General features: G+C 62.9%; 49 protein-coding genes and 5 tRNA genes (1 of these 54 running past the window's edge). 18 read left to right on the top strand and 36 right to left on the bottom strand.

Annotation, left to right across the window (positions count from 1 at the left end; translation table 11 throughout):
- Together MSG32_RS11580 and MSG32_RS11575 are read left to right on the top strand one after the other, a co-directional pair.
- Positions 1–246, top strand: the 3' end of a protein-coding gene (locus tag MSG32_RS11580) for an FTR1 family protein (RefSeq protein WP_043333240.1). It extends 615 nt beyond the left edge of the window; the window shows 246 of its 861 coding nt (coding positions 616–861); its start codon lies off the left edge, out of view; it ends in the stop codon at positions 244–246.
- Positions 247–287: 41 nt separating this feature from the next.
- A complete protein-coding gene (locus MSG32_RS11575) occupies positions 288–1,781 on the top strand; it encodes a 4Fe-4S binding protein (RefSeq protein WP_248379784.1) in 1,494 nt (497 codons plus the stop codon).
- A 118-nt stretch (positions 1,782–1,899) separates the two neighbouring features.
- Here MSG32_RS11575 and MSG32_RS11570 read toward each other — a convergent pair whose 3' ends face one another.
- From MSG32_RS11570 to MSG32_RS11560, 3 genes are all read right to left on the bottom strand, one after another.
- Entirely contained in the window at positions 1,900–3,033 is a 1,134-nt protein-coding gene (locus tag MSG32_RS11570) for a hypothetical protein (protein ID WP_248379782.1), read from the bottom strand.
- Between the two features lie 139 nt (positions 3,034–3,172).
- Positions 3,173–4,762, bottom strand: a complete 1,590-nt coding sequence (locus MSG32_RS11565) for a DHA2 family efflux MFS transporter permease subunit (protein WP_248379780.1) — start codon at positions 4,760–4,762, stop codon at positions 3,173–3,175.
- 2 nt (positions 4,763–4,764) lie between these two features.
- The gene (locus MSG32_RS11560) at positions 4,765–5,892 is read right to left on the bottom strand and encodes an HlyD family secretion protein (RefSeq protein WP_131431176.1); all 1,128 of its coding nucleotides are present in this window, start codon (positions 5,890–5,892) and stop codon (positions 4,765–4,767) included.
- 244 nt (positions 5,893–6,136) lie between these two features.
- Between MSG32_RS11560 and MSG32_RS11555 the strand changes: the two genes are divergently transcribed.
- Complete coding sequence (locus MSG32_RS11555; RefSeq protein ID WP_248379778.1) at positions 6,137–6,814, top strand: TetR/AcrR family transcriptional regulator; 678 nt, start codon at positions 6,137–6,139, stop codon at positions 6,812–6,814.
- A gap of 173 nt (positions 6,815–6,987) precedes the next feature.
- On the opposite strand, the gene MSG32_RS11550 is transcribed toward MSG32_RS11555, so the two are convergent.
- From MSG32_RS11550 to polA, 14 genes are all read right to left on the bottom strand, one after another.
- Positions 6,988–7,737: an ABC transporter permease subunit gene (locus MSG32_RS11550; protein ID WP_248379776.1), complete on the bottom strand. Its 750-nt coding sequence runs from the start codon at positions 7,735–7,737 to the stop codon at positions 6,988–6,990.
- Between the two features lies 1 nt (position 7,738).
- Positions 7,739–8,458, bottom strand: a complete 720-nt coding sequence (locus MSG32_RS11545; RefSeq protein WP_043333243.1) for an ABC transporter permease subunit — start codon at positions 8,456–8,458, stop codon at positions 7,739–7,741.
- A gap of 92 nt (positions 8,459–8,550) precedes the next feature.
- Positions 8,551–9,459, bottom strand: a complete 909-nt coding sequence (locus tag MSG32_RS11540; RefSeq protein ID WP_248379774.1) for a transporter substrate-binding domain-containing protein — start codon at positions 9,457–9,459, stop codon at positions 8,551–8,553.
- Between the two features lie 78 nt (positions 9,460–9,537).
- A complete protein-coding gene (locus MSG32_RS11535; RefSeq protein WP_248379772.1) occupies positions 9,538–10,395 on the bottom strand; it encodes an amino acid ABC transporter ATP-binding protein in 858 nt (285 codons plus the stop codon).
- 441 nt (positions 10,396–10,836) lie between these two features.
- Positions 10,837–11,811 carry an ABC transporter substrate-binding protein gene (locus MSG32_RS11530; RefSeq protein ID WP_248379770.1) on the bottom strand — a complete coding sequence of 325 codons (975 nt, stop codon included), beginning with the start codon at positions 11,809–11,811 and terminating at the stop codon, positions 10,837–10,839.
- A 197-nt stretch (positions 11,812–12,008) separates the two neighbouring features.
- Positions 12,009–12,629 carry an HD domain-containing protein gene (locus MSG32_RS11525; RefSeq protein WP_248379768.1) on the bottom strand — a complete coding sequence of 207 codons (621 nt, stop codon included), beginning with the start codon at positions 12,627–12,629 and terminating at the stop codon, positions 12,009–12,011.
- On the bottom strand, positions 12,626–13,753 hold the full coding sequence (locus MSG32_RS11520; RefSeq protein ID WP_282460366.1) for a TauD/TfdA family dioxygenase: 1,128 nt from the start codon (positions 13,751–13,753) through the stop codon (positions 12,626–12,628). Before MSG32_RS11520 ends, MSG32_RS11525 begins: the two co-directional genes overlap by 4 nt.
- 259 nt (positions 13,754–14,012) lie before the next feature.
- Positions 14,013–14,624, bottom strand: coding sequence for a hypothetical protein (locus MSG32_RS11515; protein WP_248379766.1), 612 nt, complete (start codon positions 14,622–14,624; stop codon positions 14,013–14,015).
- 143 nt (positions 14,625–14,767) lie between these two features.
- The gene (locus MSG32_RS11510; RefSeq protein ID WP_054555227.1) at positions 14,768–16,117 is read right to left on the bottom strand and encodes a TRAP transporter large permease subunit; all 1,350 of its coding nucleotides are present in this window, start codon (positions 16,115–16,117) and stop codon (positions 14,768–14,770) included.
- Positions 16,107–16,838, bottom strand: coding sequence for a TRAP transporter small permease subunit (locus MSG32_RS11505; RefSeq protein WP_107335668.1), 732 nt, complete (start codon positions 16,836–16,838; stop codon positions 16,107–16,109). The genes MSG32_RS11510 and MSG32_RS11505 overlap by 11 nt, the downstream gene beginning before the upstream one ends.
- Entirely contained in the window at positions 16,835–17,971 is a 1,137-nt protein-coding gene (locus MSG32_RS11500) for a TRAP transporter substrate-binding protein (RefSeq protein ID WP_225996532.1), read from the bottom strand. Before MSG32_RS11500 ends, MSG32_RS11505 begins: the two co-directional genes overlap by 4 nt.
- Positions 17,972–18,423: 452 nt before the next feature.
- Positions 18,424–19,974: a sigma 54-interacting transcriptional regulator gene (locus MSG32_RS11495; protein ID WP_248379764.1), complete on the bottom strand. Its 1,551-nt coding sequence runs from the start codon at positions 19,972–19,974 to the stop codon at positions 18,424–18,426.
- A 322-nt stretch (positions 19,975–20,296) separates the two neighbouring features.
- Entirely contained in the window at positions 20,297–21,364 is a 1,068-nt protein-coding gene (locus MSG32_RS11490) for a type I restriction endonuclease (RefSeq protein WP_248379762.1), read from the bottom strand.
- A gap of 125 nt (positions 21,365–21,489) precedes the next feature.
- A complete protein-coding gene (gene polA / locus MSG32_RS11485) occupies positions 21,490–24,378 on the bottom strand; it encodes a DNA polymerase I (protein ID WP_248379760.1) in 2,889 nt (962 codons plus the stop codon).
- A 358-nt stretch (positions 24,379–24,736) separates the two neighbouring features.
- Here polA and MSG32_RS11480 point away from each other — a divergent pair, with 358 nt between their 5' ends.
- The 3 genes from MSG32_RS11480 (at position 24,737) to speA (ending at position 28,299) form a co-directional block, all read left to right on the top strand.
- Entirely contained in the window at positions 24,737–25,066 is a 330-nt protein-coding gene (locus MSG32_RS11480) for a DUF2782 domain-containing protein (RefSeq protein WP_082388170.1), read from the top strand.
- A 195-nt stretch (positions 25,067–25,261) separates the two neighbouring features.
- Positions 25,262–26,224, top strand: coding sequence for a homoserine kinase (locus MSG32_RS11475; protein WP_248379758.1), 963 nt, complete (start codon positions 25,262–25,264; stop codon positions 26,222–26,224).
- Between the two features lie 176 nt (positions 26,225–26,400).
- Positions 26,401–28,299: a biosynthetic arginine decarboxylase gene (gene speA, locus MSG32_RS11470; RefSeq protein ID WP_248379756.1), complete on the top strand. Its 1,899-nt coding sequence runs from the start codon at positions 26,401–26,403 to the stop codon at positions 28,297–28,299.
- Between the two features lie 182 nt (positions 28,300–28,481).
- Here speA and MSG32_RS11465 read toward each other — a convergent pair whose 3' ends face one another.
- Both MSG32_RS11465 and thpD read right to left on the bottom strand, forming a co-directional pair.
- On the bottom strand, positions 28,482–29,216 hold the full coding sequence (locus MSG32_RS11465) for a fumarylacetoacetate hydrolase family protein (RefSeq protein ID WP_248379747.1): 735 nt from the start codon (positions 29,214–29,216) through the stop codon (positions 28,482–28,484).
- Positions 29,217–29,398: 182 nt separating this feature from the next.
- A complete protein-coding gene (thpD, locus tag MSG32_RS11460; RefSeq protein ID WP_348983982.1) occupies positions 29,399–30,505 on the bottom strand; it encodes an ectoine hydroxylase in 1,107 nt (368 codons plus the stop codon).
- A 589-nt stretch (positions 30,506–31,094) separates the two neighbouring features.
- Between thpD and MSG32_RS11455 the strand changes: the two genes are divergently transcribed.
- The 4 genes from MSG32_RS11455 to MSG32_RS11440 all read left to right on the top strand — a co-directional run bounded on the left by MSG32_RS11455 (position 31,095) and on the right by MSG32_RS11440 (position 34,834).
- The gene (locus MSG32_RS11455) at positions 31,095–32,018 is read left to right on the top strand and encodes a CsgG/HfaB family protein (RefSeq protein ID WP_248379745.1); all 924 of its coding nucleotides are present in this window, start codon (positions 31,095–31,097) and stop codon (positions 32,016–32,018) included.
- A 19-nt stretch (positions 32,019–32,037) separates the two neighbouring features.
- On the top strand, positions 32,038–32,901 hold the full coding sequence (locus MSG32_RS11450; RefSeq protein WP_248379743.1) for a hypothetical protein: 864 nt from the start codon (positions 32,038–32,040) through the stop codon (positions 32,899–32,901).
- 117 nt (positions 32,902–33,018) lie between these two features.
- A complete protein-coding gene (locus MSG32_RS11445) occupies positions 33,019–33,402 on the top strand; it encodes a hypothetical protein (protein WP_213115034.1) in 384 nt (127 codons plus the stop codon).
- A 154-nt stretch (positions 33,403–33,556) separates the two neighbouring features.
- Positions 33,557–34,834, top strand: a complete 1,278-nt coding sequence (locus MSG32_RS11440; RefSeq protein WP_348983981.1) for a sigma-54 dependent transcriptional regulator — start codon at positions 33,557–33,559, stop codon at positions 34,832–34,834.
- A gap of 131 nt (positions 34,835–34,965) precedes the next feature.
- Here MSG32_RS11440 and MSG32_RS11435 read toward each other — a convergent pair.
- The 9 genes from MSG32_RS11435 to MSG32_RS11395 form a co-directional block, all read right to left on the bottom strand.
- Positions 34,966–35,040, bottom strand: a tRNA-Gln gene (locus MSG32_RS11435).
- A 3-nt stretch (positions 35,041–35,043) separates the two neighbouring features.
- A tRNA-Phe gene (locus MSG32_RS11430) sits at positions 35,044–35,119 on the bottom strand.
- Between the two features lie 77 nt (positions 35,120–35,196).
- Positions 35,197–35,272 (bottom strand) — tRNA-Thr (locus MSG32_RS11425).
- A 49-nt stretch (positions 35,273–35,321) separates the two neighbouring features.
- Positions 35,322–35,396 (bottom strand) — tRNA-Gln (locus MSG32_RS11420).
- 5 nt (positions 35,397–35,401) lie between these two features.
- A tRNA-Phe gene (locus tag MSG32_RS11415) sits at positions 35,402–35,477 on the bottom strand.
- A gap of 104 nt (positions 35,478–35,581) precedes the next feature.
- On the bottom strand, positions 35,582–35,893 hold the full coding sequence (locus MSG32_RS11410; protein WP_052384882.1) for an oxidative damage protection protein: 312 nt from the start codon (positions 35,891–35,893) through the stop codon (positions 35,582–35,584).
- A 138-nt stretch (positions 35,894–36,031) separates the two neighbouring features.
- A complete protein-coding gene (mutY, locus tag MSG32_RS11405) occupies positions 36,032–37,204 on the bottom strand; it encodes an A/G-specific adenine glycosylase (RefSeq protein ID WP_248379739.1) in 1,173 nt (390 codons plus the stop codon).
- A gap of 110 nt (positions 37,205–37,314) precedes the next feature.
- Positions 37,315–39,708, bottom strand: coding sequence for an AsmA family protein (locus tag MSG32_RS11400; protein WP_248379737.1), 2,394 nt, complete (start codon positions 39,706–39,708; stop codon positions 37,315–37,317).
- Positions 39,709–39,948: 240 nt separating this feature from the next.
- The gene (locus MSG32_RS11395) at positions 39,949–40,434 is read right to left on the bottom strand and encodes an acetyl-CoA sensor PanZ family protein (RefSeq protein ID WP_248379735.1); all 486 of its coding nucleotides are present in this window, start codon (positions 40,432–40,434) and stop codon (positions 39,949–39,951) included.
- A 260-nt stretch (positions 40,435–40,694) separates the two neighbouring features.
- Here MSG32_RS11395 and hisB point away from each other — a divergent pair, with 260 nt between their 5' ends.
- The 4 genes from hisB to hisF all read left to right on the top strand — a co-directional run bounded on the left by hisB (position 40,695) and on the right by hisF (position 43,646).
- Complete coding sequence (gene hisB / locus MSG32_RS11390; RefSeq protein ID WP_043336716.1) at positions 40,695–41,288, top strand: imidazoleglycerol-phosphate dehydratase HisB; 594 nt, start codon at positions 40,695–40,697, stop codon at positions 41,286–41,288.
- A 69-nt stretch (positions 41,289–41,357) separates the two neighbouring features.
- Positions 41,358–41,999 (top strand): imidazole glycerol phosphate synthase subunit HisH, encoded by a 642-nt coding sequence (hisH, locus tag MSG32_RS11385; RefSeq protein WP_054555217.1) that lies wholly within the window; start codon positions 41,358–41,360, stop codon positions 41,997–41,999.
- Between the two features lie 115 nt (positions 42,000–42,114).
- Complete coding sequence (hisA, locus tag MSG32_RS11380) at positions 42,115–42,861, top strand: 1-(5-phosphoribosyl)-5-[(5-phosphoribosylamino)methylideneamino]imidazole-4-carboxamide isomerase (protein ID WP_043336722.1); 747 nt, start codon at positions 42,115–42,117, stop codon at positions 42,859–42,861.
- 11 nt (positions 42,862–42,872) lie between these two features.
- Positions 42,873–43,646: an imidazole glycerol phosphate synthase subunit HisF gene (hisF, locus tag MSG32_RS11375; RefSeq protein ID WP_248379733.1), complete on the top strand. Its 774-nt coding sequence runs from the start codon at positions 42,873–42,875 to the stop codon at positions 43,644–43,646.
- 92 nt (positions 43,647–43,738) lie between these two features.
- On the opposite strand, the gene MSG32_RS11370 is transcribed toward hisF, so the two are convergent.
- The 3 genes from MSG32_RS11370 to MSG32_RS11360 all read right to left on the bottom strand — a co-directional run bounded on the left by MSG32_RS11370 (position 43,739) and on the right by MSG32_RS11360 (position 45,736).
- Positions 43,739–44,587, bottom strand: coding sequence for a CHAD domain-containing protein (locus MSG32_RS11370; RefSeq protein ID WP_248379731.1), 849 nt, complete (start codon positions 44,585–44,587; stop codon positions 43,739–43,741).
- Between the two features lie 62 nt (positions 44,588–44,649).
- Positions 44,650–45,261, bottom strand: coding sequence for a DUF416 family protein (locus MSG32_RS11365; RefSeq protein WP_248379729.1), 612 nt, complete (start codon positions 45,259–45,261; stop codon positions 44,650–44,652).
- 181 nt (positions 45,262–45,442) lie between these two features.
- The gene (locus MSG32_RS11360) at positions 45,443–45,736 is read right to left on the bottom strand and encodes an MGMT family protein (protein WP_043336737.1); all 294 of its coding nucleotides are present in this window, start codon (positions 45,734–45,736) and stop codon (positions 45,443–45,445) included.
- A 104-nt stretch (positions 45,737–45,840) separates the two neighbouring features.
- Here MSG32_RS11360 and MSG32_RS11355 point away from each other — a divergent pair, with 104 nt between their 5' ends.
- The gene (locus tag MSG32_RS11355; protein WP_248379727.1) at positions 45,841–46,590 is read left to right on the top strand and encodes a type 1 glutamine amidotransferase; all 750 of its coding nucleotides are present in this window, start codon (positions 45,841–45,843) and stop codon (positions 46,588–46,590) included.
- 26 nt (positions 46,591–46,616) lie between these two features.
- Here MSG32_RS11355 and mnmH read toward each other — a convergent pair whose 3' ends face one another.
- Complete coding sequence (gene mnmH, locus MSG32_RS11350; RefSeq protein WP_248379724.1) at positions 46,617–47,723, bottom strand: tRNA 2-selenouridine(34) synthase MnmH; 1,107 nt, start codon at positions 47,721–47,723, stop codon at positions 46,617–46,619.
- A gap of 118 nt (positions 47,724–47,841) precedes the next feature.
- A complete protein-coding gene (locus MSG32_RS11345) occupies positions 47,842–49,713 on the bottom strand; it encodes a SulP family inorganic anion transporter (protein ID WP_248379722.1) in 1,872 nt (623 codons plus the stop codon).
- Between the two features lie 338 nt (positions 49,714–50,051).
- Here MSG32_RS11345 and MSG32_RS11340 point away from each other — a divergent pair, with 338 nt between their 5' ends.
- Positions 50,052–50,696 carry a DUF1415 domain-containing protein gene (locus MSG32_RS11340; protein WP_107335681.1) on the top strand — a complete coding sequence of 215 codons (645 nt, stop codon included), beginning with the start codon at positions 50,052–50,054 and terminating at the stop codon, positions 50,694–50,696.
- Between the two features lie 199 nt (positions 50,697–50,895).
- Here the strand turns inward: MSG32_RS11340 and radA are convergent, their stop codons facing one another.
- The 3 genes from radA to MSG32_RS11325 form a co-directional block, all read right to left on the bottom strand.
- Positions 50,896–52,308: a DNA repair protein RadA gene (radA, locus tag MSG32_RS11335; protein WP_248379720.1), complete on the bottom strand. Its 1,413-nt coding sequence runs from the start codon at positions 52,306–52,308 to the stop codon at positions 50,896–50,898.
- A gap of 141 nt (positions 52,309–52,449) precedes the next feature.
- A complete protein-coding gene (locus MSG32_RS11330; protein WP_043336742.1) occupies positions 52,450–52,917 on the bottom strand; it encodes a copper resistance protein NlpE N-terminal domain-containing protein in 468 nt (155 codons plus the stop codon).
- A gap of 178 nt (positions 52,918–53,095) precedes the next feature.
- Entirely contained in the window at positions 53,096–54,235 is a 1,140-nt protein-coding gene (locus MSG32_RS11325) for an alkene reductase (protein ID WP_176675955.1), read from the bottom strand.
- Between the two features lie 455 nt (positions 54,236–54,690).
- Here MSG32_RS11325 and hisC point away from each other — a divergent pair, with 455 nt between their 5' ends.
- Both hisC and MSG32_RS11315 read left to right on the top strand, forming a co-directional pair.
- Positions 54,691–55,746, top strand: coding sequence for a histidinol-phosphate transaminase (hisC, locus tag MSG32_RS11320; protein WP_248379718.1), 1,056 nt, complete (start codon positions 54,691–54,693; stop codon positions 55,744–55,746).
- A gap of 167 nt (positions 55,747–55,913) precedes the next feature.
- Positions 55,914–56,357, top strand: coding sequence for a VOC family protein (locus tag MSG32_RS11315; protein WP_248379716.1), 444 nt, complete (start codon positions 55,914–55,916; stop codon positions 56,355–56,357).
- The last annotated feature ends 237 nt before the right edge of the window (positions 56,358–56,594 follow it).

Below are 56,594 nucleotides of genomic sequence, written 5' to 3'. Positions count from 1 at the left end.
CTGATCGGCCTCGGCTATCTGCCGGCGGGCCTCGACCCGCTGTGGGATTCCAGCTGGCTGCTCGATGATGGCAGCGGCCTCGGCGGACTGCTGGCGACCTTCGCCGGCTATCGCGCCTGGCCTGCCACGACGATGGTGGTCGGCTATCTCGGCTACTGGGTCATCGTCGCAAGCCTCATGAAGCGTCAGCGCAAGAGGGAGCGCGTCGACCAGCGCCGTCAGCTCACTGCCCGCGCGCGCAGCTGAGTCTTGTTCACGCGATCTGCCAGTCAGGAGAAACGATAGTCATGGCCAATTGCGGCTCCAGCCCCCACGGTGACATAAGCAACCTCATCGCCAGTGATGGCGGCACCTCGCCTGGCCGTCAGGCCACGCGCATCGCGCGCTTCGGACAGGCGATGCAGCAGCGGCGTGGTCTGATCCAGCTGGTGCAATGGCTGGTGGTCGGCATCTATGCCTTTCTGCTGGTGGTGCCGGCCCTGTTGCCGCTGCCGGATTACCAGGCGCATATCCTCACCAACCTGACGGTGTTCGCCGAGTTCGTGTTCTGGGGGCTGTGGTGGCCCTTCGTGCTGATCAGCATGGTGCTGATGGGCCGCGTGTGGTGCGGTGTCTTCTGCCCCGAAGGCACCCTGACCGAAGCCGCCAGCCGCATCGGCCTCGGTCGCCCGATTCCCGGCTGGATGCGCTGGGGCGGCTGGCCCTTCGTGGCCTTCCTCGGCACCACGCTGTATGGCCAGCTGGCCAGCGTCTATCAGTACCCGCTGGGCGCACTGGTGGTACTGGGGGGCTCGACGGTGGCCGCGATCATCGTCGGGCTGATCTACGGCAAGGGCACGCGCGTCTGGTGCCGTCAGCTGTGTCCGGTGAATGGCGTCTTCAATCTGCTGGCGCGCCTGTCACCGACCCACTTCCGTACCGACCAGGCCCGCTGGAACGCCCACAATCAGGCTGTCCGTCAGGGCAACGCCGTGCGCATGCACGCCCCTGACTGCGCGCCGCTGATTCCGCTCAAGCAGCTCGACAGTGCCGGTGACTGCCATGTCTGCGGACGCTGCAGCGGCTACAAGGACGCGATGCAGCTGGAGTGGCGTGCGCCGGGGGTAGAGCTGGTCGAGCCGCCGCAGCCGGTGCGCTTCACCCACTACTCGGTGCTGGTGTTCGGCCTGCTCGGCATCGCCATCGGCGCCTTCAGCTGGAGCGCCAGCCCGTGGTTCGTCACCCTCAAGCAGCAGCTGGCCTTCTGGCTGATCGATCACGACCTGATGTGGCCACTGACCACCACCCTGCCGACCTGGATTCTGACCAACTACCCCGAGCACAACGATGTCTTCAACCTGCTCGATGGCAGTCTGATCACGCTGTGGATCGTGGTCGGTGGCGGCCTGCTGGGCGCGCTCACCAGCCTGCCGCTGCTGCTGGGCAACTGGCTGATGGGTGGCAAGGCGACGCTGTCACGCCTGTGGCACCTCTCGCTGAGTCTGATTCCGCTGGGCGGGCTGGGCGTGTTTCTCGGCCTCTCCGCCACCACCATGACGCTGCTGCGCGGTGATGGCATCAATCTCACCTGGGCCAATGATCTGCGCGCCACCCTGCTGGCACTGGCCTGCCTATGGGGGCTGCGGCTGGCCTGGCGCATTACCGGTGAGCAGCACAACGGTGAGCAACGCAACGGCGGCCTGCTCGCCGGCAACGCTGCACGGCTGATCGGTACCGCGAGTGTCGCGCTGGCCTGCCTGCCCGCACTGGGCATCTGGTATCTGATGTTCTGGGGCTGGTGACGCCCTGCTGGCTGGATGCTGGCTGACTGACAGAGGCTCAAGGCCTGACACACCAAGGCTTGAAAGACAAAGACCCTCCGATTGGCGGGTCTTTGTGTTCAGACATCAAAAATATTTCTTATTTCTTAACCGTATTAATGAGTTTGGTTACTTGCCCTATATCTGCACCAATCATGCTAGAATCGTGCTTGCTTTTTTCTAGATCTATAGTTGTATGCTTTTTATCTATCAAAAAATTTCTCTCTACTTTAGACAACTCACCCACCAACCCACTTAAGGCTTCACTATGTTCAAAGTTATCGATAGCATACAAAGCCAATAGCCTAACTTCTATATTCGTTATTTCGTTTTGATAATATTTCACATCTTTCACTATCTCGCGATACAACCGAAGATAATAAAATGCAAAAACCTCAACAAATAATACTACTGAGATTTTAACTCCCATCAATATAAGATCATACATCGAGAGATCTAAAATAGTGGCTTCTTCACCTGCTACATTAAGCGACAGATAATCAACCATTGATGTATACAAAATATAACCAGCTATAATGGTTAATCCGGAGCCGATAACAATATAGATATCACCTCGTTTAGAAAGCTGAGAAATTGCCTCATTAAGGCGAGAAGTCATCACTTTAATCAATAGCGTCATCTTATTAAGCGCAAGATCATCCACAACGTGCTCATCAGATTTGCTTTGAAGTTTCTCTTCAATATTATTTTTTTCTGTAGATAAGTTTTCCTGATATCTTTTAATTGTAATTTCAAAGAGAGCTAATTTCTCAACATCACTTAAATCACTTGCATTGCTTATTAATCGATCTTCTTTACGTAGGAAGTCACTTCTGCTCGATATATATTCGGCTGTAACTTTTGGGCTTTTATTTGCATTGCCTGAAGATTGACCTGGGCTTTTAAAAAGCTGAATAGCCTTGCTTATATCAGATAAATTATCAAGCTGAAATTTCAGGTCTACTAAATCCTTATTTGGATCATAATAATCTTCATAGCTATCTCCCGGCTTAATTTGCAAATACCAATAGAGCAACAAAACGGTAAAAGCAAACAATATTAACACAACACCATTAAACAGTACTTTCTCATTATCCCCATAGCCAGAAACAACATAAGCCAAAGCAAATAAGATAGGAAAGATCACCATCAATGATATCAAAAAGCGACGTGATTTTTCTTTCTTAGAGCTAGCCATTTTTTCTAGTGCTTCTACATAAAAAATGTCTCGCATAAACACCTCCATGTGTCAATACATTAAAAGACATCACGAACTATAACAATCGCGACCGATGGTTAACATAGTACCAACTCATTAATAAAGAAGATTGAAATGATCAATTAAACCTTTAGCCTTCTCTCGGTCGTTGTCTTTACTGGTCGCTGGTGGGATTCTGGAACAGGAAGGCCGCCACGCTGCCCACCACATAGACCGCGCCCAGCCACAGGAAGATATTGTCGAAGGCCAGCACCTCGGCCTGGATGCTGATGCGCTGGGCGATCATCTGCACACCGGCCTGCCACGGATCAGCCAGCCCCGCGAAGGTCGACTGATAGCTTGCCAGCTGATCGATCACCACCTGGCGACTCTGGTCGATGGCCCCGATCATCTGGTTCCAGTGATAGTCCTCACGCAGCTCGCGGATGGTGTCGATCAGCGCCAGCCCCACCGCGCCGCCCAGGTTGCGCATCACGTTGAACAGGCCACTGCCGTTGCCTATCTCGTGGGGCGCCAGACGCCCCATCGCCAGCCGGGAGACCGACAGCAGCACCATGATCTGACCCGCGCCGCGGATCACCTGTGGCCAGAAGAAGTCATCGAAGCCCGAGTCCGAGGTCAGGTGCACGTTCATGCCGGTGCCGAGGCCGGTCAGCACCAGGCCGATGCACAGCATCAGACGCAGATCGATGCGGTCGGAAAGCTTGCCCGCCACCGGCGCCATCAGGAACATCACCACGCCGCTGACGAACATCACCTGCCCGATCTGCACGCTGGAGAAGCCGGAAATCGAGCCGAGAAACAGCGGCACCAGATAGACCAGCCCGTAGAGCACCACGCCGATCCAGAAGCCGATGATCGCCCCCAGCGCGAAGTTGCGGTCCCTGAACACCCGCAGGTCGACGATGGGGTTGCTGGTCGTCAGCACGCGCCAGAAGAAGCCGACCGCCGCCACCGCGCACACCACACTCCAGAACAGGATCAGCGAACTGGCGAACCAGTCATCGCCGGGCCCCTCCTCGAGCACGAATTCGAGACTGCCGAGAAAGACCGCCATCAGCGCCAGGCCCAGCGTATCCAGACGACTGAGCAGGCCGCGGTCGCCGCTGTCGATCTCCAGATTGCGCCACACCAGCGCCGCCACGATGATGCCCGGCACCAGATTGACCAGAAACAGCCAATGCCAGCTCATGTATTCGGTGATATAGCCGCCGACGGACGGCCCGATGGAGGGCGCCATGGTCGCCACCAGGCCGATCACCGCCTGGATGCTGCCCATCATGCGGCGCGGGAAGATCGAGAAGCTGGCCGCCTGGGTCAGCGGAATCATCGCCCCGCCCATGAAGCCCTGGACCGCACGCAGCACGATCAGGGCTTCCAGCGAGGTCGAGAGCGCACAGCCCAGACTCGCCAGCGTGAAGCCCAGCGCCGAGACGGTCAGCACCAGCCGCGTCGAGAAGATGCGCGCCAGCATGCCGGAGAGCGGAATCATCACGATCTCGGCGATCAGGTAGCTGGTCTGTACCCAGGAGATCTGGTCCTGACTGGCGGCCAGGCCCGCCTGCAGCTCGTTGAGCGAGCTGGACACGATCTGGATATCCAGAATCGCCATGAACATGCCGAACACCGCGGCCACGAAGCCGATCTGCTGGCGGCGCGTCGGCATGTCACTGGCGGTGCCCGCGGGGGGCTGGCTCGGGGGCTGTCTCGGGGATTGCGCCGAGGACTGAGTCGTCTCGGCCATGCTTACTGCGCTCCGCGATCAGCGCTGGCGACCTGCGCGGCATCGGGCGCGATGACGTCCCTGGAGAGGCTATCGACGGCATAGGTGCCGGTGTCCGAAAGCTCTCGTGTATCGACGCTGGGGATGACCGACAGGCCGGCGCGCAGACGCGGCAGCGCATCCGCTGGGCCGGTCAGGCGAATGCGCACCGGCACACGCTGGACGATCTTGTTGAAGTTGCCGGTGGCGTTGTCGGTCGGCAGCAGGCTGAACTCGGTGCCGGTCGCCGGCGCCAGGCTATCCACCACGCCCTCAAACTCGATGTCCGGGTAGGCGTCCACCTCGAGACTGACCGGCTGGCCAACGCGCATGCGCTCGGTTTGGGTTTCCTTGTAGTTGGCCACCACATAGGCGCTCTTCACCGGCACCAGCTGCATCAGGGTCAACGAGGCGCTGGCCATGGTGCCCACCTCGACACTGCGATTGCCGACCACGCCATCCTGCGGCGCGTAGATCGAGGTCTTCTCCAGCTGGTGGCGCGCGTAGGCGAGATCTGCCGCCGCTGACACCACCTGGGCACGCGCCGATTCCAGCTGCGCCTTGTAGACCTCAAGCTGCTGCCGGGCAGACACCAGCGCAGCCTGCTTCTGGGCAACGCTCGCCTCGGCGGTGCGCATGGTCACCTGGTCATCTTCATAGGACTGACGCGAGGCGTAGCTGCGGCTCTCCAGACTTCTGGAGCGCTTGAGGTGCAGCGCCGCCTGATCGCGTTCGGCCTTGGCCGAGGCCAGCGCGGCCTTGGCCTCGTCGATCTTCGCGCCTTGCAGGTCCAGCTGCCGCTCGGCCTGGACTTCCCCGGTGCGGGCGTTGTCCAGCGCGGCACTGGCCTGGTCCAGATTGGCCCTGGCATCTTCGTCATCCAGCTGCACCAGCAGCTGCCCCTTCTTCACCGGCTGGTTGTCATGCACCAGCATGCGCGTCACCCGCGCGGTGATCTCGGAGCGCACCGCGACGCTGTCGGTACGCACATAGGCGTTGTCGGTCTCCTGCATGAAGCGCCCGACCTGCCACCATTCGACCCCCATCACTCCGCCAGCGATCACGCCCGCCACCACGATGAGTGCCACGACACCCTTGCCTGCCTTGTTCATTCGGCGACTCTCTCTTGCTGCCTGTCGGTGACAGGCGTGTAATCTGTCTGACGCTGCGGATGAGGCGGCCACGGCGCTTGCGAGCGCTCAGGCCACGGCTGTCATCTTGCATCGCCACAAAGTGTAATGAATACTACACTTCCTTGAGGCAGCCCCGACAGTTTCGACAGACAGCGTCTCTCGTTCGCAATATCGCAACCTTGCCTGTTTCAGGCGGTTTCCGGATCACAGACAGGACACTCACATGACTGATTCGCCCTCATCAGAGACCGCCCCTGACTCGGGAAGCACCGCGACTCGCGCCTCACCGCGCGGGGAAGCACGCCGCAAACGCCAGCTGGAAGTCGCGCGCGAACATTTCCTCGAACACGGCTTCGCCGCGACCAGCATCAATGAGATCGCCCGGCAGGCCGGCGGATCACTGGCAACGCTGTATCGTAATTTCGGCAACAAGGACGGCCTGTTTCTGGCCGTGATGCAGCAGGAGGCGCAGACGGTGTGGTCGGTGATGGACCACGAAGCCAACGAGACACGCAGTGTCGAGGAAGCGCTGGAAGACTTCGGCATGGCGATGCTGGCGCTGGCCCTCGCGCCCGAACTGATCCGCCTGTTCCGTGGCCTCGCCTTCGAAAGCGGCCGCAACCCGCAGCTCGGCAAGCTGTTCCTAGACAACGGCCCCAAGCTGACCCGACAACGCCTGGCAGGCTACCTGTCGCGTCAGGTCGCCCAGGGCCACCTGCCGTCCACCGGCCTCGGCCAGGAGCCGCTGGCCGCCGCCAACCTGCTCACCGGCATGCTGCTCAACCCGCTGCATGTCGACGCCCTGCTCGGCTGCCCACCCGACACCGCAAGCCCCGAACAACTCCGCCCACATGTCAGACGCTGTGTGCGCGTCTTTCTTGCCGGCTTCGGGGCAAGTTAGAAAGCTGGCAGGTTTCGGTGCCAGTTAGAAAGCTTGCTGGCTTCGGGGGCAGTTAGAGAGCTTGCTGGCTTCGGAGCAAGTTAGAAAGCTTGCTGGCTTCGGGGCCTGATCACCGGCCCACTGACACGAATACGCCGAGTCGACTGACTCGGCGTATTCGTGTGCAAGAGAGATTATCTGCGGGAAATCAGCAATGCCCGCCAGGGGGCTGGCCTCAAGCGTGCCTGGGCGCGTACGCCGGGGAAGTTGAGTTCGACCTGGCGCAGACACAGGGTCAGCAGGATGGTCAGCACGAGGTAGATGGCGCCGATGAACAGCAGCGGCTCGTAGGTGAGGAAGTTCTCGTCGCGGATGATGTTGGCGACCTGCAGCAGGTCCATCATGGCGATCGTCGAGACCAGCGGCACCGACTTGAGCAGCAGGATCATCTCGCCGGTCAGGGTCGGCAGGCACAGCTGGATGGCGCGCGGCAGCCACAGGCGACTGAAGACCTGAAACGGCCCCATGCCGAAGGCACGGCCCGCTTCCCGCTCGCCCGGCGGCACGCTGAGCAGTGCCCCGCGCAGGACTTCACCGGAGTAGGCGCCCACCGAGAGGGTGAAGGTCAGGGTGGCGTAGAAGAACGGATCACGCAGGATGCCCCAGAACATGCTCTCGCGAATGCCGGGAATGCCTTCCAGCAGCCGGCCGATGCCGTAATAGAAGAAGAACAGCTGTACCAGCAGGGGCGTGCCACGCATCACGATGGAGACGCCGCTGGCCAGCCAGGCGAGAGGCCTGGGGCCCTTGATGCGCGCCATCGCCATACCGACCGCCAGCGTGAAGCCGAGCACGGCCGACACCCCCAGCAGCACCAGGGTGTTGATCAGTCCTGTCCACAGCGATTCCTGATAATAGGGGTCCGATAACCAGCTGAAATCCATGTCACGCCTCCTGGGCTGAAATATCGGGTTCGCCGCGGCGCACGTAGCGCTCCAGACGACTGAACGCGGCGCTCGAGGTCAGGGTCATCAGCAGATAGAGCAGCCCCGCCACGCTGTAGAACAGGAAGTAGGCGCGCGAGCTGGCGGCCGCCTGCTGCACGGTGAAGAACAGCTCGCTGAAGCCGATGACGCTGATCAGGGCGGTGTCCTTGATCAGGATCAGCCACAGGTTGGACATGCCCGGCAGTGCGTTGGGCAACATGCCCGGCAGCGTGATGTAGCGAAAGCGCGCCATGGGCGAGAAGCCGTAGGCATCGGCCGCTTCCAGCTGGCCCTTGGGGATGGCCAGGATGGCGCCGCGAAAGACTTCGGTCATGTAGGCGCCCTGCACGAAGGCCAGCACGCCGACGGCGGTGACGAAGCCGCTGATCTCGACCTTGCCCGCGACACCCAGCGCGTTCATCAAGGCGGTGAGCGCCTGGGAGCCGCCGTAGTACAGCAGGATGATCAGCAGCAGTTCCGGCACCGCGCGCACGGCCGTCGAATAGCTGGTGGCCAGCGCGCGCAGCGGCGCCCAGGGGCTGAGTCGTGACGCCGCCCCCACCAGCCCGAGCAGCAAGCCGATGGCGTAGGCGGCGAAGGCGATCTGCAGGGTGGTGACGGCACCGGCGAGTATCGGGGCTGCCCAATCGGCGAGCCCTTCCTGGGCGAACTGGGACATGATCGGCGTCCTTCTCGTATCAGTAGGAAATGGCGGATGCGATACGCGAGGCGTGCTGACCAGACGACCTCGGCCGGCCAGCACGCGCAGGCTCAGCCCAGGCAGACGTCGGTATCGAAGTACTTGTTCGAGAGCGCCGTGCAGGTGCCGTCCGCGTAGACCCGGTGGATGGCGCCATCGAGCGCCTCTTTCAGCGCGCCATCTTCCTTGCGTACCCCGACACCGGCACCGATGCCGTAGGCCTCGTGCTGCGGCGTGGTCGCCTTGATCTCGAAGTTGCTGGCCTCGTCACGCTTGACCAGTGCGCTCATGGCGATCTCGTCGGCCAGAATCACGTCCACGCGCCCAGACAGCAGGTCACTGTTGACCTGCTCCTGCTGGTCATAGAGGCGCACATCGACGCCGGTGCTGCGCAGCGCTCGACGCGCGAAGTTGGCGTGGGTGGTCGCCGCCTGGGTGCCGAGAATCTTGCCGTCGAGGCCGTCCGGAATCTCGAGCTCGAGATCCTTGGCGGCCACGTAGGCGCCGGGCGAGTTGTAGTAGGGGATGCTGAAGTCGATGACCTTCTCGCGGGCCTTGGTGATGGTCATCGAATTCATGATCATGTCGATGCGACCGGCCTTCAACGAGGGGATGATGCCGCTCCAGCCGGTCGGGGTGATCTCGCACTCACGCTGCATGGCGTCACAGATCGCCTCGGCCAGCTCCACTTCAAAGCCGGTCCACTCGCCGCTGGCGGAGGTGTAGGTAAAGGGCGGGTAAGGTTCCGCGGAGATGCCGATCTTGAGGGTGTCGGCGGCATGCACCTGAGCGGCGCCCAGCGTCAGTCCACCCAGCGTCAGTCCCCCCATCATCAGTGCACCGGCCAGCTTGCGCAGCGCAGAGGTGGAAGCAGAGGTGAAAAGAGCAGAGGTGGAAGTGGAAGCAGAGGCAGAACGCGTTCCGCGCGCGGTCAGTGAAGGTGTCTTGGCAGCGAATCCAGCGTCGTTCATCAAGGTCATCAGGCCATCTCCTGGCTGTTGTTGTGGGTCCATCTACGTCATGGCGGGGAGGTCCATGACGGGTGATGCAGGCGGGGCTCAGGCGGCCGGTGCGATGAAGCGGCGGCAGCGCTCGTGCTCGGTCTGCTCGAAGACCTCCGCCGGGCTTCCGGCCACGCCTACCCTGCCCTCATCGAGGAACACGATCTGATCGGAGACTTCTCTGGCGAAGGCCATCTCGTGGGTCACCATCAGCATGGTGCGGCCCTCATCGGCGAGGCTGCGGATGACGCCGAGCACTTCACTGACCCGCTCCGGGTCCAGCGCCGAGGTCGGCTCATCGAAGAGCAGCACGCGCGGCTCCATCGCCAGCGCACGCGCGATCGCGACCCGCTGCTGCTGGCCGCCGGAGAGAAAGGCCGGATAGCTGTCGGCGCGCTCCAGCATGCCGACACGTTCCAGATAGTGCTCCGCGATACGCGTCGCCTCGCGGCGTGACATGCCCTTCACGCGCATCGGCGCCTCGGTGACATTGCCGAGCACGGTCAGGTGCGGCCACAGATTGAACTGCTGGAAGACCATGGTGACCTTGGAGCGCAGCCGCTGGATCTGACGACGATCCAGCCCGATGAGGCCGCCACGGCTGTCGCGGTCGAAGCGCACATGCTCATCGGCGATCGACAGCTCGCCCCGGTCGGGGCGCTCGAGCAGGTTCATGCAGCGCAGCAAGGTGCTCTTGCCGGAGCCACTGGCGCCGATGATGGTGGTGACGGTGCCTTCCTTCACGCGCAAGGACACGTCGTGCAGCACCGCCAGATCACCGTAGTGCTTGACGATGTTGCTGGCTTCGACGACGACCCGATTCGAGGCAGCGCGCGCGGGTCTTGCCTGGGCGTCCGGGCGCGCCTGCTGAGGCTGGGAGATGCCGTCACTGTCTGCATTCTTCGAGCGGGTCATGGGAGATACGTTCGAGGGCGAGATAGTCATGAGCGACTCACAAGTGGGTGGCTGTGGCTGGCGTGAAATGGGCGATCGTGCAGCCGCTAGCGGCGTGACGCACCCTGCTGGTGCGGCGTGATGCTGCCGGGCCTGACTGGCGATGCGCGGATGACGCCTGGCTTGCCGCTGCGGGCCGCGGCGGGCTGCGGCGGGCTGCGCAATCGGCGATCGAGCTACAATCGAGCGAACGACTATTGATACACTTGTATAGCAAGAGGCGTTCCACATTGCGACTTTCCACGCCAGAGGCATGGCAAGCAGGGTCGTGGTTCACGGATTGCGCGTCCTGGACGCGACGTGGCCTGGGCGCTGCGGGGCTTGGGCAATACGAGGCCTGGGCGGGAGCCATCCCTCTGCTCCCGCCCAGGCCGTCAAGGCGGCAGCAAGGCTAGGTCAGCCTCACAGGCTGGCCTTCACGGCGGCCAGGGCATCCTCGCCATCGCGCGTGGTCACGTCGGCGAGAAATTCCGCCAGCCGGTCCGGATTGGCGGCCAGCCAGTCGTGCGCCAGCTCATCGAGGTCACGCTCCTTCAGGCTGTAGTCGAGGATGAAGCCGCTCTGCTCTTCGGAGCTGAAGACCAGCTGATCGAGGAAGCGGGCGAGGTTGGGATTGGCTTCGGCGTAGGCGGTACGCACGACGGTCTTGACGTCACTGGCGCCATTGTCGGGGCCGAACACCGACTCCGGGTCTGCCAGGATATGGGTGTCGAATTCCGGCACCATCCAGTGCGGTGTCCAGCCGTAGAAGGCGATCCAGCGTTGCTCGCGCTGGGCGGCACGCACCTCGCTGAGCATGCCGGGCGTCGAGGACTCCATCGCATCCCAGTCGCCCAGGCCATAGACATCATTGTCGATGGCGCCATTGAGCATGTCGCTGACGGTGGAGCCGCTTTCGATGGAGTAGACGGTCTCGTCGAATTGCTCGGCGTGGGCGGCAAGGTCCGCGGCGCTGTGGATGCCAGCCTCGTAGACATAGCCCGGCACCGCGAAGCCCATGCGGGCGCCGGTGACGTTGTTGCCGAGATCGGTGATCGCACCGGCGGCCATGGCCGCGTCATAACTGTCTTTCTGAGCAGGCAGCCAGCCAGCGAGGAAGGCGTCGCTGTCGCCGGTGGTCAGGGTGTTGTAGCCGACGGTGGAGCTGACTTCCTGGCGCTCCACGTCGTAGCCCAGCGGGGCGAGGATCTGGGCGACGATCTCGCTCTTGACGGTGACGCCGGGCCACGGCGGCACGATCAGCGTCAGCTCGTCATCCTTGTCCTGGGCCGCGGCTGCCAGGCTAGCCGTGCCGAGCAGCAGGGTCGCGAGGGCAAGCAGGCCACGGCGGGCGCCGTGCTTCGTCATAGGTGTCAGGGGGTACGGGGTGGTGGTCATCGTGTCTTTCCTTGTCGGTTCCGGTCGCGCCGGGCCTTGTTGTTGTCGGGGCTGAAAGGCTTCGTATATGGCGGTCGTCGTGCGTGTCCGTCGCTCACGGCGTTGTCGTTGTCGTTGTCGGTGCTTGTGTCTTCTCCGCCCTGCTGCGTCGCAATCAATTGATTCGTTGGAACTTTACCCGCCAGAGGAGTGCGCCTTCAGCGAGCACTGGCCTGCCTGGCCAGGCCCTTCTCAATTTCTGGCTCCGGCACCAGATCCGGCAAGCCGCCGAAGGGCGCGCGCGCCATCACCCGCTCCAGCATCGGGATGAAATGCTCCAGCGGCAGGGTGTCGTATTCGGGGTCGAAGCTGGTCTGGTCCCACTCATCACAGAAGCGCACGGTGCGCTCATAGGCGGGATGCCCGGCATGTGCCTCGCGGGCGTGGCGGTCCTGACCGAAGAATTCGCGGTAGTGATAACCCTGGAACAGCTCGTGATGACGAATCATCCAGGTGTTCAGCGGGTCGATGAACGGCTCGAGGATACCGGCGGCGATCTCGGCATGATTGGCCGGTGCCAGGTCGTCGCCGATGTCATGCAGCAGCGCGCAGACCACCATCTCCTCATCGGCGCCGGCGCGCAGCGCGCGGGTGGCGGTCTGCAGGCAGTGTTCGTAGCGATCGACCGGATAGCCGTGGTGATCGCCCTTAAGACGCCCCAGATGTTCAAGCACACGCCGGCAGGCATCGGACTGATATTCCCGGAAGCGCGCATCGATCAGCGCCCACTCGGCATGCGTGCTTTCCTCGAAACTGCGGAAGCGGGCCTGCTCGCTCATGCGCTGGCCTCCTCATTGGCGAACTGACCGTCGCGCTGACCGGCGAGCTGATCGGCCAGCAGCAGGCGGCGGCTGGCGGTGGAGTCGCGGTCCACGTAGCCCTGGCGCATATGACGGATGCCACCCTCCAGCTGGAAGGCGCTGCGACCATGGAACAACCGGTAGTTGTCCATGATCAGCATCTGGCCCGGCGCCAGCTTGAGGTGCAGCGTGAAGTCGTCACCGGAGATCAGGCGATAGAACGCCTGGCGGGCAGCGTAGTAGCGACGCAGCGTCGCGCCGGGCAGCGCCGGCACCCGCTCAGTGCGGTTGGAGAAGCGCACTCGGGCGACCTGACCACGGCTGTCCAACTCGATCAGCGGGCCTTCGCTTTCCAGGCGCGTGGTGGCGTCGTGATAACGGAAGCCGGGGCTGACTTCTGTCAGGCAGGCGAAGGCCTCGGGGTCTTCACGGCGCAGGTGCTCTGCCGCACTGAAGCCATCCACCAGCATGCTGTCGCCGCCCTGGGCCGCGTTGCGCAGACAGTGCAGCCAGATGTAGCCCGGAATCGGGTCGCGGTAGGGATTGTCGGTATGCGGCTCCAGCCCGCGCTGGGTCATGGTGAGGTCATAGGCATTGGCGACGGATTTCACGTCGGCGATACCGCCCCAGTTGGTGCGCCGCAGCGGCCCGATGCGGTGGATCAGTCCCTGCATGCCGTCCTCCGTGTCCGGCACGCCGCTGACCCGCACGAAGCCGAAGCGCTGCAACTGCTCGAGCATGTCCAGCAAGGCCGCGTCATCCTCCAGCGCCGCGGCGAAGTCGGCCTCGGGCAGCTGGGCGAGATTCCCCTGCCAGAAGGTCATGCCCTGATAGGCCTCGGAGGGCTGACACTCCGCCAGCAGGTCCGCCAGCGAGAAGCTCGCCGCATGGCCGTCACTGAAGGCCAGTGACAGCGTATCGCCATCCAGCTGTGCCTGAGTCAGGTTCAGGTCCAGCGGCAGGTCCGCCGCCTCGATCAGGCGCTGACCGGTGAGGGAATCGAGCGTCGTTTCATCGGGACTCCGCTCACGCAGCCAGAGCGCCTCGAGGGTCAGATCGCCCTCGGCGTGGCTCAGATGCAGTTGTTGTCCATGGTCTTTCAGGCTGACGGAATGCGGTCTGCTGGGCACTCGATGATCTCCACGGCTGAGGGAGCGGCACTGTTGTCTTACTGGACAGGTACCTGCTCGCGGATGCTGGTGCGACGCTGAGTCTCCTTCTACCTTAATCACTTCAGCCAGAGCGGGTTGATATTATTGGACGTATATTTGATCAAATTGGCCATATGTCAGACCAGCAGACGACGACAAGCGGCCGTGGCAATGCCACGGCCGCTTGTGTTGTAAAACGTCTATCGGCAGATCAGTCGCTCAGGTGCAGCACCTGACCATTGAGGGAGCGCCCGGCGCCACCGGCCAGAAAGCGCGCGCATTCCGCCACGGCGTCCGGTCGGCTGCCCTCGGGGCACAGCAGATTGGCGCGTACCTTGTCCGGCGCGCGTGACGCCAGCCGCTGGATCAGCTCACTCAGCGCCGCCTGCGCCATGGCAGTGCCGTGATGCTCCTGCGAGGACAGCGACGAGGACGGCTGCGAAGGCAGCGGTGGTGCCACGGCCAGCAGGCGTCCGCCGTGGCGCAACATGCGCGCACAGGCCGCCTTGAGCAAGGCGCCGGGGCCCGCGACCTGCGCGACCAGACAGGCTTCCAGCGACTGCCCGGCCATGGCCTGAGGCGGCATGCAGACCAGCACGTCGAGGCGCCCGAGACGCGCCACCAGTGTCTCGAAGCAGCCCTCGCCGACCACCTGGCCGAAGCGGTCCGACTGCTCGCCGCCCAGTGCATCCAGCACGCGTTCGAGGTCCGCCGGCGCGGTGCCCATCAGGGCGATGATGGCGCCATCTTCCAGGAAGGTGCGCGCCATGGCCTCCAGCCACTCCCCCTGCCCCGCGATCAATACCCTGCGTCGTGGCAGCATCTCATTCTCCCTGATAGAACCCCCGAAGGGTCGCCCCTGCGTGCCTCATGCCGCGCTGCGCTGCTCAGCTCTCTGCTCAGCCCTCTGCTCTGCTCTCTGCTTACCCGGGCATCACCTCCCTGTGATGCTCCGATTGGCGAGCGTCAGGGCATCAGCCCCGGCAGCCACAGCACCAGCGCCGGGAACAGCATGCACAGGATCAGACCCGCCAGCTGCAGGCCGACGAAGGGCAGAATCGAGCGATAGATGGTGCCGATGGACACCTGCCCGGCGGTGATGCCTTTGAGGTAGAACAACGCATAGCCGAAGGGTGGCGTCAGGAAACTCGTCTGCAGGTTGATGGCGACCAGAATCGCGAACCACACCAGCAGTCCCTGACCGGAAAGCCCGAGCCCGAAGTCCAGCGCCTCGACCACCGGCGCCACCAGCGGCAGCACCACGAAGCTGATCTCGATCCACTCGAGGAAGAAGCCGAGCACGAAGATCAGCCCCATCAGCAGCAACAGCAGGCCGTAGGGGCCAAGGCCGGTGCCGGTGATGACATCCTCGATCAGATAGTCACCGCCGAGACGCTTGAAGACCACCGAGAAGCAGGTCGCGCCGATGACGACGAACAGGATCATCGCACTGGTCCGCGAGGTATCGCGCAGCGTGTTGCGCAGGGTGGAGAAGGACAGTCCGCCCATCACCAGCGCCAGCAGCAGACTGCCACCCGCGCCGATGGCCGCGGCCTCGGTGGGCGTGGCGATACCGGTCATGATCGACCCCAGCACCGCGACGATCAGCACCATCGGCCCGAGCAGGTCACGCAGCAGTGCCAGCGGCAGCGGCGTCTTGTCGGTGCCGAGCAGCGACTGGTCCGGCAGCGGTGCCCAGTCCGGGCGCAGCTTGGCGGTGATCAGCAGATAGGCGACGTAGAGCGCGCCGAGCATCAGCCCCGGAATCAGCGCCGCCTTGAACAGCGCCCCCACCGAGATCTGCAGGATGGAGCCCATCAGCACCAGCATGATCGAGGGCGGAATCAGGATGCCCAGGGTGCCGGAGGCCGCGATGACCCCGCAGGCCATCTCGGCCTTGTAGCCCTGCCCCAGCATCACCGGCAGCGCCAGCAGGCCCAGCATGACCACCGAGGCACCGATGATGCCGGTACTGGCGGCCATCACCACGCCCAGCAGCGCCACCGAGACGGCCAGACCGCCATGCACGCGACCGAACAGCCGCTGCAGTGTCATCAGCAGATTGCGCGCCACGCCGGAGCTTTCCAGCATCAGCCCCATGAACACGAACAGCGGAATCGCGATCAGCAGCCAGTTCTCGATCACGCCGCCGAAGATGCGCGAGCCGACGGTGCCGAGAAACGGCAGCGGGATGTCGCCGATGAAGGCGAACAGGATACCCAGCCCGCCGAGCAGAAAGGCCACCGGGTAGCCGGAGAAGATACCGATCAGAAGTGCCACCACCATGGTGATGGGCAAGGCGTATTCAGCGAGCATTGTCATGGCTCCCGTCTGCATGATTCTGGGGTGCCGTGGCGTCGGTGGTCGCTTGCGCAGCATTCTGCTGATCCGCAAGGCCGGCCAGACTGGCAATCTCGTGGTCCTTCAGGCGCTCGGGGGTGCGCGCCGGGTCGAACAGGCAGGCCAGATTCTCGAAGATCTGCCCCAGCGCGCCGAGGGCGAGGAACACCAGCCCCGTCGGCAGCATCGCCTTGATCAGGTAACGGTCCACCAGGCCGCCATAGTTGGACTTCTCGCCGGACATGTAGGACATGGTGACGAAGTGCTTGGACAGCCAGGCGATCAGCAGACAGAAGGGAATCAGCATGATGAGGTGGCCGAGGATATCGACCACGGCGCGTCCGCGCGGCGAGAGGCGCTGATAGAACAGGTCGACCCGCACATGCGTATCGCTGTGCAGGGCGTAGGTGCCACCGAAGAGCGTCAGCAGACCGAACAGGTGCCACTGCAACTCGGTGACGGAATTGATGGTGATCGCGGTGCCGAACAGCAGCACGTCGGGCGACCCCCAGTTGGCGATTTCATTGATGCCCAGGGCGTTGAGCGTGACGGTGGTGAGCACGGCCAGGATGATCGCCAGACCCAACCAGCTGGTCAGGCGACCCACCCACAGCCCCAGGCCGACCAGCGGTCGACCCAGGGCGTCACACACCGCCCCGCCCTGTGCCCGCCAGGGCGCAAGGCGGGGGTCGGTCATTGGGCGCTACCCTCGTCAGCGTTGTCTGCCTGCTTCATGGCCATCGGCTGCGGCATGGCCTGCAGCTCGTACCATTCGTCGATCAGTGCGGCATGCTTCATCAGCGAATCGTAGGCCTTGGCGAAGTCAGGATTGGTCTGCTTCTCTTCGGCCAGCACTTCACCCCAGGCTTCCTGCAGCGCGGTCATCACCGGCTCCGGGAAGCGCTTGACCTCGACACCCTTCTCTTCGAGCTCGTGGATCGCACGTACCTGAGCCGGCGGCGCTTCGGCCATCGCCCACTGCAGGGTCGCGCGGCAGGCAGTCTGGAACTGCGCCTTGCGCTCATCGCTGTAGCTGTCCCATACCTGCTGGTTGATCAGCAGCGAGAACCAGCTGGCGCTCTGGTGCCAACCCGGGAAGTAGTAGTACTTGGCGACTTCATTGAAGCCCATCGCCTGATCGACCTGCGGCACCGAGAACTCGGTGGCATCGACACGGCCACGCTCCAGCGCGAGGTAGATCTCGCTGCCCGGCACCAGCTGGGTCGAGGCGCCCAGCTTGTTGAGCACCTTGGCACCGAGGCCGGAGATGCGCATCGACAGGCCCTTGAAGTCCTCCGGCGAGTTGATTTCCTTGTTGTACCAGCCGCCGGTTTCCTGCGGCGAGATGAAGCACGGCAGCACCTTCACGCCGTAAGGGTCGTAGGCGGCCTGCACAAGCTCGGTACCCTCACCGGCCCACATCCAGGACATGAAGGCTTCCGGGCTCGGGCCGAACGGCAGTGCGCCGTAGAGGTTGGTGATCGGCACCGTGCCGGCCCAGTAGCCCATCCAGTCCCAACCGGCCTGCACCGCACCGGAGGAGACGGAGTTGAAGACTTCGAAGGCCGGCACCAGGTCGCCCGGCTCGTGCACGCGCAGGCCGACTTCGCCGCCGGTCGCGCTCTTGAGTTCCTCTGACAGGCGCACGGCACCGGCACCGAGGAAGTTCTTGGTCGAGAAGGTACTGGCGACGTCGAGCTGTTTCGGCCCTTCCGCCTGGGCTGGCGCGGCGGCCATCAAGGTGGTGGTGGCCACGGCCGCCGCAATGGCAGCTCCGAGGCGCAGGCGGCGGGTCGGCGTCGATTGATACGGCGTGGCGTGTTGCGACATGGTGCGGCTCCCTGATTTGTTGTTGTGCTCGCTGGTCGTACGGCTTGTGGCTTGCTGGACATGAGCCACGTTGCAAGATGACGCTTACGTCAACTTACCCGATGACAACGCAAGCGGCTGACCACGCCACAACAACGTCAATGATTTCAGAGAGCTACGAGGGGGAAGGCCCGCGCGAGCCGGCTCACCGCGCCCTGCGCGACAGTATCGGCTCACGACAGCGTCCGGAAAGTCGGACACTCAGGCCGCCAAGGCTGCGACCAAGGTCGCGCGCCGTCATGAATTCTGTCTACGACTCCAGTCGAATATGCCGATAGAGGAATTCAGACCCCATGCGGGTATGCACGCCGTGGGGTGTCGAGAAACGCAAAGCGTCCGGAATTCCGGTCACTGACCGAGATTCCGGACGCTTTGGCCACTCGTTGGTGATGGGAAAGTGAAATGCCGGTCGATCAGGATGTTTCAGCCAACAGGCCATGCCGATTGAGCTTCTCGTAGAGCGAGGACTTGGCGATGCCGAGCTGACGGGCGGCGCGGGTGCGATTGCCCTCGGCGGCGCGCAGCGCATCCTCGATCAACTGGCGCTCCGCCTGGGCCATCGCCTCACGCAGCGTGGTCGGCGTCGCGTGCAACTCCCGGGCGGTTGTGGACGACTCTGACGCTGAAGCGGGTGTGGACAAGTCGCTTTGACGGGTAGCGGCGTGCCGGGCATCGCCATGCCGCGCATCGCCATGCCGGGCGCCGATGGCATCCGGCAGATCGGTCGGTTGGATATGGCTGCCGCCCAGATAGAAGGCGGCTTCGAGCACGTTTTCCAGCTCGCGCACGTTGCCCGGCCAATGATGCGCGCACAGGCGCTCAAGGGCGGCTGGCGAGAGTATCGGCGGGCGGCGGCCACTGCGTCGCGCCAGACGTGACAGCAGATGCATGGCCAGGGTCGGCAGGTCGTCGCGGCGCTCGCGCAGCGGCGGCACCTGCAAGGGCACCACATTGATGCGATAGAAGAGGTCTTCGCGGAATTCGCCGCTTTCGACCAGCGCCTCCAGCGGGCGGTGAGTCGCGGCGATGACACGCACATCGACACTGACCAGACGGGTCGCGCCGACTGCCTCGACCTCGCGGTCCTGCAGCACGCGCAGCAACTTGGCCTGCATCGCCAGCGGCATGTCGCCGACCTCATCGAGAAACAGCGTGCCGCCATCCGCGAGCTGAAACTTGCCGGGCTTGCCGCCACGCTTGGCGCCGGTGAAGGCGCCTTCTTCATAGCCGAACAGCTCCGCTTCCAGCAGCGCTTCGGGAATCGCCGCACAGTTGAGCTTGATGAAGGGGCCCTTGGCGCGTGCCGAGCTGCGGTGCAGCGCATGGGCATACAGCTCCTTGCCGGTGCCGGACTCGCCACGGATCAATACCGAGGCGCCGCCGGGGGCGATCTTGCGCACCTTGCAGGCCAGCTCACGCATGGCGGGCGAATCGCCGATGATGTCACTCAGCTGCCAGCGCGCACCGGTGGGGGTTTCCAGCGCCTGACGGTAGTAGTCCACCTCTGCTTCCAGCGCCTGAACCTGGGCATTCACCTGCCGCCATTCCCAGGTGTCGTGATAGAGCACCGAACCGATGGCGCCGATCAGCTCGCCGTCGCGGAAGATGGGGTAACGGTGGGCAATCATGTGGTGGCCACGAATCAACTGCAGCTGGGCAAGCTCTGCGCGTCCGCTCTCCAGCACCTCGTGCATGCGGGTGTTCTCGATCACCTCGCTGACATCGCGCCCCAGCACCTCGCTGGCCTCGACGCCGAGAAACTCGGCATAGGGCGCATTCAGAAACTGGATACCGCCCTGGGCATCCACCACCACGACCCACTCCTCCACCGCATCCATCGCGGCACGCAGCAACTCGCGGCGCGCCCGTTCCAGATGAATCGAGGTGGCAGGTAGATCATCACGCAGCGGGGCAGCCATCTTCTCCCCGCCCACCGCGCCTGACACAGGCATCTGCTGAGCCATCACCGCTCTCCCTTGGCGTGTCCGGTCATCGTGGGCAGCCGTATCCCTCTGCCACCACACCCGCCGGATCTGATTGTTATGGGCTGCGCCTTCACGCAGCCAGCGTCCGGAAAACCGGACACCACCCACAGCATCGGCCTACCGCCGCCAAGGATCAACGTAGCCAGTGGTCGTAGAACTTCCCGAGGCCAGTGCCTCTGCTTTCTCATGCTCGTTTTATGGGCATGGACAGAGACGAGGGGGCCAGAGACCCTGCCCAGGAAATGCAGCCCAGAAACAAGAAAACCCCGCCAAAGCGGGGTTTTCTTGATCACATCTGAAATTACTGAATATATTTATCCAGGGTATTCAACAAGCGATCCTTGAACAAGAATATATCTTTAATATCTTTGATTTCCACTCTATCCGCTTCATCATCAAAGAACTCAACTCTTTTGATGCTTTTTCCGTTAAAGCGAAGGCGACAGATCGGCTTGCGATTATTATCATCAAGCAAAATACCGCAATAACTCTTGGTATCACGCATAACAACACGTTCAATATCGACCTTATCGCACACCAAAGCTCGCACGATATTATAGGCGTCAATTTCCTCTTGCGTGGTTTCGATACCGTCTTCTGGCTCTGCCTCTTTTTCAGCAGGATCGCTTCTCATGACATCGTTAACTGACAGGTCACTGGAGTTAAGCGCTTTCTTGAGACGAGTATCTACCTGTTCACGAATAAACTGTTGAATCGCATCATAAACGGTTGGCTTGAACTCACTCAAGACACTTTGAGTCATACGTCCTTCGTAGACACGGGACACGATAAACTTCACAAAGTCTTCAGGCACATCGGTAATGAGAGAAGAAAACTCTTCTTGTATAAGCGAGATATATTTCAGCTGACTCGCAGAACCAAGGATATTATCAACCTCAAAATCACTCTTGCTGAATTTCTTCAATTCTTCTAAATCACGATCATTATGATCTAGCAGATCGAAGCGGAAGAAAGGCTGATCGTCAAGCTTATTCCTGTCATCCAAGTCCGAGAAGAAACGGTACTCCACACCATTTGTGAGCACGCCAAAACGTGCAGGAGTCACACTAAAATAACGATAAAGCTGAGTGAAGTGAGCTTGATCAAGGTTCATACCTAAAGGCTTACACTCGATCAAAACTGAGATCTCGCCATCTTTCATGATGGCATAATCTACTTTCTCACCCTTTTTCTTGCCTATGTCGGCGATATACTCGGGGATAACCTCGCGAGGATTAAAAACGTCATACCCCAATATCTGCAACATAGGCAGTATTAACGCAGTCTTTGTGGCTTCTTCCGTTGTAATGTGAGAACTTTCATCGCGTGCACGACGGACCAATGGCTGGAAACGTTCTATCAAGCTCATTTTTCTTCTTCCCTGTGTAAAAGCTAGCGCTTATATTCTTACCTTGATAAGTATAACTGTCAAAGTTAATAACAAAAAACCCCGCCGAAGCGGGGTTTTGATGATTGCTTTAATGGTGCGTCGCGTTAATGCGCTTCTTCCCAGTTGTCGCCTTGCTCGACTTCGACGAGCAGCGGAACATCGAGGGAGGCGGCGTTCTGCATGCGCTGCGCGACGTCTTTCATGAAGTCTTCGACCTGCGCTTCGGCGACTTCGAAGACGAGTTCATCGTGTACCTGCATGACCATCATGGCATCGTATCTGTCGGCACCGTCGCTGCCCGCCAGCCAGGCGTCCACGTCGATCATGGCGCGCTTGATGATGTCGGCGGCGCTGCCTTGCATCGGGGCGTTGATGGCGGTGCGCTCGGCGGCACTGCGACGCGCGTGATTGCGTGAACCGATTTCCGGCAGGTAGAGACGACGGCCGAAGATGGTCTCGACGTAGCCCTGCTCGGCGGCGAGCTGACGCGTGTCTTCCATATAGGTGGCGACGCCCGGATAACGCTCGAAGTAGCGCTCGATGTAGGTCTTGGCCTGGCCGGGTTCGATATCCAGCTGACGCGAGAGGCCCCAGGCGGACATGCCGTAGATCAGCCCGAAGTTGATGGCCTTGGCACTGCGACGCTGGTCACTGCTGACACGCGATTCCTCGGTGCCGAAGACTTCGGCGGCGGTGGCGGCGTGCACGTCGCGGTTGTCGGCGAAGGCCGAGAGCAGGCCCTTGTCACCGGAGAGGTGCGCCATGATGCGCAGCTCGATCTGCGAGTAATCCGCCGCGACGATGCGATAGCCGGGGCGCGCGATGAAGGCCTGACGGATGCGTCGGCCCTCGTCGCTGCGCACCGGGATGTTCTGCAGATTCGGATCGGACGACGACAGACGCCCCGTGGCGGTGACGGCCTGATGGTAGCTGGTGTGCAGGCGACGCGTGGTCGGGTTGACCAGCTGCGGCAGCTTGTCGGTGTAGGTGCTCTTGAGCTTGGTCATGCCGCGATGGCGCATGATCAGCTTGGGCAGCGGGTAGTCCAGCGCCAGCTCCTCAAGCACCGCTTCGGCGGTAGACGGCGCGCCCTTGGGCGTCTTCTTCTTGACCGGCAGCTTCTGCTCCTCGAAGAGGATCTCGCCCAGCTGCTTGGGGGAAGAGAGGTTGAACTCGCGGCCTGCAAGCTCAAAGGCCTGCTTCTCGATGTCGTGGATCTGCTCGGTCAGCTCGCGGGTCTGGACGTGCAGGCGCTCGGGGTCGATCGCGACACCGTTGCGCTCGATGCGTGCCAGCACCGGAATCAGCGGATACTCGAACTGACGCAGCACTTCATCCAGACGCCCCAGCTTCTCGATGCGCGGCATCAGCAGCGCGGCGAGACGCAGGGTGATGTCGACATCCTCGCAGGCATACGGCATCGCCTCTTCCAGCGCGATCTGATCAAACGTCAGCTGCTTGGCGCCCTTGCCGGCGATGTCGGTGAAGCTGATGGTGCTCTCGCCCAGATACTTGAGCGCCAGCGAGTCCATGTCGTGACGGGTCGCGGTGGAATTGAGCACGTAGGACATCAGCATGGTGTCGGCCAGCGGGCCGGCCACCGCGATGTCGTAGCGCGCCAGCACCTCAATGTCGTACTTGAGGTTCTGGCCGATCTTGGTGATGGCGGTATCGGCGAGAATCGGCGTCAGCGCTTCCAGCACGGCCTGGCGCTCCAGCTGCGCGGGGGCATCCAGATAGCTGTGAGCGACGGGAATGTAGACGGCCTCGCCGACTTCCAGCGCCATGCCGATACCGACGATCTCGGCTTCCATGTAGTTGAGGCTGGTGGTCTCGAGATCGAAGCACAGCGAGGTGGCGTTGCGCACGCGCTCGAGCCACGCGTCCAGCTCGGCCTGCTCGGTGATGGCGCGGTAGTTGCGCTCCTCACGCGGCGGCAGCGCATCGGGCATCTCGTCGCCCTCTTCCGCCGCTTCCAGATCAGGCGTTGGCGCAGCGGCGGTCTTGCCCTTGCCTGAGGCCTTGTCAGCGACGGGCGCGATGCTGTCACCGAACAGGTCACTGCCGGCGACTCCGCTGTCCTTCTCGTCGGCATGCGGGGTGGCCGCCATGTCGCCGCCTTCCAGCAGCTCCTTCAGCCAGGCGCGGAATTCCATCTCGCGGTAGAGCTCGACCAGCGCGGCGGTATCCGGCGCGGCGATCGCGAGGTCATCCAGGCCATATTCCAGCTCGCAGTCCAGCTTGATGGTGGCGAGACGGTAGGAGAGGTAGGCATCTTCACGATGCGCTTCCATCTTCTTGGCCAGGGTCTTGGCGCCACGGAAGCTGAGCGTCTTGATGCGATCGAGATCGCCGTAGATGGTGTCGAGGCCGCCTTCCATGCCCTGCAGCAGGCCCAGCGCGGTCTTCTCGCCCACGCCCGGCACGCCGGGAATGTTGTCGACCTTGTCGCCCATCAGCGCGAGGAAGTCGATGATCAGGTTCGGCGGAATGCCGAACTTCTCGGTGACGCCGTCCACGTCCAGCGTCTCGTTCTTCATGGTATTGACCAGGGTGATGTGCTCGTTCACCAGCTGGGCCATGTCCTTGTCGCCGGTGGAGATGACGGCGTCACGCCCGGCTTCGGTCGCCATGCGCGCCAGGGTGCCGATGACATCATCGGCCTCGACGCCTTCCACGCACAGCAGGGGCAGGCCAAGGGCGCGCACGCAGGCATGCAGCGGCTCGACCTGCAGGCGCAGGTCATCCGGCATCGGCGGGCGCTGGGCCTTGTACTCGGGGTACATGTCGTCGCGGAAGGTCTTGCCCTTGGCATCGAAGACCACCGCCATGGGGCTGTCCGGGTACTGGCGAATCAGGCTCTTGAGCATGTTGATCACGCCCTTCACCGCGCCGGTGGGCAGGCCCTTGGAGGTGGTCAGCGGCGGCAGAGCATGAAAGGCACGATAGAGATAGGAAGATCCATCGACGAGAACGATCGGCGTGGCGGCCATGAGCAGTCGCATCCGTAGGCTGAAGGGTGAGCTTGGGGCAAGCAGAGTCGGGGGCCGAAAACCTCTCGGCAGCTATGGCTGTCATGATACGCAAGGGCTGCGGCGAGGCACAGTCGCCACCCTCGGCGCGTGTGTCTTCTGCGCCCGGCATTGATGGCGGGAAGTCGTGCACACTGCCGGCAAGGGACGTAAACTGCGCCCATCAGGCAAGGTTTCAGGCCAGCGCCGATTCGCTTGTCTTCTGCACGGGTACGCACCAGGTGCTTGCTCGCAGGCACCCTGCCTGCAGGCCCCTTGCTCACAGAACTTTTGCACGCGGAACCTGATACAGGCTGCGCTTGTGTAAAGGAGGATTGTCATGCGCTCGACTGCTTCCATTGCTCCGCATTCCCTGCTGCGCCTGCCCACGCTGCTGGCTACCGGGCTGCTGCTGGCCGTCACCGCCCTGAGTGCGCCGCTGGCCGTCGCCGAGAGCGAGGCCCCCAAGCCGCAGATCACCAGCCGTCAGCAGGATGACCGTCAGCTGCGCGAATACCGCGTCAATGGCCATCTGTATGCCATCGAGATCATCCCCAAGGGCGGCGCGCCCTTCTTCCTGCTCGACAGTGACGGCAACGGCAACTTCATCAAGTCCAGCGTCACCAGTGCCAGCCAGCTCAAGGTACCCGGCTGGGCACTGAAAAAGTGATAAGCTCGGCATCTGGTTCACGCGACAGCTGAGCCAGCAGCGACAGGCGTCACGCCCGCGGCACATCTCTTGCCCCCGGGCGTGACGGCATCCTTCCTGCATACCTACAACAACTCCTGTCAGCGCATTGCCGCCGTTTCGCTCCGGCGGCGCGCCACTGGCGGGGCGGACACATTTCGGCGAGAAGAGTCACCCATGGCAGTCTTTACCCCCCTGAGCGACGCTCAGGTCGCAGAATTTCTGGCAGAGTACGACGCAGGCACGCTGACATCGCTTGAGGATGTCGCGCACGGCACCGAGAACTCGACCTTCTTCGTCACCACCGATCGCCGCGAGATGGTGCTGACCCTGTTCGAGCAGGGCGAGCATGCGGAACTGCCCTTCTTCGTCGAGCTGCTCGACTTCCTCGCCAGCCACAAGCTGCCGGTGCCGGGCCCGCTGCACGACCGCGACGGCCAGGCGCTCAAGGTGCTGGCAGGCAAGCCGGCGCTGCTGTTCCCGCGTATGCCGGGCAACTGGCCGGTCTCGCCCAACGTGGCCCAGTGCCGCGAGATCGGCGCGGCGCTGGGGCGCATGCATGCCGTCTCGCAGCATTTCACTGGCCACCGTCCCAACACCCGTGACCTGCACTGGATCAAGCCGATGCACCACAAGGTGCTGGCGTATCTGAGCCCGGAAGACCAGGCGCTGATGGCCGACGAGATCGATGTCTGCGAAGACGTCTTCAGCGGTGTCGAGCTGCCGCAGGGCGCACTGCACGGTGACCTGTTCCGCGACAACACCCTGTTCGACGGCGACCGCCTCGGCGGTATCATCGACTTCTACAACGGCTGCACCGGCGACCTGATCTTCGATCTGTCGATTCTGGTCAATGACTGGTGCTCCAATGACGATGGCCGGCTGGACCAGGCGCGTTATGACGCCCTGCTCAGCGCCTATCTCGCCGAGCGCCCGATGAATGCCGACGAACGCCGCCTGTGGCCGAGCATGTTGCGCATGACCGCGCTGCGCTATTGGCTGTCGCGCCTGCTGGTGGTTTACGTGGACCCGCCCGCCCACAGCCTGACGCCGAAGGACCCGGCACAGTACCGCCAGCTGCTGGGTCGCCGCATCGAGGAAGGCGCTCTGCCGCTGCCCGAGGCCACGCAACCGGCCTGATCGGCACCTTCCGTACTCACCGAGTCGTCAAAGCAATTGCCTGCTGGCCCCCAGCAGGCATAATGCGCCCTCTGAGCGCCCGCATTCCTGCGGGCGTCATTGTCTTCTCCGACGCTGCCCACACCTGTTGAGCACCGCCGGGCTTGCCTTCACGCCGTCCATCTCCGGAGACCGCGATGACCTCCTTTGCAGCCGAAGCACGCCGCACCTACAACATCGACCAGTGGGGCAGCGGCTATTTCGACGTGGGCCAGGATGGCCTGACACTGGTGCGCCCGCATGGCGAGCCGGGCACGCCTGCGCTGCCGCTGATCTCGCTGATCGACAAGGCGCGCGCCCAGGGCCTGCGCCTGCCGTTGCTGGTTCGCTTCGCCGATATCCTGCATGACCGCGTCGAGCAGCTGTGCGCCGCCTTCGATGCCGCCATCAGCTCGCGCGGCTATGGCGCCAGCTACACCGCCGTCTACCCGATCAAGGTCAATCAGCAGCGTCGCGTTGTCGAGGAACTGCTGGCGACCAGCGAGCGCTCACGCGGGCGTGTCGGGCTGGAAGCCGGCAGCAAGCCGGAACTGCTCGCCGTGCTGGCGCTGTCGGACAGCGGCCCGTCGGTGATCGTCTGCAATGGCTACAAGGACCGCGAATACGTGCGTCTGGCGCTGATGGGCGAGAAGCTCGGCCACCGCGTGCATCTGGTGGTCGAGAAGGCCAGCGAGCTGGAACTGGTGCTGGAAGAGGCCAGGCGCCTGGGCGTGCGGCCGCGCATCGGCCTGCGCGCGCGCCTGGCCACTATCGGCAAGGGCAACTGGCAGAACACCGGCGGCGAGAAGTCCAAGTTCGGCCTGACCGCCAGCCAGATCGTCGCGCTGGTCGAGCGTCTGCGCGAGGTGGATGCGCTGGATTGCCTCAAGCTGGTCCACTTCCATCTTGGCTCCCAGATCGCGGACATCAGCGATATCCAGCGCGGTCTGGCCGAGTGTGCGCGCTTCTATCAGGGCCTGCACGAAGCTGGCGCCGGCGTGGAAATCGTCGATGTCGGCGGCGGCCTGGGCGTGGACTACGAAGGCACGCGCTCGGAAAGCGCCTGCTCGCTCAACTACTCGATGCGCGAATATGCCGACTATGTGGTCGGTGCCTTCCACGCCGTCTGCGATGCCCACGACCTGCCGCATCCGCACATCATCTCCGAATCCGGCCGCGCCCTGACCGCCCATCACGCGGTGCTGGTGACGGACGTGATCGGCGAGGAGCGCGTGAACCTGCCGCTGCCCGCACGCCGCGAGGACGATGCCCAGATCGCCGCACTGTGGGCGCAGGCCGCACGACTGGAAGGTCAGCTGGAGCCGCGTGAGCTGGTGGAGATCTACCACGCCGTGGTGCATGCACAGCATCAGGTGCAGGAGCGCTTCGTGATGGGGCTGGCGAGCATCGCCATCCGCGCCGAGGCCGAAGCCATCTACACCAACGTGTGTCGCAGCCTGGCCGGGCGTCTCGATGCGCGTCAGCGTTCGCACCGCGCGGTGCTCGATGAGCTCAACGAGAAGCTGGCCGACAAGCTGTTCGTCAACTTCTCTCTTTTCCAGTCGCTGCCGGACATCTGGGGCATCGAGCAGATCTTCCCGATCCTGCCGCTGACCGGTCTCGACCGCGCGCCGACACGGCGTGGCGTGATTCAGGACATCACCTGCGACAGCGATGGCCGCATCGACACCTATGTGGATGATCAGGGCCTGGACGCCACCCTGCCGCTGCCGGAATGGCATGCCGATGAAGAGAAGCTGCTCGGCTTCTTCATGGTCGGCGCCTATCAGGAAATCCTCGGCGACCTGCACAACCTGTTCGGCGATACCGATTCCGTGGATGCCAGCCTCGACGACGATGGCCAGTGGCAGCTTTCTCATGCGATTCAGGGTGATAGCGTGGCGCAGGTGCTGCGTTACGTGAACTTCGACCCGGAGCAGCTGGCCGCACGCCTCGCGCGTCAGCTCAAGTCATCCAACCTGAATGCGCTGGAACAGGCAGACCTGCTCGAAGACCTGAAGGCCGGTCTCGACGGCTATACCTACCTGGAGAGCTGAGACTTGTGCGAGGCTCGGGTCTGGTGCGCTGAACCGAACTCGCTTCAAAAGCTAAAGCCCAGACAGCAAAAGCCCCTGCCGGTGACCCGGCAGGGGCTTTTGTTTTTTTAACCCGCTCAGGGCTGTTTTCAACCCTCTCAGGGCTGCTGTCTACTCGCTCAGGGCTGTCTCAGCCCCAGACGTCATGCCACGCCGCGCGTGCGTGTCTCGACACGCAACAGCTCGCCGCTGCCATCCGGGGCGTCCAGCGCCAGTGCCAGCGCCTGATCCGGATTCAGCTCGCCGACGCCTTCCGGCGTGCCGGTCAGCACCACATCGCCGGGCAGCAGGGTGAAGCTGTGGCTGATCTCACTTAGCAGGCGCGCAACGGGGAACAGCATCAGGCTGGTATCCGCCTGCTGGCGCTGCTCGCCATCGATGGCGAAGCGATAGTGCAGCGCCTGGAAATCCACGCTGTGCAGCTCGCCATCGGCATCGCGCCAACGCGGCCCTTCCAGCGCCACGAAGGAAGACAGCGGGCAGCTGCCATCGAAGGCCTTGGCCAGCTCCCACGGCTGGCCCTTGGCCTTGAGCTTGCTCTGGCGCTCACGCAGGGTCAGGTCCAGTGCCAGGCCCATGCCGGCCAGTGCTTCCAGCGACTCTGCTTCGCTGGCTTCACACAGCGGCTTGCCGATCAGCAGCGCCAGCTCGGCCTCGTAATGGTACTGGCCACGACGCCGCGAGATCGCCAATGGCTTGTCCATCGGCGTCACGCTGGTGGCGGGCTTGATGAACAGCAGCGGCTCGCTGGGCACTTCATTGCCGAGCTCCGCGGCGTGGGCTGCGTAATTGCGGCCGACACAGACCACCTTGCCGAGGTCATGAGCGAAGACGCGACCATCGCTGAAACGCGGGGTGAAACGCTGAGCAAGCGGCATGCAGAACTCCTGTCGGGGCGTGATGGAGGATCAATGAAAGACGATCAATGAGAGATATCGCAATGATACGTCGCCCCGACAGCCTGCCACTACCACACCAACGTCCGAGATTTCGCCGCCTGAGCGCAACCCGGCGTTGTGCAGTTCAGTCCACTTCGGTCTTCAAAGCTCAGCTTTCAAGCTCAGTCTTCAAGTTCATCCCAGCCACCATCGAGACGGTGCGCGAGAAATTCCGGGCGCGGACGCGCGGCGGCAAAGGGTGCCTGCATCGCGTTGTCGACGCGGTTGTAGACGAAGAAGGCGTTGCTGCGCGGGTCCGGCGACATGTTGGCGTTGGAGCCATGCAGCGTATTGCAGTCGAACATCAACAGACCACCGGCGGCACCGGTCGGTGCTTCGATACCACGTTCGGCGATCAGCTCGCTCAGTGCTTCGCGCGAGGGCACACCGACCTTCTGGGTCTGCAGGGATGACTTGTGGTTGTCATCCGGCGTCTCGCCCAGGCAATGCACGAAGACTTCATGCGAGCCGGGGATCAGCATCAGCGGGCCATTGAAATGGTGATTGTCGGTCAGGATGATCGAGGCGCTGACCGCGCGCATCTCCGGCATGCCATCCTCGGCGTGCCAGGTCTCGAAGTCCGAGTGCCAGTTGAAGCCCTTGCCCTCGAAGCCCGGCTTGTAGTTGATGCGCGACTGGTGGAGATAGACATCACCCCCCAGGATCTGGCGCGCGCGATCGACCAGGCGCGGGTCTTCTGCCAGCTGGCGGAAGCGCTCGGACAGGAAGTGCACGGCGAAGATGGAACGAATCTCGCGGCTCTTGGGCTCGGTGATGGTGAAATCACGCCCCTGCCACTCTTCGTTGTCGAGCAGCGCTGCCAGCTCGGCCTTCAGCGTCTCGACTTCCTCCGGCGCCAGGAATTCCGGCTCGAACAGGAAGCCATCACGCTCGAAGCGCTTGAGCTGCTCGGCGCCCAGCGGCCCCTCATCGGCACGCGAGTGCACGACGGGCTCGCGGCGCTTCTGCCACAGATGCTCCGGCGGCTGGCTAAGGCGCGTCGGATAGGCGTCTCGCGAGTGATCGGAGCCTCGGTCGCTGCCCGACTTGTCGAGATAGGCTTCCGGCGCCTGATCACGGTCGGCATTGGTCTGACGGGCGTCCAGCGGCTGGTTGGAGGCTTCTGCAGCGGCGCTGACGTTGCCACCATCGGTCTGCTCATGTTGGCGTTGCTTGGAGGAAAGAGCAGAAGTGGCGTTGTACGAGGTCATATGGCGTGAAGCTGTCATCATGCTCTCCTTAAGGCATCAATGTCTTGCATTGAGGAAAGTGGAATCTGGCGTTCTAGCATGCGGCTTGCCCGCACTGTCCCACCTATGGGCCATACAACAGACTTCAACCCCGAGATTCATGAAATAAGCATAGAGATCTGATCCACAAGATCGTTAAAAGACCATCCAATCTCACACCACACCCGCCATCACCCTTCTCAAGAAAACATGAGGCTGCCTGTGCCTCGCGGATGACAAATTCCTTCAGTCATCCCCTCTCGCCAGTCCCGACTCATCCTGTTGCCACGAACTCTCATCTTCCGTGAGACAAGCGGCTTAATCAGCGACTCATCATTGGCACCATGCCCGTGGTATTTCCCCTCACTTCGCTTCGCCATTTGCAAAACGCATCACACGCAACATTGCGCATTAATGCGTAAGTGTCTGTGAAATATTGTGAAATTGTTTGGCACGCTTCGTGCCCCTTAGAAAACACGGCAGAACAACTGATAGAGACATATCAGAGAAAAAATAACGGCGCAGGATCATGCGTCACACCAGGGGAACTTCCAGCATGTTTAAGCCACGGATATGCATGGCCGCTTGCATGGCCACAGTGCTGGGGGGCTGCGCCGCTGTCGAACCGAAATTCGACAATGTCGAACCGGTCGTAGGGCCACCAGTCACCTCCAACAATACGCCATATAGCGAATGCCTCGTATCACTCAGTCGAATTCAGGGAGCCACCAACCTGCCTGTGATTGCAGTGGGTCAGGTGACGGACAAGACCGGTCAGCGCAGTTACTCCACCGTGACAGAGAGTGCTGCCGTGACCCAGGGCGTATCCGAGATGCTGATAAGTGCTCTCTACAAGACTCGCAAGGTACATCTTACCGAGCGTCTCGATGTACGAGTCCCGCTGGCAGAGCAGCAGCTTTTCGAGAACAAGGCAATGGCCTACTCGCCACGCAAACTGGCAGTCCTCCCTTCGCATTTCGTGGTTCTCGGTGCACTGACAGAGCTCAATTACAACATTTCGAGCGGCGGTGCCCGCCTGTTCGTCAGCGGAATCGGGGCCGGACTGCGCACTGCAGTCATCAATGTCGGCCTTGACCTGCGCATGGTCGATATCCGCACCTTCCGCACCGTCTATGTCACCAGCCTGCAGAAGCAGGTGGTCGGTTACGAAGTCGAAGCCGGTATCTACCGCTTCTTCGGCAATCAGTTGGTCGAGTTTGACTCCGGCGCAGTGCGCAATGAACCACTGCAGCTGGGCGTGAGATCAGTCGTGGAGATGGGCGCGTATCAGCTTCTGACTGAAGGCCTGGGGCTTCCTGTACCTGCGGGACAGGAATGCGAGCTTCACCCGGGACAGCATGTTGCAGACGACGATAGCAACACGCAGCAAGTGGCCGCAGCCAATACCAGCAGCAATGCAGCAAGTGGCAATGAATCAAATGAAGCAGTCGCAACACCGTTGCAAGCAACACCCGCATCAGAAGTACCGGCAGCATCCAGCGCAGCACAATAAGTCAACATTCATGAGGAACATGACAATGACTACCTATAACAAGCTCGCAGTCGCCATCGGTCTCGTAAGTGGTGTGATGATGGCAAGTCAGGCGCAAGCCTTCGACAATGTCCATTGGAAATGGCATGGCCACGTTGACACGCACATCAAGGTGGGAGCCCATATCGATCCGACGATCGACGATCCGGGCGGCCTGGTGATGGTGGAAAACTTCCAGAAGCAGATCGGGGATGTCAGCTCGGAAGCCGTCGTCAGTGACATCAGTTACGGCTCTGGCCCCGGTGAGACCACCACCGAAGTCGGGATTGGCGTGGGCGCAGCCGCAGGAGCAGCCGCAGGTGCAGGGGCCAGCTCGTATGGCGGCTGGTTTGGCTCTGGTGCAAATGCCAGTGCCGGTGCCATCGCAGGCGCAGGCGCAGGGGCCATTGGCTATATCAATACCACCACCACCGACCCCGTCGTGAATGCTGATATCACACGCCTGGAAAGCCTGGAAAATGCGGCGACCTCAGTCGGCAACAATGCCTCACTGGAAAGCGATGCCATGGTCAACCTGCACAACGAGCAGTTCTTGGCAGGGGGTTATTACCAGAAAGCGAATATCGAGTCACTGGCCACTGTCGAGAACATTCTCAATCTGAGCGTGGACAACGCTGCCACCTCAGTGGGCAACAACCTGTCAGTCACCCAGGACACAACTGGTCTTGATACCGCCCTGATTGCCGACAATACCCAGATGAGCTTCGCCAATGTGACCTCCACGGCCTCAGTCAGCGACATCACGCTCGGCTTGCCGCCAGTGGGCAGCTTCGAGGGCCCGGTCATCAACAATGCTGCGACCTCAGTGGGCAACAACGTCTCCATCAATGTCGGTCCGCAATAATCCAGCGACAGCCTGATCAACACACGCGGGGCAACCCGCGTGTGTTTCAGCATCTGCCGACACCAGATTCTTCACGCATCAGACACTGCATCTTTCACAGAGCGAAAGGAGCAAGACATGAATGCCTTTACACGTATCAGCCTGGGGGTCGTCAGCGCGGGATGCCTGCTGGCCACGACGGTCAGCGCCAACTCGCTGATGGGGCCATTCCCCTACGACTTTCCGGCACGTAGCGCAGAAACCGCCCTGATCCTCTACGAGAGCAAGAAGGCCGGCAGCCTGGGGGAAGGGTCCGATACCAATATCGGGGAATATACCCTCAATACCGGCAGCAGCACCTCGATCGGCAACTGGCAACAGATCGAACAGACACTGAGTGATGGTTCCACCGGCACCATCGATGGCACTGCGGATCAGTCCGCGGATGGCAGCTCTCAGACGTCGTCGACTGACTTCACCATCACCCACAACAACGAAGATGAGGAGGAAGACGCCCAGTGATGCACTGCTCGGGACAGTCATCCGCGGGAAGACAGACCGTCAGATACCAGAACTCACCCTTTCAGCGTGAGTAGAGAGTTGGTCAGCCAGGCGAGCGTCGAGACTGAGAAGTCTGCCACTCAGGGGGAGCGGAAAAAACGCACTAAAAGCCGCCATGATCATCTCGCACAAGTCATTAACCTCTATATGGGTACTCGATAAACCCCCAAGACGAACACTCAACGCTGGAGAATCCAGACTCTCCGGTGAGGCTGTCACCAGAAGCAGCCCGACAATTATTCTTTCGCAGCCCGCTCGCACGAAGCGCAGGCAATGCAGAAAGACCAGCAGCAAGGGAACAACACTCATGACCGCACTGAAAGCTCATCAGGCTGCATCATCGGCTACTGCATTGAATCTGGCTGACGATATCTCCACTACCTCGCGGGTAAGGGAACTACCGGTAAAGCGACCTCGCGGTTTTGGGGAGTTTATCGGAGACTCATCGGCCATGCAGACGCTCTATCGCACTCTCATCCAGGTCGCCCACTCGGACGCTCCCATCTTCATCACCGGCGAAAGCGGCAGCGGCAAGGAATTGTGTGCCACTGCCATTCACCGCCATAGCCCGGTACGTGACGGCCCGTTCATCGCCGTCAATTGTGCCGCCATTCCGGCAGAGCTGCTGGAGTCGCAATTGTTCGGACATGTGCGCGGGGCTTTCACGGGGGCCGTGAGCGCCCAGCAGGGGCTCGCCGTGGCGGCAGATGGGGGGACGCTGTTTCTCGATGAGATCGCGGAGCTGCCGCTGCCCTTGCAGAGCAAGCTGCTGCGCTTCCTGCAGACAGGACAGGTAATGCCGGTGGGTGCCACGCGCACTGTAGAGGTCAATTGCCGCATCGTGTGCGCCACGCATCAGAACCCGCGGGTACTGGTCGATACTCACCGCTTCCGGGAAGACCTCTTCTATCGTCTGCACGTCATCCCGCTGAAGGTGCCGCCGCTGCGCGAGCGCGGTCAGGATATCCTGGAGATCGCCACCGGACTGTTGGGGCGCATGGCAGGCCACGAAGGCAAGCGCTTCACACGACTCAGTGCGTGCGCCGAGCGTCAGCTGCTGGCCCATGACTGGCCCGGCAACGTGCGGGAGCTGGAAAACACGCTGCGGCGCGCCATCATCCTCAATGATGGTGAGGTGCTGACGGCCGACATGCTGGACCTGCCCAGCAGCACGGCGCATCGCACGTCGGTCAGCCACAACGCACCGGAGGACAGCGAGACCACGTTGCGCCCGTTGTGGATGGTCGAACGCGAGGCGATCGAAAGCGTCATCAGCGCCTGTGATGGCAGTATCCCCCGCGCTGCGGCGATACTGGAGATCGCCCCCTCCACCATCTATCGCAAGCGCCTGAGCTGGCTGGCGATGCACCCAGACGAGCACACCTCGCACTGAGATGAGCGCCGGCCCACGGCATGCCCCGTCGCCCCCCAGACCTTTACTCCAGACGCAAAAAAGCCACCCCGAAGGGTGGCTTTTCTGTTGGCTGCCGAATTCATCCTGCGACTTCATCAGCTAGCCAGAATTGGCTGGGGTACCAGGACTCGAACCTGGGAATGCCGATACCAAAAACCGGTGCCTTACCACTTGGCTATACCCCAATTTGGTGGCCAGAGACGGAATCGAACCGCCGACACGGGGATTTTCAATCCCCTGCTCTACCAACTGAGCTATCTGGCCAACCTGAAGACACAAAAAAAGCCGCCAAGGCGACCTCTATATCGTGTGTTCTTCGCTCATCTACAGAAGCCTGAAGATGGTGCCGGCTAAAGGAGTCGAACCCTCGACCTACTGATTACAAGTCAGTTGCTCTACCAACTGAGCTAAGCCGGCACAAAGAACTCATGATATGAGTCTTCTTACTACGTTACTGCATGTCAGCTGGCTGGGGTACCAGGACTCGAACCTGGGAATGCCGATACCAAAAACCGGTGCCTTACCACTTGGCTATACCCCAACACTTGGTGGCCAGAGACGGAATCGAACCGCCGACACGGGGATTTTCAATCCCCTGCTCTACCAACTGAGCTATCTGGCCCTTGCCAACGAGGACGTATTAAATAGAAAACCTTTCCCGACGTCAACCCTTGCTTATCAAGAATTTGGCGTCGTAATTCGCCTTCCGCCGTCCTCGCCGTCCACTCAGACTTCGTAGCCCTGTCCGCCCTGCGATTCACCCTTGGCGGCGGCGTCCGTCGGCACGAAACCTTCGGCCTGGTCCGTCTCCTGATTGTTGAAGAAGCGATCCATCTGCTCCATCAGATAGCGACGGCTGTCGGCATCCATCATGTTGAGGTGCTTCTCGTTGATCAGACGCGTCTGCAGCGCCTGCCACTCTTCCCATGCCTGCTTCGAGACGTTGGACCAGATGTCCTGGCCCTTCTCGCCCGGCAGCGGCGGAAAATCGAGACCCGGCAGGTCCTGGTCATACTTGCGGCAATGTACGGTGCGCATGGGTAACTCCGTAAGAGAACTGGATGTCAGTGCGGATGAGCGCCGAGCCTTCGCCAGACGCCTTTACTGTTGCCTCATTCTCGCACGCTTGAGCCGCTTTGCCCCAGACGTGCGGCCGAAGCCGACGCCAGCAAGGCCTCACAGGCCGAACAGATCATCCGTGCAGCGCGCCAGCAGCGCCTTGACCGGCGCCGGCAGGCCCACGGCGTCCGGCGCGGCAGGGTCGACGAAGCGGCGGTCGGCGGCTGACTCGTTGACGCTGCCGGCCGCTTGAGCTGGCGCAAGCCCTGCCTCCCCCAGCTGTACCGGCTGCGGCGTGATGGTCAGCCGGAAGTGGCTGAAGACATGCTCGAAACTCGCCAGTGGCGCCTCCAGATGGGCGCCGCGGGCTTCGCGAGCGACCCATTCCCGCGCGGCCTCGCGGTCCTCGACCAGTGGCGGCGCCCACAGGCCGCCCCAGATGCCCGTCGGCGGACGGCGCTCCAACAGGATCTTCCCCGCCGCATCGCTGACCAGCAACATCAGCGTCTGACGCGTCGGAATGGTCTTCTTGGGCTTGCTCTCGGGGAAGCGCTTCTCTTCGCCACGCGCATGCGCCACGCAGACCTCCTCGAAGGGGCAACGCGCGCAATCCGGCTTGCTGCCGCGCGTGCACAGGGTGGCCCCGAGATCCATCATCGCCTGGGTCCAGTCCGCCAGCCGCACCTGCGGCGTGTAGCGCTCCGCCAGCGTCCACAGCTTGCGCTCCACCGCCGGACGGCCCGGCCAGCCCTCCACGGCATGCAGGCGAGCCAGCACGCGCTTGACGTTGCCATCGAGGATCGGCGCCCGCTGTCCGGTGCTGATGCTGATGATCGCCCCGGCGGTCGAACGCCCGATGCCCGGCAAGGCGGACAATGCCTCGACACTCTCGACCGGAAAGGCGCCGTCGTGCTCATTCACGACCTGCTGCGCGGCCTTGTGCAGATTGCGCGCCCGCGCGTAGTAACCAAGGCCCGTCCACAGGTGCAGCACGTCATCGATATCCGCCGCCGCCAGCGCCGCGACATCCGGAAAGCGCTCCATGAAGCGGGCGTAGTATGGCAGCACCGTCGCGACCTGGGTCTGCTGGAGCATGATCTCCGAGACCCAGACGCGATACGGCGTGGTGTTCTCCTGCCAGGGCAGATGCTTGCGGCCATGCTCATCGAACCAGTCGAACACGCGCGCCTGAAACGCCTCGGGGCTCAGGGCGATGTCTTCGAAGCCGGGTGTGGCGTGGTTCTCGGGAGCTGTCACGTCTGGCGTGGCAGCAGTGTCAGGTCGCGCCATCTAAACTTCCTCTGCTCGCGCCATGGTCGACGCCATGGCCTGGGCTCAAACGGCAGCACGCCAGCCCCGAGGAGCTGGCGTGCCGGTCTTGCTGCGAAGGGAGCGCGTGATCAGTTGAACAGCCCCTGAATCGCGCCCTTCAGCTTGTCGCTGGCGCCTTCGCCCAGCTTGTCGTCGATCTTCTTGCGGGTATCTTCGTCGAGCTTCTCATCCAGCTTCTCGCTGACCTTCTCGCCCGCCTTGCGCTTGGCTTCATCCTTGGCCAGTTCCGCTGCGGCACTCTGGAAGCCTTTCTGATCGAAGCCACACCACTCGCCCGGCTCACCGCTCAGATTGCCCTGACACTGTACCGGGAAGCGCAGCTTGATCAGACGCGGATTGACCTCACAGGCCGCGTCATCCGCGCCCTCGATGAAGCGCGCCGCCACGTTGTAGTCGAAGGCCTCGGTCGGCAGGTTGAGCTGGCCCTTGCCGTCCAGAGCGATGCCAGGGATCGCCAGGGCGAGATCCTGATTGCTGATCACGCCATTGGTGACCGTGAAGCTGCCCTGCGCGCGCTCCAGCGGCGTATTGGCCTTCCACTCGCGCGAGGAGGTCTTGCCACTCAGCGTCGCCACGGCAGTGCACATCTCCTTGGAGATATTGACGTCGAGCACCTCACCATTGCGAATCTCGAAGTTGCCCTTGCCGTTCAGATTGCGCTTGATGCTGTCGATCTGATTGGTGCTGGTGGTGTAGTCACCATTGAGCGTCAGGCGACCGCGCAGGATGTCCTTCTGCTCCGGTGCCAGCGCCTTGAGGAACGGCGCGATATCCAGATTGGTCAGCTTCTCGCCGAAGCTCATGCTCAGCGGTGTCTTGCGGCTGTCGATGCGTGCATTGGCCGCCAGCGAGCCGCCATAGAGGCTGGCCGTCAGGCTATCGAGCTGCTGCACACCCGGCTGACCGGACAGCTTGGCGGTCACCTTGCTCATCTCGAGCCCCGAGGCGATCAGCGTGCCGATATCCAGCTGCCCCTGAAGGCCCAGCGTCTTGAGCAATGCCACCGGCAGCAGCTCCGCGTCACCATCGGCTGCATAGACCGGCGCGATCACGCCCGCCGTGAGCGCTTCCCCCAGGCTTGCCGTCTTCTCGTCTGCGCCCGCCGGTGCCAGGTAGTCATCGAGATTGAGCGCGTCGACATCCAGATCGAAGGTGATCTGCGAGGCATCGAAGGACGAGCCGAGGCGCCCGTTGATGGTGGTGTCATCCAGCGCCATCACCAGATTGGTCAGCTGCACCTGCGACATGTCGCCCTTGAACGGGCTGGAGAAGGCCAGCGAGGTCAGCGCGCTGCTCTTGGCGGTCTGCGGCGCCTCCATGCCGACACGCGTCATCCACGCCTTGGGCGACAGCGGTGCCAGCTTGAACTGACCGCTATAGCTGAGCGCATCGCCGGTGATGTCCTTGGCCTTGAGCGCCCCGCTGAGGCGCAGGTCACTGCCGGAGGTCAGCAGCAGATTCTCGAGATTCGCCGTGCCCGCCGCCAGGTCCGCTTCGGCACCGAAGGTGGCTTTCAGCGGCAGGGCCTTGTCACCCAGCGCGGCCTGATGGAGCGTCGCGTCCAGCTCGGCGCCATCGGCCAGATACAGCTGCTTGTCGGTGTCCAGCGTCAGGGTGTCGATATCCAGCGCCACGCTCTGGTCCTCGTCACCCAGCGACGGCATGCGCGTGGTGGTATCCAGGCTCACGCCGGTCAGCACATGACGGCCGCCCTGCAGGTCCAGCGCCACCTTGCCATCGAGGCTGACGGTGCTCTGAAGCTCCGGCTCACGCCCATCGGCCACGAACGACAGCTCGACCGGGAAGGCCTTGTCGGGGCTGACGTTGGAGGACGTCAACGCCACGTCGTTGAGCGTCATGTCGAGCCCGCTGGCCGCGTCCTGATAGGCGATCTGACCATTGGTGACCTGCACCGAGGCGATATCGAGATTGACCGCCATGCTGCCGGCGCCATTCTGCACCGACGGCGTCGTGTCATCCGCCAGCGCCACACCGGCGCTCTTGGCCGGCGGCAGCGCTTCATCCGCCGCGCCACTGTCGGCGGCCGTCGCCGCATGCTCGAGCAGGCTTTCCCAGTTGCCACGCCCCTGTGCATCACGCTCGAGCGCCAGCTTGAGGCCGTCGAGGAAGACGCCTTCGACTTCGACTTCACCGCTCAGCAGTGGCGTGAAGGACACGCCGACTTCCGCGCGGGTAAAGGAGGCAAACGGTGACTGGTCACGCTCCTGCTCCGGCAGCCAGGCTTCGGCGTCCTCGACGCTGACGCCGAGACGTGGATAGAAGGACCAGTCCAGCGGGCCGTTCAGGGCCAGTTCCAGCCCCGCCTGGTCCTTGACCGCCTTGACCAGTCGCGGCTTGAGATCATTCGGATCGAGGAAGGTGGTGACATAGATCACCCCTGCCACGACCACCAACGCCAGTACTCCGACGATGGCCAGCAAGGCTCTGAACAGTGCTTTCATCTGCGTCCTCCCTTTGACACGATGAGAATTGCTACGGTGCCCTCACTCCAGAGGGCAGCATATGGAATGGCGCTGGTGACTCGTGGCATCAGGCGATGCCCTTTCTCCCGCTCATCATCTAGCTCGAGCGCTGCGCGCCACCCTCCCGCACAGCGAGACAGCCTCAAGACAGAAACGATGATGACACAGCCGGTGGACAGGTCGCGTTGACGTCAGTTCCGCATCCGGCAACGACCGGGGTCACTCCTGCGCCAGCACGAAGCCGTCGCGGGCAGGGTCTCGCACATAGCCCAGACGTGATACCAGCAGCTCGTCGGCCAGGGTCAATCCCTGACTCGGCACGACCAGCAGACGCTGGGCACTGGCCGCTTCCAGCGACAGCAGCGCCATCAGGCGCGTACCGACACCGCGTCGACGCGTGCTCTTGCGCACGCAGCAATGGCTGATCTTCCAGGCATCGCCTTCATCCTCGCAGAGTAGCGCGCCGATATGACGATCGTTGAAGAAGGCGCTGCAGAAGCGGTGTCCCGCGGCGAGATTGGCCTGAATGAAGTCATCCGGGGCGAGCGGGAGACGCTCACTGGGGGCTTCGTGATAGATACGCGACAGATCGATACGGACTTGCTCATCGGTTTGCCAGCGTGAGTGATCGATCATCTGAAGAGTGACCGGCATGGTGAGATCCTCGCCCGCGATATGAATGCCCGCCATTGTAGCGGATGCCATTGTCCTTTCTCTATAATGACGGGTCGGGCAGGCACAAAGACGACGCGCCTGCCGCCGATCAAGCGCCCCGCCGACGGCTCTCTGCCGTCGTCAATGCCCTGATCACGATTTCGATTGCGACATCACATGACAATAACCACATGATGCGCACTTCCCGGCCGGACTGGACACACGCCTCTCTTACCAAAGGCCCCAGACTGCGCCCAGACCCCATCGGCCTCGAAGCCGCTGATGGCGTCACCGACCGCTGGAGAGACATCATGGTAGAGCGTATCGCCGAAGTTCATCGCAACACCTCGGAAACCAAGATCCGGGTCCGCATCAATCTGGACGGTGAAGGCAAGCTGAGCGCCAACACTGGCGTGCCCTTCCTCGAACACATGATGGACCAGATCGCCCGTCACGGCGTGATCGACATCGAGGTCGACTGCGATGGCGACCTGCATATCGATGACCACCACACCGTCGAGGACATCGGCATCACCCTGGGTCAGGCCTTCGCGCAGGCGCTGGGCAACAAGGCCGGCATCCGCCGTTACGGCCATGCCTACGTGCCGCTGGATGAAGCCCTGTCTCGCGTGGTGATCGACTTCTCCGGTCGTCCGGGTCTGTTCATGCAGTGCGAGTTCACCCGCGGCAACATCGGTCGCTTCGATACCCAGCTGTTCTGGGAATTCTTCCAGGGCTTCGTCAATCACGCTGGCGCCACCCTGCATATCGACAACCTCAAGGGCTTCAATGCCCACCACCAGGCCGAGACCATCTTCAAGGCCTTCGGCCGTGCCGTGCGCATGGCGGTGGAAGAGGACGAGCGCATGGGAGGCCGTATCGCCTCCACCAAGGGCTCGCTGTAAACGAATGATCCGGGCGCCAGACGCCTGACATCCAGCGCCGGAGCCTGCTCCGGCCTTCGGGAGAAAGACATGACGATTGCCGTCATCGACTATGGCATGGGCAACCTGCACTCCGTCGCCAAGGCGCTTGAGCACGTGGCTGACGAGAATGTCGTGATCACCAGCGACCCGCGCGCCATCCGCGGTGCCACCCGCGTGGTGCTGCCTGGCCAGGGCGCCATCCGTGACTGCATGGGCGAGCTTGAACGCGCCGAGCTGCGCGGTCTGGTCGGCGAGCTGCTGAGCAACCACAGCAAGCCGCTGCTGGGCGTATGCGTCGGTCAGCAGATGCTGATGGAGCGCAGCGAAGAGAACGGTGGCATCGATTGCCTCGCCTACTTCAAGGGCGACGTGAAACGCTTCGATGACCAGCAGCTGGACGAGCACGGCCAGCGCCTCAAGGTGCCGCACATGGGCTGGAATCATGTCGCGCACACCCAGGGCCACGCGCTGTGGGAAGGTATCGAGGACAACTCGCGCTTCTACTTCGTGCACAGCTTCTATGTGTCGGCCAGCGAGCGCTCCAAGGTCTACGGCGCCACGCACTACGCCGGTGCCGAGGCGCACGTCGCCATCGGTGAGGGCAGCCTGTTCGCGGTGCAGTTCCACCCGGAGAAGAGCGCGGCCGCCGGCCTCAAGCTGCTCGAGAACTTCGTCCGCTGGCAGCCCTGAAGGCTCGCCCGCGTGACCCTCGGCGTCTGTCTCGCGTGACGGACGCCGATACATCCGCCTTCGATATACCGACGACAATACAGGCGTGCCCAGACACGCCGAGAGGACACCCGACATGCTGGTAATCCCCGCGATCGATCTCAAGGACGGTCAGTGCGTACGCCTGAAGCAAGGCCGCATGGAAGACTCCACCAACTACGGCGATGACCCGCTGGCCATGGCCGCGCGCTGGGTCGAGGCCGGTGGCCGTCGTCTGCATCTGGTCGATCTCAACGGTGCCTTCGAAGGCAAGCCGGTCAATGGCGACGCCGTGACACGCATCGCCCGCGCCTACCCGGAGCTGCCGATCCAGATCGGTGGTGGCATCCGTGATGCCGCGACCATCGAGCACTACCTGGAAGCCGGTGTCGGTCAGGTCATCATCGGCACCAAGGCCGTGAAGGAACCGGCCTTCGTCGCCGAGATGTGCCGTGCCTTCCCGGGCCGCATCATCGTCGGTCTCGATGCGCGTGACGGCTTCGTGGCCACCGATGGCTGGGCCGAAGTCTCCACCATCAAGGCCACCGAGCTGGCCAAGCGCTTCGCCAACGACGGCGTGTCCTCCATCGTCTACACCGACATCGCCCGCGACGGCATGATGCAGGGCGTCAACATCGAAGCCACCGTGGCACTGGCCCGCGAAGGCGGTATCCCGGTAATCGCGTCCGGCGGCGTGACCAACCTGGATGACATCCGTGGCCTGGCCGAAGTGGCCGATCAGGGCATCCTCGGTGCCATCACCGGCCGCGCCATCTATGAAGGCAGCCTGGACATCGCCGAAGCGCAGGCGCTGTCCGACTCCATCACCGGCCGCAAGGCCTGAGGGGAGCGATCATGGCACTCGCCAAACGCATCATCCCGTGTCTGGACGTCGACGCCGGTCGTGTCGTGAAGGGCGTCAACTTCGTCGGTATCCGCGATGCCGGTGACCCGGTCGAGGTCGCCAAGCGCTACAACGAGCAAGGCGCCGACGAGATCACCTTCCTCGACATCACCGCCAGCGTCGACAACCGTGGCACCACGGTCGAAATGGTGTCGCGCATCGCCGGTGAGGTGTTCATCCCGCTGACGGTGGGGGGCGGCATCCGCACCTGTGAAGACATTCGCACCATGCTGAATGCCGGCGCGGACAAGGTCTCGATCAACACCGCCGCCGTGTTCAACCCGGACTTCGTGCGTGAAGCCGCAGAACGCTTCGGCAGCCAGTGCATCGTGGTCGCCATCGATGCCAAGCGCGTCAGCCAGGACGGCGAGACACCGCGCTGGGAGATCTTCACCCACGGCGGCCGCAAGCCGACCGGACTCGACGCCGTCGAGTGGGCGAATAAGATGGTCGAGCTGGGCGCCGGCGAGCTGCTGCTGACCAGCATGGACCGCGATGGCACCAAGGCCGGTTTCGATCTCGGCGTGACACGCGCCATCTCCGACGCCGTCAGCGTGCCGGTGATCGCCTCCGGCGGTGTCGGCACCCTCGACCATCTGGTGGATGGCGTGCTCGATGGCGGTGCGGATGCGGTGCTGGCCGCCAGCATCTTCCACTTCGCCGAGTACACGATCCCCCAGGCCAAGGCGCATATGGCCGCACGCGGTATCGAGATGCGCCTGTAAGCGCAGCCGCAGGTAGTTCAGGCAGAAACGCGAACGCCGCCATTTCCTCAGGGAATGGCGGCGTTCGTGTCTTCAGGGACAGCCTCTTTCGCTCAGACGTAGCCCAGCTTCTTCAGCGGCTTGAGCGCCTGCGCGAGTCGCTGGTCGGCAAGCGCCATGATGTCCGCGACCAGGTGCTTCTCGGCGGCAGGCAGCATCACGCGCTCCCCGACCCACAGCGCCAGCTCCGCCAGATCATGCTGATTGCCCAGCCGCGCGGCCGCCTTGTCGAGCAGTTCCGGCTCGCGGCGCCGTCCGTGACTCGGTGACTCGAGCTCCCGCGCGGCTGCTTCACCCAGCGCCTCGTGCGCCAGTGCCAGCTGGAACATGCGGTACTTGACCCACTTGCGCAGCCGGTGAGAGGTCTCGATCTCACGCTTGCTGGCCACCTGCGCCGCAAGCTTGCTGATGCGATGACGACTGAACTCCAGCCCGATGTTGAGCTCCTCCACCGTCAGCGGTGCCGCCTGCCAGGCCGCCCGCTCTTCGCCCAGCAGCGTCTCGAGCGGCGCGTGATCCAGCTCGCCTTCGGGCTCGCTGAGCGCGGCACTGGTCAGCCCCGGACGCAGCGCATCCAGCAGGCGCTGACTGCGCTCATCCACCCAGGCGTAGGCGCGACCATGGGTCTTGCGCAGCATGTGCGCCTCGCGCGGCCCGGCCAATGCCTTGGCGACGGCGCGCGGACGCGCCTGATGCTCACTCACCGCCGACTTGCCCAGTGACTCACGCCGCAGTTGCCACCAGCCGCGCAGCTGCTTGCAGTCGACGCGCAGCGCATGCACATCCGCCGCGCTCAGCGTCGGCTGCGCGAGACGCTCACGCATGGCGTCCAGACGCGCCTGAATCACGCCATTCAGCGCTGCGTTCATCGGAGAAGAATCCTGCTGACGGGTGTCGCTCATCTGTCTCTCCAACAACGGCTGGCCAGTCATCACTGGCACCAGGATGGCCCGAATCGGGCCGCTCAGTCCTGCAAGGATAGCCCGAGATTGCTGACATCTTCATTGCGGCCCAACTGCTTGAGCGCGCGCCAGTCATCGCGGGACAGCTGCGGGGCTTCGACGCTCTCGAGCACGGCGTCCTGGAAGTCACGCTCATCGATCATCAACGGATGCTCGCGAATCATGGTTTCCAGCGCTTCCTGCTCGATGCCCTCACCAGCCTGCAGGTCGATCAGCGCGCGCACGCCATCGGCGGACAGACGGCTGATCTTGAGCGCGGCTTCCGGCTCTTCGCTGATCAGCACATCGATGCAGGCGGTCAGCGCCATCACGGCTTCCAGGGCGCGGCGCGCGCCGAAGCTGTCGTCCTCCTCGGCGGGCTCGAAGGCGGTGACCTTCTCGGCCTGCAGCGAGAAATCGATCTTGGCATCGCGCACGCGCAGCTGCTCCCAGACGAGGTCCAGCAGCTTGCGCAGCTCACGCGTGGTGTCCAGCGCGCTGGCCGTGCCATTGGCTTCGGCGTAGAAGCCGGCATTGGGCAGGAGTCGCTCGGTCAGCGCCGCCATGAAGGCAGTACGGCGCACGGGGGCCAGCGCATCAAGGCGCGCACGGAAACCGGATACAGGCTGAGTCATGACGGCTCTATTCTCACTTCACTATTCAATATGCGGCGTTCGCGCTGGCGTCTTGGCTCCGCCAGCCGCGATGTCACCGGAGGTCGCTATAGGGTATGCGATAGGATAGGCGAAAGGGTAGCGCCCGCGCGTAGCCGGATGGGCGCGAGCCTGCTCGAGCGCTGCCGTGCTGCCGCACACCTCAGGGCCACAGGCACTCCGTCGGCACGCGGCCGGCACCATCGAACAGGATGCCTTCGCTGCGCAGCTTTTCCCGCTGGCGCACTGCCCCGCCGTGCTCGGTGACCTTGAGCGAGGCATTGATCACGCGATGCCACGGCAACTGATGGCCATCCGGCAGGTGACGCATCGCCGAGCCGACCATGCGCGCGCTGGCGCCATCGGTCATCTTGGCGATACGGCCGTAGGTGGTGATGCGGCCTTCGGGAATCTGCGCCACCACGGTGTAGATCTGTTCGAGCAGTTCGGCCCGCATGCGGTTCTCTCCTTGTCGTGTCGCGGCTGGTTCGCCCGGTGCAAGTACTGATATGCCGGCACTGGGGCCTTTACGCTGACATGGCGCTCACGCATGATGAAGCCATGCATCTTTACTTCATACATCAGGGGCAACTCCCTGACACTGAACCAGATTCAGCCGCCGATACCGCAACGCTAGCGCATGACTGGCAGAGTCCGCTACGTCTCAAGGACTGGCTTTCCGGCATGGGGCACAGCTTCAACACCAGCTTCCCGCTGGCAGGCGAAGCCTTGCCGGGCATCGATGATTTCCATGCGCTGGTGGTGCTGGATGGTCCGCAACGCCTGTCGAGCGCCGCACAGCCCGCCTCGCCCGCCGAACAGCAGTCGCTGCGCCTGCAGCGCAAGTTGATTCGGCGCACGCTGAACAGCAATCGCCCGCTGCTGGGGGTTGGCCTGGGGGCGCGACTGATCGCCGAGCAGATGGGGGCGATCGTCTCGTCCGCCGTGGTGCCGCAGCGTCGCTGGGCCACGCTGACGCGCAGCAACGAGTGCCCGCTGGGGCTACCCACCGAGTTCGAGGCCTTGATGTGGCACAAGGAGATCTGCGGACTGCCGGAAGACTGCGAGCTGCTGGCCAGCAGCGAGCATACGCCAGTGGCCGGCTTCAGCTGGGATGAGGGTCGCGTGGTGGCGCTCAACTTCCATCCGCACATGGATGCGGCGGCCACGCAGGACCGCCTGGCCCGCCATCCCGCGCCCCTGGAGGGCAATGGCGTGCAGTCACGCGAGACGTTGCTGGAGGACCCGAAGCGCTTTGATCGTCAGGCGGCCCTGCTGGACCGCCTGCTGGTGGACTGGCTGAATGCGTGAGCGCTGACCGGCGCCCGTGAGGGATGTCAGCGCTGCCAGCGGTGATTGGCGCTCCACTCACGCGCGAAGGCAAGGCTGTTGTCCCAGTCGCCGACGTGCAGGAAGGTGCGCTCGTGCTTCTCGAGCTGATAGCGGTACATCGGGTCGTAATACTCGCTGAGCAGCGGCGCCAGCCAGCCTTCATGGGCAATGGGGTTGCCGCGCTTGTGCTCCTGGAAGGCGATGTCCTGCATGCGCACCAGACGAGCAAGGCGCGCACTGCCCAGGCGCTTGCGCAGACGCAGCAGCGCCTGACGCAGCTGGCGCTGCATCAGGGTCCAGCCGAGGAAGGCACCATAGTGACGACTGTAGGTGGACCACAGCCCCTCGATATAGTCCTTCTGAATCTGCACGACTCGCCAATCCAGCGGCATCTCGACGCGGATCAACGGCGCCTGCTCCATCGCGCGCCAGGTGGCGAGCGGAATGTTGACGCTGCCGATGAAGCGCGACTCGTCTTCCATGATGGTCGGCGCTTCATCCTCAAGCGTGAGCATCTCGGCGGCGATGCGGTGCTCGAAGTCGATCTGGCTCGGCGCCGGGAAGGGGTGGCGGCCGAAGGCCGAACCCTTGTGACGCGCACAGCCTTCCAGGTCGATGCCATTGTCCAGCGCATGGATCAGCTCGGTCTTGGCGCAGCCGGTCAGCCCGCCGATCAACAGCATCGGGGCCTGCTCGGCACGCTCATCGATATGCTGACAGAGCTGCTGACGCATGGCCTTCCAGCCGCCCTCGATGCGCGGACGCTCGATCCCCGCTTCCTGCAGCCACTGCTGACTGAGCTGGGAACGCATGCCGCCGCGGAAGCAATAGAGAATCGCGTCAGGGTGCCGCTCGACGTGCTCGACCCAGGCGCGGATACGTGCGCGCTTGATCCCGCCGCTGACCAGTTGATGGCCAAGATGTACCGCCGATTCCGGGCCGACCTGCTTGTACTGCACCCCGACGCGATGACGCTCCTCATCATCCATCAGCGGCAGATTGACGGCACCCGGCAAGGCACCAGCGGCGAATTCGACCGGCGCACGCACATCGATCAACGGACGGCCGTCGCGAATCAGGTCGCAGCTGGCCGCCACGGTGGGCAAACTCATGGGCATCTCTCGGCAGACAGAACAGGATTGAGGCAATGGGCGGCGACTGGCTGACTGGCCGCACCATCAAGGGGCCATATTCTAGCGCAAGCGTGCAGCCGCCCCCAGCCTTGTGCTTTCACGCCAACGGTGGCGTCAGGCGCACCCCCTGCCCCGGCCCGATCCCGGCCGGACCGAACAGCTGACAATCGGGGCAGGCAGCGGGTTGTTCTCCGTGGGCGCGATGCGCTTCGGCGACCGAGTCGCGCAGCGAGGCGATCGCCGCCTCGGCGGTATGGAAGTAGTTCTCACGCCCCATGCGCTCGAGGAAGCCACCGCGCTCCATCACTTCCAGCGCGTACATGCGAAAGCCGCACATGCTGAGACTGCCGCCGGCATCGCGCAGGCGACGTTGCTCGATCTCGAGCATCTCGGCGCCCGCGATATCGATGAAGTTGCAGCCGGTGCCCAGCAGAATGACGTGCTTGCCGGTATAGCGCGCCAGCTTGCGCTGGACATGGTCGACCGCCCCGAAGAACAGCGAACCATCCACACGCAGAATCACCACTTCCCGGCACTGGGCCAGCTGATAACGCTCGGCATTGCGCACTCCAAGCTCCGGGTGTTCCGGATCTGGCGCCATCTCGACCAGACGGGGCCGTGAGGTGCGGTTCAGATACAGCACCAGTGAGACCAGCACTCCGGCGAAGATGGCGAACTCCAGCGGCAACAGCAGGGTAGCGAGGAAGGTGATCACCAGCACCACCGCCTCTTCGCGGCTGACGGCCAGAATCTGACGGATATGAGCGACTTCGATCAGGTTGGCGGCGATCACCATGATCAGGCCCGCCATCGCCGGCAACGGCAGCCAAGCGGTCACGTCAGGCACCAGCAACAGCACCGCCAGCACGATCAGTGCCGCCACCACCACCGACAGCGGGGTGCGGGCGCCGGCATCATAGTTGGCACCGGAGCGCGTGAAGGAGCCGGAGCCGGCAAAGCACGAGAAGAAACTGCCCGCCAGATTCGACAGCCCCTGGCCGATGAACTCCTGGTTGCCGTCGATACGCTGATGCGAGCGTACGCCGATGGCGCGCGCGATGGAGACCGCCTCGATCAAGCCGAGCACCGCCAGCGCGAAGGCCGCCCCGCCCAGCGAGCGCAGGGTGTCAAAGCCCAGCGGCGGCAGGGAAAACGGCGGCAGGCTGCCGGACAGGGCGCCGACCATCGGGATACCTGCCGCGCTGCCGCCGAGCAATGCCGCGACACCGCAGCCGACGGCCATCGCCACCAGCATCCACGGCAGCTTGCGATTCAATCGCCGGACCAGCACGGCCGTGAGCAAGGTGCTGAGCCCCGTGATCAGCGTGGCCCACGAGGTATCGCCTAGATGCCCGAGCAGCGTCCACCAGGTGCCGAGGAAGCTCGAGGCATCGCCAAGCGCGATGCCGAACAGGTGCTTGAGCTGACTGGTGGCGATCAAGACCCCGGCGCCGGCGGTGAAGCCGATCACCACCGTGTGTGAGATGAGATTGACCAGCGCCCCCATACGCATCAGCCCCAACGACAGCTGGATGATGCCGACCATGCAGGTCAGCGCCAGCACCAGCGGCAGGTATTCGGGGCTGCCCGGCGCGGCCAGGGTCGAGACGGTACCGAACACCACCATCGAGATCGCCGCGGCCGGGCCACTGACCATATGCCGCGAACTGCCGAACAGGCCGGCGATGATCGCCACCACGATGGCGGCATACAGCCCATGCGCCGGAGGCAGGCCGGCGATCAACGCATAGGCTACCCCCTGGGGCAGCACCAGCACCGCGCCACTCAGGCCCGCGATCAGATCAGAACGCGCATCTCCGGGCGACAGCTGACGCATCCAGCCGAGAAAGGGCAACAGTCGCGACAGACGATAGGCCGCGGCACTGGTGTGCTCGGGCCCCTCTGCCGTCTCGGTAGATTCGGGAGATTCGGGGGGCGGCGAGGAAGGAGGCGGAGTATCAGCGGACAAGAAGTATCTCCGTGGCGAGGCAGGAAAGAAGTCGTCAGCCGGTAGCCGCAATGTCCCTGAGCGTTCTCGGGGCGGGCTTGAAACCAGCGGTGATAAGTCTATCGCTGAAATCACTAATGAAACAGGGCCGCCACATGCTCGACAGCGACCTGTGACCTTGCGGCCCTTTCCCTAGAAAGAGATATGTTGAAGAGAGACGATGAAGAGACATGATCACGGAACACGGTGACGAGACACGATAACGAGAAACGAAGAGAGACGAGAAGACACGGCGCTGGCCATGCCGCGCCCGAGCAGTGACAATACCCGTTCCTGACACCGCTGCGGACCCTGACGCCATGACCACCGACGCTACGCCGACCGATACCACGACTCCCGAGACGGCGGGTGGCTATACCCCGCCGCTGGATGCCAGCGAAGCCGAGGCCATCGACGCCACGCGCCAGTGGGTCGAGACGCACATCATCGCTGACAATCTGTGCCCGTTTGCCGCGCGCGAGATGGCACGCAACAGCATCCAGTATGCCGTGGTGCCCGGAGCAGGGCTCGAGCGCAGCCTGCAGGCACTCGGCGACGAGCTGCTGAACCTGGACGCCAATCGTGACGCCGAGACGACGCTGGTGATCTTCAAGGACGGCTTCCGCGACTTCGATACCTACCTCGAGCTGCTCGACTACGCCGAGGCGCTGCTCGAAATGCAGGGCTATGAAGGCATCTATCAGCTGGCCAGCTTCCACCCGGAATACGTGTTCGAGGATACCGAGGAAGACGACGCGGCCAACTACACCAACCGCTCGCCCTACCCGATGCTGCACCTGCTGCGCGAGAGCTCGGTCGAAGCCGCCATCAATGCCTACGCAGGCGATGTCGAAGAGGTACCGGGGCGCAATGAAGAACTGATGCGCGAGCGCGGAGTCGAGCTTCTGGTCTCACGCCTCAAGGCCTGTGCTCACGCCGCCCGTCAGGCTGACAAGCAGGACTGACAAGCAGGACTGACAAGCAGGACTGACAAGCAGGACTGACAAGCAGGACTGACAAGCAGGACTGACAAGACAGACTGAGCTTCGTGCTCGGAGAAAACCCCATACGAACAAGGCCAGCCGCGAGGCTGGCCTTGTTCGTTGCATGCAACGTCACACCACGATGTCCCCGTGCGGCAGGCTCACACGGAAGGCGCAGATGTCACAGGGCTTCCAGTGCCTGGGACAGCTTGTCGACCGCCACGATGGTCATGCCCTTGGGCGGATTCTTGGGGGCATTGCCCTTGGGCACGATGGCGCGCGTGAAGCCATGCTTGGCGGCCTCGACGATGCGCTCCTGACCACTCGGCACCGGACGGATCTCGCCGGACAGCCCCACCTCGCCGAACACCACCAGCTCGCGCGGCAGCGGACGGTTCTGCAGGCTGGAGACCACCGCACACAGCACCGCGAGGTCGGCGCTGGTCTCGAGCACCTTGACCCCGCCGACCACGTTCAGGAAGACATCCTGATCGCCGGTGAACAGGCCGCCATGCTTGTTGAGCACTGCCAGCAGCATCGACAGGCGATTGCCGTCCAGGCCGACGGCGACACGGCGGGGATTGCCCAGCGGCGAGTCATCCAGCAAGGCCTGCACTTCGATCAGGATCGGTCGCGTGCCCTCCCACACCACCATCACCAGACTGCCGGAGGACTGCTCCTCGCTGCGCGACAGGAAGATCGCGCTGGGATTCTTCACCTCCTTCAGGCCCAGCTCGACCATGGCGAACACGCCCAGCTCGTTGACCGCGCCGAAGCGGTTCTTCTGGCCACGTAGCGTGCGGAAGCGCGAATCGCCATCGCCCTCCAGCAGCAGGGAGGCGTCGATCATGTGCTCCAGCACCTTGGGCCCGGCCAGCGAGCCGTCCTTGGTCACGTGGCCGACCAGCAGCAGCACGGTATTGGTTCGCTTGGCGAAGCGGGTCAGCGCGGCGGCGGACTCACGCACCTGCGAGACACCCCCCGGCGCGGATGACAGATCCTCCAGATGCATGGTCTGGATGGAGTCGATGATCAGCACCTCGGGCTTCTCGCGCTCGGCGGTGGCCAGAATCGTCTCGACGCTGGTCTCGGCCAGCATCTTGAGCCCCTGGGTCGGCAGCTGCAGACGATGGGCGCGCATCGCCACCTGCGACAGCGATTCCTCGCCAGTGACGTAGAGTGAGCGCTTGTGCTGGGCGAGCTTGCAGGCGGTCTGCAGCAGCAGTGTCGACTTGCCGGCCCCCGGGTGGCCACCGAGCAGCACGGCGGAACCTGGCACCAGCCCGCCGCCCAGCACGCGGTCGAACTCTCCGAAGGTCGAGGAGAAGCGCGGCACCTCGGCCAGCGAGACATTGGAAAGATCGGTCACGTTGTCGCTGAGCGTGCCGGCGTAGCCGCCCCGCCCATTGCTGGCGCTACGCGCGGTACCACCGGCGACGGCCCCCGCAGCGGGGGCGGCGCCGGGCAATACCGTGGCGCCGACGCGGATTTCCTGCAGGGTGTTCCACTCGCGGCAGCCGCTGCACTGGCCCTGCCACTTCGAGAATTCGCTACCGCATTCGGTACATACGAAGGCGCTCTTTGCTTTCGCCATCAGACAATCCTGTCGGGAAGAAATGATTCTCGGCGCCGTGGCGGAATGTCGTCAGCCGTGGATTTCCAACGGCCAGACACAAGGAAGGCGGCTTGCGCCGCCTTCCTTGTGCTCACGATCGCCTTGTGGCGCACGGCACGCTTACTGGCGCTTGAGGCGCAGTGTCTCACCGTTCTGGAAGCGACGCTTCTGCGGGTCGACCAGCTCCAGGGTCTGGGCATCCAGACGCAGGAAGTAGTAGGTCTGGCCTTCGCCGTCCGGCGTCAGCTCATAGACGGTCGCGTTCGGGTCCGTCACGGTACCGGACAGCACGTCCCACTGGCCTTCGTAATGCTCCGGATCCGGCTGCTGCGGATGATCACGATAGGTGGCATCGAGACTGAAGGTACGCTCATCCTGGGCTGCCTCTTCGGCACCCTTGAGGCGTACATCGAGGTCAATGCCCGTGCAACGACGACACGGCAGGGTGCCCTTGTAGACGGCAACCTGCTCGCTGGCTGTCTCGGTGGCGCTGTTGTCAGCGGCTCCGTCATTGGTCTGGGCCGTTGATGCGCACCCGGCGAGACCGACCATCAGCGCGGCTCCCACCATCAGAGTCCTGATCTGCATTGAATCCTCCTTAAGGCGATGACTCGATAGCAGCGTCAGCGCTATCGACGGCGAGCGGTCTGCCGGTTTGGCAGGCAGACCGCTCACAAGCTTCCACGCTCAAGAATAGCGGGTATCCGCCCCGAGAGGCCACCCCCGATGGCGTTTATCGAACACCATTCGCTAAATCGTGTCGGCCTCAGCCGCGGCGATCATGGCCATTATCGAGAAACGGATAGTCGGTGTAACCCTTGGCGCCACCACCGTAGAAGGTGTCCGGGTCCTGCTCGTTGAGTTCAGCGCCGAGGCGAATGCGCTCGACCAGGTCCGGGTTGGCGATATACGGGCGCCCGATGGCGACGGCATCCGCGATGCCCTCATCGATGATACGTGCCGCGCTCTCACCGTCGTAATGGCCACAGAAGATCAGCGCGCCCGTGACGCGCTCGCGCAGGGCACGACGGAAGTCATCGCTGAACTTGATGTCGCCACCGGCCCAGTCCGGCTCGTTGACGTGCACATAGGCGATGCCACGTCTGGAGAGCTGCTCGGCCATGTAGAAGGCCATCTCTTCCGGCTCGTCATCGGTCAGACCGAAGATCTCGATGAAGGGCGTCAGGCGGATGCCGGTACGCTCAGGGCCGAAGACTTCGGCGACGGCATCGACGACTTCCAGCGTCAGGCGCGCACGGTTCTCGACCGAGCCACCGTACTGGTCAGTGCGCTGATTGGTGCCGGTGGCCATGAACTGGTTGAGCAGATAGGCGTTGGCGGCGTGCACCTCGATCATGTCGAAACCGGCACGCTTGGCGCGCACGGCGGCCTGACGATAGTCCTCGATCAGCTGGGGAATCTCGTCCGTCTCCAGGGCGCGCGGCGTACTGGTGGGGTGACGTCCGCTGGTGCCGTCCTCGAACTCGACGAAGCACTGGGCGCCTTCACCGCGCAGGGCGCTCGGCGCGACCGGCTGCTGGCCATCCGGCTGCACCATCTCATGCGAGACACGCCCGACGTGCCACAGCTGCAGCGCCATACGACCGCCCTTGGCGTGCACCGCCTGGACGACGCCCTTCCAGCCCGCTTCCTGCTCATCGGTCCAGATGCCCGGCGTGTAGACATAGCCACGTGCGGTGGGCGAGATGTTGGTCGCCTCACTGATGATCAGGCCGGCACCGGCACGCTGACCGTAATAGGCCTGCTGCAGCTCACCGGGCACGCTGTCGGGGGTACGAGCACGTGTCAGCGGTGCCATCAGGATGCGGTTGGGCAAGGTCAGATCACCGAGCTTGACCGGATCGAGCAGGGTGTCAGCGTACGGGGCATTGGTGTTGGCAGTCATCGGGACTCCTTGAATTGCAGGACTTCACCCAGCGTCCTCACCGTGCAAGGTCGCACGAGCTGGGCAAGCATGCCTGTGACATGCGGCACACCGAGCGCTGCTTCAAGCACGCACATCGCACGAGAATAATGCCGGCATGGCAACAATGGGCGAGGCCCGCCGTGCGGCCACTCCTGGGCTTCTTTCAACACCCCCTCACGACAGCCCTTCACAACACCCTCTCCCGACAGTTCTTCACAACACTCTCTCCCGACAGTGCTTCGCAACACTCTCTCCCGACAGTGCTTCGCAACAGTCTCTCTCGACAGTCCTTCGTAACAGCCTTCAATCACCGCTCCAATGCCCCTCATGACTCACTCAGAGCGCATGCCGGTGCTTGTACCGCGACGATCCAGCGGGCAACATGAAAAGCATCCATGACACGGGTCATGCACTGTCACCAGCGGCGAGAAATCATGAGCAAGTACTGGAGCCCCCAGGTCCACGACCTGACCCCCTACGTCCCCGGCGAACAACCGCGTGAGCAGCTGATCAAGCTGAACACCAACGAGAACCCCTACTCGCCGGCGCCCGCCGTGGAGCAGACGCTGCGCGAGTTCAATGCCTCCGATCTGCGCCGCTACCCGGACCCGAGCTCCCGCTCGCTGCGCGCCGCCCTGGCCGATACCTTTCATGTGGCCGCCGAGGAAGTCTTCGTCGGCAATGGCTCCGATGAGGTGCTGGCGCTGGCCTTCCAGGCATTCTTCCGTCAGGACAAGCCGCTGCTGCTGCCGTCCATCAGCTACAGCTTCTACCCGGTCTACTGCCGCATGTATGGCATCGAGTCGCGCAGCATCGCACTGACCGACAACTGGGAAGTCGATCTGGAAGCCTTCGGCAACGACAATGGCGGCATCATCTTCGCCAACCCCAACGCCCCGACAGGGCATGGCCATGGCCGCAAGGCGATTGCCGCGCTGCTGGAGCGCAATCCGCAGAGCGTGGTACTGGTCGACGAGGCCTACGTGGACTTCGGCGGCGAAAGCGCCATCCCGCTGATTCATCAGTATCCGAATCTGGTCGTGACGGGCACTTTCTCTAAGTCGCGCAGCCTGGCGGGCATTCGTCTTGGCTATGCCGTGGCCTCGCGTGAGCTGATCGAGGGTCTGGAGCGCGTAAAGGACTCCTTCAACTCCTACCCCATCGATCGCCTGGCCGAACAGGTCGGCGTCGCTGCGCTCAGTGATCCCGACTATTTCGATGAGTGCCGCACACGGGTTATCACCACTCGCGAGCAGACGCGCGATCGCATGGCCGCGCTGGGCTTCGAGATCCTGCCCTCGCAGACCAACTTCGTGCTGGCGACTCACCCGACCCACGATGCCGGCAAGCTGTTCATCGGCCTGCGCGAACAGGGCATCTTGGTGCGCCACTTCAACACCGACGCACTGCGTGACTATCTGCGCATCAGCATCGGTACCGATGCCGAGATGGACAGCCTGATCGAAGCCCTGGAAACCCTGTGTCGCTGAGATAGCGCACGGGCTGGCCAGTGATTGCTCCAATCAAAGAAGGCGCCCAGTGGGCGCCTTCTTTCATCAGGATGTCAGTCAGGAGTTCACCGTACGGTCCATCCACACAGCTCATCACACAGTTCGTCGTATCGTTCATCGCACCGAACACTCTGCAGGAGCACAACATGACAACGGACAGTCCCTCCATGGCTTCAGACGCTACCCCGACACCCCGCCTGCCTCTGACGCGGGTGCATCACGTGGCGCTGATCACCGCGGATTACCCTCGCGCCAGGCGCTTCTATCTCGAGGTCATGGATGCGCAGGTGATCAACGAGGCCTATCGTGAGGCCCGCGACAGCTACAAGCTCGATCTGCGCCTGCCGGGCGGCATCCAGCTGGAGCTGTTCTCCTTCCCCTCGCCGCCTGAGCGCCCCAGCTATCCGGAAGCCTGTGGCCTTCGTCACCTGGCGCTGGCGACGGAAGACATCGATACCTGTGTCGAGCTGCTGATCGCGCGTGGCGCCTCGCCAGAGCCGATACGTGTCGATGAATACACCGGCGCTCGCTTCACCTTCCTGGCAGACCCTGACGGCACGCCCATCGAACTCTACGAAGTCTCGCCCTGATGTGATGGCGCACTGAAACTTCACTGGCCCTGAAGATAAAAGGCCCCTGTCGATATTTCGACAGGGGCCTTCTTGTGTCATGTGCGCGTTGCTTGGGCAAAGCTCTTTTCTTTCGCCCACAGCCGATTCGCATGCAGGACTCTCTACGCAGCTTTTACTGACCACAAAGAGAACCGCCCCTGCAGCAAGGCTGCAGGGGCGGTTCAGTATAAGTGCCTGACGATGACCTACTCTCAC

This window comes from Cobetia sp. 1CM21F (assembly GCF_023161745.1).
Lineage (GTDB): Bacteria > Pseudomonadota > Gammaproteobacteria > Pseudomonadales > Halomonadaceae > Cobetia > Cobetia amphilecti.
The sequence above is the reverse complement of the archived record's forward strand: the minus strand, read 5'-3'. Positions and strand labels throughout refer to the sequence as shown.

What these genes read in the sequence shown, in the direction of transcription:
- MSG32_RS11575 (WP_248379784.1), top strand. Translation starts at nt 288, where the DNA reads ATGGCCAATTGCGGCTCCAGCCCCCACGGTGACATAAGCAACCTCATC.
- MSG32_RS11570 (WP_248379782.1), bottom strand. Translation starts at nt 3,033, where the DNA reads ATGCGAGACATTTTTTATGTAGAAGCACTAGAAAAAATGGCTAGCTCT.
- MSG32_RS11565 (WP_248379780.1), bottom strand. Translation starts at nt 4,762, where the DNA reads ATGGCCGAGACGACTCAGTCCTCGGCGCAATCCCCGAGACAGCCCCCG.
- MSG32_RS11560 (WP_131431176.1), bottom strand. Translation starts at nt 5,892, where the DNA reads ATGAACAAGGCAGGCAAGGGTGTCGTGGCACTCATCGTGGTGGCGGGC.
- MSG32_RS11555 (WP_248379778.1), top strand. Translation starts at nt 6,137, where the DNA reads ATGACTGATTCGCCCTCATCAGAGACCGCCCCTGACTCGGGAAGCACC.
- MSG32_RS11550 (WP_248379776.1), bottom strand. Translation starts at nt 7,737, where the DNA reads ATGGATTTCAGCTGGTTATCGGACCCCTATTATCAGGAATCGCTGTGG.
- MSG32_RS11545 (WP_043333243.1), bottom strand. Translation starts at nt 8,458, where the DNA reads ATGTCCCAGTTCGCCCAGGAAGGGCTCGCCGATTGGGCAGCCCCGATA.
- MSG32_RS11540 (WP_248379774.1), bottom strand. Translation starts at nt 9,459, where the DNA reads ATGACCTTGATGAACGACGCTGGATTCGCTGCCAAGACACCTTCACTG.
- MSG32_RS11535 (WP_248379772.1), bottom strand. Translation starts at nt 10,395, where the DNA reads ATGACCCGCTCGAAGAATGCAGACAGTGACGGCATCTCCCAGCCTCAG.
- MSG32_RS11530 (WP_248379770.1), bottom strand. Translation starts at nt 11,811, where the DNA reads ATGACCACCACCCCGTACCCCCTGACACCTATGACGAAGCACGGCGCC.
- MSG32_RS11525 (WP_248379768.1), bottom strand. Translation starts at nt 12,629, where the DNA reads ATGAGCGAGCAGGCCCGCTTCCGCAGTTTCGAGGAAAGCACGCATGCC.
- MSG32_RS11515 (WP_248379766.1), bottom strand. Translation starts at nt 14,624, where the DNA reads ATGCTGCCACGACGCAGGGTATTGATCGCGGGGCAGGGGGAGTGGCTG.
- MSG32_RS11510 (WP_054555227.1), bottom strand. Translation starts at nt 16,117, where the DNA reads ATGCTCGCTGAATACGCCTTGCCCATCACCATGGTGGTGGCACTTCTG.
- MSG32_RS11505 (WP_107335668.1), bottom strand. Translation starts at nt 16,838, where the DNA reads ATGACCGACCCCCGCCTTGCGCCCTGGCGGGCACAGGGCGGGGCGGTG.
- MSG32_RS11500 (WP_225996532.1), bottom strand. Translation starts at nt 17,971, where the DNA reads ATGTCGCAACACGCCACGCCGTATCAATCGACGCCGACCCGCCGCCTG.
- MSG32_RS11495 (WP_248379764.1), bottom strand. Translation starts at nt 19,974, where the DNA reads ATGGCTCAGCAGATGCCTGTGTCAGGCGCGGTGGGCGGGGAGAAGATG.
- MSG32_RS11490 (WP_248379762.1), bottom strand. Translation starts at nt 21,364, where the DNA reads ATGAGCTTGATAGAACGTTTCCAGCCATTGGTCCGTCGTGCACGCGAT.
- polA (WP_248379760.1), bottom strand. Translation starts at nt 24,378, where the DNA reads ATGGCCGCCACGCCGATCGTTCTCGTCGATGGATCTTCCTATCTCTAT.
- MSG32_RS11480 (WP_082388170.1), top strand. Translation starts at nt 24,737, where the DNA reads ATGCGCTCGACTGCTTCCATTGCTCCGCATTCCCTGCTGCGCCTGCCC.
- MSG32_RS11475 (WP_248379758.1), top strand. Translation starts at nt 25,262, where the DNA reads ATGGCAGTCTTTACCCCCCTGAGCGACGCTCAGGTCGCAGAATTTCTG.
- speA (WP_248379756.1), top strand. Translation starts at nt 26,401, where the DNA reads ATGACCTCCTTTGCAGCCGAAGCACGCCGCACCTACAACATCGACCAG.
- MSG32_RS11465 (WP_248379747.1), bottom strand. Translation starts at nt 29,216, where the DNA reads ATGCCGCTTGCTCAGCGTTTCACCCCGCGTTTCAGCGATGGTCGCGTC.
- thpD (WP_348983982.1), bottom strand. Translation starts at nt 30,505, where the DNA reads ATGACAGCTTCACGCCATATGACCTCGTACAACGCCACTTCTGCTCTT.
- MSG32_RS11455 (WP_248379745.1), top strand. Translation starts at nt 31,095, where the DNA reads ATGGCCACAGTGCTGGGGGGCTGCGCCGCTGTCGAACCGAAATTCGAC.
- MSG32_RS11450 (WP_248379743.1), top strand. Translation starts at nt 32,038, where the DNA reads ATGACAATGACTACCTATAACAAGCTCGCAGTCGCCATCGGTCTCGTA.
- MSG32_RS11445 (WP_213115034.1), top strand. Translation starts at nt 33,019, where the DNA reads ATGAATGCCTTTACACGTATCAGCCTGGGGGTCGTCAGCGCGGGATGC.
- MSG32_RS11440 (WP_348983981.1), top strand. Translation starts at nt 33,557, where the DNA reads ATGATCATCTCGCACAAGTCATTAACCTCTATATGGGTACTCGATAAA.
- MSG32_RS11410 (WP_052384882.1), bottom strand. Translation starts at nt 35,893, where the DNA reads ATGCGCACCGTACATTGCCGCAAGTATGACCAGGACCTGCCGGGTCTC.
- mutY (WP_248379739.1), bottom strand. Translation starts at nt 37,204, where the DNA reads ATGGCGCGACCTGACACTGCTGCCACGCCAGACGTGACAGCTCCCGAG.
- MSG32_RS11400 (WP_248379737.1), bottom strand. Translation starts at nt 39,708, where the DNA reads ATGAAAGCACTGTTCAGAGCCTTGCTGGCCATCGTCGGAGTACTGGCG.
- MSG32_RS11395 (WP_248379735.1), bottom strand. Translation starts at nt 40,434, where the DNA reads ATGGCATCCGCTACAATGGCGGGCATTCATATCGCGGGCGAGGATCTC.
- hisB (WP_043336716.1), top strand. Translation starts at nt 40,695, where the DNA reads ATGGTAGAGCGTATCGCCGAAGTTCATCGCAACACCTCGGAAACCAAG.
- hisH (WP_054555217.1), top strand. Translation starts at nt 41,358, where the DNA reads ATGACGATTGCCGTCATCGACTATGGCATGGGCAACCTGCACTCCGTC.
- hisA (WP_043336722.1), top strand. Translation starts at nt 42,115, where the DNA reads ATGCTGGTAATCCCCGCGATCGATCTCAAGGACGGTCAGTGCGTACGC.
- hisF (WP_248379733.1), top strand. Translation starts at nt 42,873, where the DNA reads ATGGCACTCGCCAAACGCATCATCCCGTGTCTGGACGTCGACGCCGGT.
- MSG32_RS11370 (WP_248379731.1), bottom strand. Translation starts at nt 44,587, where the DNA reads ATGAGCGACACCCGTCAGCAGGATTCTTCTCCGATGAACGCAGCGCTG.
- MSG32_RS11365 (WP_248379729.1), bottom strand. Translation starts at nt 45,261, where the DNA reads ATGACTCAGCCTGTATCCGGTTTCCGTGCGCGCCTTGATGCGCTGGCC.
- MSG32_RS11360 (WP_043336737.1), bottom strand. Translation starts at nt 45,736, where the DNA reads ATGCGGGCCGAACTGCTCGAACAGATCTACACCGTGGTGGCGCAGATT.
- MSG32_RS11355 (WP_248379727.1), top strand. Translation starts at nt 45,841, where the DNA reads ATGCATCTTTACTTCATACATCAGGGGCAACTCCCTGACACTGAACCA.
- mnmH (WP_248379724.1), bottom strand. Translation starts at nt 47,723, where the DNA reads ATGAGTTTGCCCACCGTGGCGGCCAGCTGCGACCTGATTCGCGACGGC.
- MSG32_RS11340 (WP_107335681.1), top strand. Translation starts at nt 50,052, where the DNA reads ATGACCACCGACGCTACGCCGACCGATACCACGACTCCCGAGACGGCG.
- radA (WP_248379720.1), bottom strand. Translation starts at nt 52,308, where the DNA reads ATGGCGAAAGCAAAGAGCGCCTTCGTATGTACCGAATGCGGTAGCGAA.
- MSG32_RS11330 (WP_043336742.1), bottom strand. Translation starts at nt 52,917, where the DNA reads ATGCAGATCAGGACTCTGATGGTGGGAGCCGCGCTGATGGTCGGTCTC.
- MSG32_RS11325 (WP_176675955.1), bottom strand. Translation starts at nt 54,235, where the DNA reads ATGACTGCCAACACCAATGCCCCGTACGCTGACACCCTGCTCGATCCG.
- hisC (WP_248379718.1), top strand. Translation starts at nt 54,691, where the DNA reads ATGAGCAAGTACTGGAGCCCCCAGGTCCACGACCTGACCCCCTACGTC.
- MSG32_RS11315 (WP_248379716.1), top strand. Translation starts at nt 55,914, where the DNA reads ATGACAACGGACAGTCCCTCCATGGCTTCAGACGCTACCCCGACACCC.